The 57424-nt window shown below is 60.7% G+C and carries 49 protein-coding genes (2 of these 49 running past the window's edge); 23 read left to right on the top strand and 26 right to left on the bottom strand.

What is annotated here, in order from left to right; all coding sequences use genetic code 11:
- The 8 genes from hflK (ACXR0M_RS00810) to cfaB all read left to right on the top strand — a co-directional run.
- Window positions 1–857 carry the 3' portion of a protease modulator HflK gene (gene hflK / locus ACXR0M_RS00810; RefSeq protein ID WP_458829041.1) on the top strand. Its footprint begins 1105 nt before the window's first position, so only the last 857 of its 1962 coding nucleotides appear in the window; its start codon lies off the left edge, out of view; the stop codon is at window positions 855–857.
- The gene (hflC, locus tag ACXR0M_RS00815) at window positions 854–1900 is read left to right on the top strand and encodes a protease modulator HflC (RefSeq protein WP_458829043.1); all 1047 of its coding nucleotides are present in this window, start codon (window positions 854–856) and stop codon (window positions 1898–1900) included. Before hflK (ACXR0M_RS00810) ends, hflC begins: the two co-directional genes overlap by 4 nt.
- Window positions 1897–2958, top strand: coding sequence for a protease modulator HflK (gene hflK / locus ACXR0M_RS00820; protein WP_458829045.1), 1062 nt, complete (start codon window positions 1897–1899; stop codon window positions 2956–2958). The genes hflC and hflK (ACXR0M_RS00820) overlap by 4 nt, the downstream gene beginning before the upstream one ends.
- Window positions 2955–4862 (top strand): cation-translocating P-type ATPase, encoded by a 1908-nt coding sequence (locus ACXR0M_RS00825; RefSeq protein ID WP_458829047.1) that lies wholly within the window; start codon window positions 2955–2957, stop codon window positions 4860–4862. The genes hflK (ACXR0M_RS00820) and ACXR0M_RS00825 overlap by 4 nt, the downstream gene beginning before the upstream one ends.
- A gap of 109 nt (window positions 4863–4971) precedes the next feature.
- Window positions 4972–5223, top strand: coding sequence for a BufA2 family periplasmic bufferin-type metallophore (gene bufA2 / locus ACXR0M_RS00830; protein WP_458829049.1), 252 nt, complete (start codon window positions 4972–4974; stop codon window positions 5221–5223).
- 64 nt (window positions 5224–5287) lie between these two features.
- Window positions 5288–6133 (top strand): MNIO family bufferin maturase, encoded by an 846-nt coding sequence (gene bufB, locus ACXR0M_RS00835; protein WP_458829050.1) that lies wholly within the window; start codon window positions 5288–5290, stop codon window positions 6131–6133.
- Window positions 6124–6912 carry an HvfC/BufC family peptide modification chaperone gene (locus tag ACXR0M_RS00840; RefSeq protein ID WP_458829052.1) on the top strand — a complete coding sequence of 263 codons (789 nt, stop codon included), beginning with the start codon at window positions 6124–6126 and terminating at the stop codon, window positions 6910–6912. Before bufB ends, ACXR0M_RS00840 begins: the two co-directional genes overlap by 10 nt.
- An 83-nt stretch (window positions 6913–6995) precedes the next feature.
- Window positions 6996–8183: a C17 cyclopropane fatty acid synthase CfaB gene (cfaB, locus tag ACXR0M_RS00845; RefSeq protein WP_458829054.1), complete on the top strand. Its 1188-nt coding sequence runs from the start codon at window positions 6996–6998 to the stop codon at window positions 8181–8183.
- 19 nt (window positions 8184–8202) lie between these two features.
- Here the strand turns inward: cfaB and cls are convergent, their stop codons facing one another.
- The gene (gene cls / locus ACXR0M_RS00850) at window positions 8203–9642 is read right to left on the bottom strand and encodes a cardiolipin synthase (RefSeq protein ID WP_458829055.1); all 1440 of its coding nucleotides are present in this window, start codon (window positions 9640–9642) and stop codon (window positions 8203–8205) included.
- Between the two features lie 131 nt (window positions 9643–9773).
- On the opposite strand from cls, the gene ACXR0M_RS00855 reads away from it, so the two are divergent.
- The gene (locus ACXR0M_RS00855; RefSeq protein WP_458829057.1) at window positions 9774–10292 is read left to right on the top strand and encodes a DUF3617 domain-containing protein; all 519 of its coding nucleotides are present in this window, start codon (window positions 9774–9776) and stop codon (window positions 10290–10292) included.
- A gap of 78 nt (window positions 10293–10370) precedes the next feature.
- Here ACXR0M_RS00855 and ACXR0M_RS00860 read toward each other — a convergent pair whose 3' ends face one another.
- From ACXR0M_RS00860 to folE2, 6 genes are read right to left on the bottom strand one after another with little or no spacing between them, the layout of a single operon-like run.
- Window positions 10371–11702, bottom strand: a complete 1332-nt coding sequence (locus tag ACXR0M_RS00860) for a dihydroorotase (RefSeq protein WP_458829059.1) — start codon at window positions 11700–11702, stop codon at window positions 10371–10373.
- 3 nt (window positions 11703–11705) lie between these two features.
- Window positions 11706–12266 (bottom strand): gamma carbonic anhydrase family protein, encoded by a 561-nt coding sequence (locus ACXR0M_RS00865; protein WP_458829061.1) that lies wholly within the window; start codon window positions 12264–12266, stop codon window positions 11706–11708.
- Window positions 12263–13138: a metal ABC transporter substrate-binding protein gene (locus ACXR0M_RS00870; protein ID WP_458829062.1), complete on the bottom strand. Its 876-nt coding sequence runs from the start codon at window positions 13136–13138 to the stop codon at window positions 12263–12265. Before ACXR0M_RS00870 ends, ACXR0M_RS00865 begins: the two co-directional genes overlap by 4 nt.
- 11 nt (window positions 13139–13149) lie before the next feature.
- On the bottom strand, window positions 13150–14016 hold the full coding sequence (locus ACXR0M_RS00875; protein ID WP_458829064.1) for a metal ABC transporter permease: 867 nt from the start codon (window positions 14014–14016) through the stop codon (window positions 13150–13152).
- The gene (locus tag ACXR0M_RS00880; protein WP_458829066.1) at window positions 14016–14684 is read right to left on the bottom strand and encodes a metal ABC transporter ATP-binding protein; all 669 of its coding nucleotides are present in this window, start codon (window positions 14682–14684) and stop codon (window positions 14016–14018) included. Before ACXR0M_RS00880 ends, ACXR0M_RS00875 begins: the two co-directional genes overlap by 1 nt.
- Entirely contained in the window at window positions 14681–15577 is an 897-nt protein-coding gene (folE2, locus tag ACXR0M_RS00885) for a GTP cyclohydrolase FolE2 (protein ID WP_458829068.1), read from the bottom strand. The genes ACXR0M_RS00880 and folE2 overlap by 4 nt, the downstream gene beginning before the upstream one ends.
- Window positions 15578–15660: 83 nt before the next feature.
- Between folE2 and ACXR0M_RS00890 the strand changes: the two genes are divergently transcribed.
- Window positions 15661–16863: an N-acetylmuramoyl-L-alanine amidase gene (locus tag ACXR0M_RS00890; protein ID WP_458829070.1), complete on the top strand. Its 1203-nt coding sequence runs from the start codon at window positions 15661–15663 to the stop codon at window positions 16861–16863.
- Here the strand turns inward: ACXR0M_RS00890 and ACXR0M_RS00895 are convergent.
- Window positions 16860–17234 (bottom strand): glutamine synthetase, encoded by a 375-nt coding sequence (locus ACXR0M_RS00895; RefSeq protein ID WP_458829834.1) that lies wholly within the window; start codon window positions 17232–17234, stop codon window positions 16860–16862. The two genes, ACXR0M_RS00890 and ACXR0M_RS00895, sit on opposite strands and share 4 nt — an antisense overlap.
- Window positions 17235–17468: 234 nt before the next feature.
- On the opposite strand from ACXR0M_RS00895, the gene zigA reads away from it, so the two are divergent.
- Both zigA and ACXR0M_RS00905 read left to right on the top strand, forming a co-directional pair.
- Complete coding sequence (gene zigA / locus ACXR0M_RS00900) at window positions 17469–18674, top strand: zinc metallochaperone GTPase ZigA (protein WP_458829072.1); 1206 nt, start codon at window positions 17469–17471, stop codon at window positions 18672–18674.
- Window positions 18674–19324, top strand: coding sequence for a DUF1826 domain-containing protein (locus tag ACXR0M_RS00905; RefSeq protein ID WP_458829074.1), 651 nt, complete (start codon window positions 18674–18676; stop codon window positions 19322–19324). Before zigA ends, ACXR0M_RS00905 begins: the two co-directional genes overlap by 1 nt.
- A 4-nt stretch (window positions 19325–19328) precedes the next feature.
- Here ACXR0M_RS00905 and ACXR0M_RS00910 read toward each other — a convergent pair whose 3' ends face one another.
- The gene (locus ACXR0M_RS00910; RefSeq protein WP_458829076.1) at window positions 19329–19685 is read right to left on the bottom strand and encodes an NADH:ubiquinone oxidoreductase; all 357 of its coding nucleotides are present in this window, start codon (window positions 19683–19685) and stop codon (window positions 19329–19331) included.
- A gap of 28 nt (window positions 19686–19713) precedes the next feature.
- On the opposite strand from ACXR0M_RS00910, the gene ACXR0M_RS00915 reads away from it, so the two are divergent.
- Window positions 19714–20685, top strand: a complete 972-nt coding sequence (locus ACXR0M_RS00915) for a CobW family GTP-binding protein (protein WP_458829078.1) — start codon at window positions 19714–19716, stop codon at window positions 20683–20685.
- A 1-nt stretch (window position 20686) separates the two neighbouring features.
- Here ACXR0M_RS00915 and ACXR0M_RS00920 read toward each other — a convergent pair whose 3' ends face one another.
- On the bottom strand, window positions 20687–21100 hold the full coding sequence (locus ACXR0M_RS00920) for a DUF3301 domain-containing protein (RefSeq protein ID WP_166495178.1): 414 nt from the start codon (window positions 21098–21100) through the stop codon (window positions 20687–20689).
- A 117-nt stretch (window positions 21101–21217) separates the two neighbouring features.
- Here ACXR0M_RS00920 and pdxY point away from each other — a divergent pair, with 117 nt between their 5' ends.
- Window positions 21218–22090: a pyridoxal kinase PdxY gene (pdxY, locus tag ACXR0M_RS00925; RefSeq protein ID WP_458829080.1), complete on the top strand. Its 873-nt coding sequence runs from the start codon at window positions 21218–21220 to the stop codon at window positions 22088–22090.
- Between the two features lie 125 nt (window positions 22091–22215).
- Here the strand turns inward: pdxY and ACXR0M_RS00930 are convergent, their stop codons facing one another.
- Window positions 22216–22698 carry an acyl-CoA thioesterase gene (locus ACXR0M_RS00930; RefSeq protein ID WP_003229693.1) on the bottom strand — a complete coding sequence of 161 codons (483 nt, stop codon included), beginning with the start codon at window positions 22696–22698 and terminating at the stop codon, window positions 22216–22218.
- A 284-nt stretch (window positions 22699–22982) separates the two neighbouring features.
- On the opposite strand from ACXR0M_RS00930, the gene ACXR0M_RS00935 reads away from it, so the two are divergent.
- Entirely contained in the window at window positions 22983–24746 is a 1764-nt protein-coding gene (locus ACXR0M_RS00935) for a cation:proton antiporter (RefSeq protein ID WP_458829082.1), read from the top strand.
- A gap of 22 nt (window positions 24747–24768) precedes the next feature.
- On the opposite strand, the gene ACXR0M_RS00940 is transcribed toward ACXR0M_RS00935, so the two are convergent.
- From ACXR0M_RS00940 to uvrD, 4 genes are all read right to left on the bottom strand, one after another.
- A complete protein-coding gene (locus ACXR0M_RS00940; protein ID WP_217894406.1) occupies window positions 24769–25176 on the bottom strand; it encodes an SMI1/KNR4 family protein in 408 nt (135 codons plus the stop codon).
- 136 nt (window positions 25177–25312) lie between these two features.
- Entirely contained in the window at window positions 25313–26188 is an 876-nt protein-coding gene (locus ACXR0M_RS00945) for a Tim44 domain-containing protein (RefSeq protein WP_458829085.1), read from the bottom strand.
- Window positions 26189–26362: 174 nt separating this feature from the next.
- Window positions 26363–26803, bottom strand: a complete 441-nt coding sequence (locus ACXR0M_RS00950; protein WP_248742436.1) for an EamA family transporter — start codon at window positions 26801–26803, stop codon at window positions 26363–26365.
- Between the two features lie 143 nt (window positions 26804–26946).
- Window positions 26947–29130 (bottom strand): DNA helicase II, encoded by a 2184-nt coding sequence (uvrD, locus tag ACXR0M_RS00955; protein WP_458829087.1) that lies wholly within the window; start codon window positions 29128–29130, stop codon window positions 26947–26949.
- Between the two features lie 254 nt (window positions 29131–29384).
- On the opposite strand from uvrD, the gene ACXR0M_RS00960 reads away from it, so the two are divergent.
- From ACXR0M_RS00960 to ACXR0M_RS00970, 3 genes are all read left to right on the top strand, one after another.
- The gene (locus tag ACXR0M_RS00960; RefSeq protein WP_458829089.1) at window positions 29385–32264 is read left to right on the top strand and encodes a putative bifunctional diguanylate cyclase/phosphodiesterase; all 2880 of its coding nucleotides are present in this window, start codon (window positions 29385–29387) and stop codon (window positions 32262–32264) included.
- 127 nt (window positions 32265–32391) lie between these two features.
- Complete coding sequence (gene hexR, locus ACXR0M_RS00965) at window positions 32392–33258, top strand: transcriptional regulator HexR (protein ID WP_007962240.1); 867 nt, start codon at window positions 32392–32394, stop codon at window positions 33256–33258.
- 176 nt (window positions 33259–33434) lie between these two features.
- On the top strand, window positions 33435–33638 hold the full coding sequence (locus tag ACXR0M_RS00970; protein ID WP_458829092.1) for a PA3496 family putative envelope integrity protein: 204 nt from the start codon (window positions 33435–33437) through the stop codon (window positions 33636–33638).
- On the opposite strand, the gene ACXR0M_RS00975 is transcribed toward ACXR0M_RS00970, so the two are convergent.
- Window positions 33580–34542, bottom strand: a complete 963-nt coding sequence (locus ACXR0M_RS00975; protein ID WP_458829093.1) for a LysR family transcriptional regulator — start codon at window positions 34540–34542, stop codon at window positions 33580–33582. The two genes, ACXR0M_RS00970 and ACXR0M_RS00975, sit on opposite strands and share 59 nt — an antisense overlap.
- Window positions 34543–34732: 190 nt before the next feature.
- Here ACXR0M_RS00975 and ACXR0M_RS00980 point away from each other — a divergent pair, with 190 nt between their 5' ends.
- Complete coding sequence (locus tag ACXR0M_RS00980; RefSeq protein WP_458829095.1) at window positions 34733–36148, top strand: acetyl-CoA carboxylase biotin carboxylase subunit; 1416 nt, start codon at window positions 34733–34735, stop codon at window positions 36146–36148.
- An 11-nt stretch (window positions 36149–36159) separates the two neighbouring features.
- On the top strand, window positions 36160–37968 hold the full coding sequence (gene oadA / locus ACXR0M_RS00985; RefSeq protein ID WP_007962245.1) for a sodium-extruding oxaloacetate decarboxylase subunit alpha: 1809 nt from the start codon (window positions 36160–36162) through the stop codon (window positions 37966–37968).
- 167 nt (window positions 37969–38135) lie between these two features.
- On the opposite strand, the gene ACXR0M_RS00990 is transcribed toward oadA, so the two are convergent.
- A complete protein-coding gene (locus ACXR0M_RS00990) occupies window positions 38136–39698 on the bottom strand; it encodes an autotransporter outer membrane beta-barrel domain-containing protein (protein WP_458829837.1) in 1563 nt (520 codons plus the stop codon).
- Between the two features lie 469 nt (window positions 39699–40167).
- Here ACXR0M_RS00990 and ACXR0M_RS00995 point away from each other — a divergent pair, with 469 nt between their 5' ends.
- Complete coding sequence (locus ACXR0M_RS00995) at window positions 40168–40446, top strand: helix-turn-helix domain-containing protein (RefSeq protein ID WP_458829098.1); 279 nt, start codon at window positions 40168–40170, stop codon at window positions 40444–40446.
- 12 nt (window positions 40447–40458) lie between these two features.
- Here ACXR0M_RS00995 and ACXR0M_RS01000 read toward each other — a convergent pair whose 3' ends face one another.
- On the bottom strand, window positions 40459–41295 hold the full coding sequence (locus ACXR0M_RS01000; protein ID WP_458829100.1) for an amino acid ABC transporter permease: 837 nt from the start codon (window positions 41293–41295) through the stop codon (window positions 40459–40461).
- Window positions 41292–42113: an ABC transporter substrate-binding protein gene (locus ACXR0M_RS01005; RefSeq protein WP_458829102.1), complete on the bottom strand. Its 822-nt coding sequence runs from the start codon at window positions 42111–42113 to the stop codon at window positions 41292–41294. The genes ACXR0M_RS01000 and ACXR0M_RS01005 overlap by 4 nt, the downstream gene beginning before the upstream one ends.
- Before the next feature lie 112 nt (window positions 42114–42225).
- On the opposite strand from ACXR0M_RS01005, the gene ACXR0M_RS01010 reads away from it, so the two are divergent.
- Entirely contained in the window at window positions 42226–43122 is an 897-nt protein-coding gene (locus ACXR0M_RS01010; RefSeq protein ID WP_458829104.1) for a homocysteine S-methyltransferase family protein, read from the top strand.
- Between the two features lie 79 nt (window positions 43123–43201).
- On the opposite strand, the gene ACXR0M_RS01015 is transcribed toward ACXR0M_RS01010, so the two are convergent.
- Genes ACXR0M_RS01015 through ACXR0M_RS01025 form a run of 3 tightly spaced genes read right to left on the bottom strand, consistent with a single transcriptional unit; the run spans window position 43202 to window position 44965 of the window.
- Window positions 43202–43873: a GNAT family N-acetyltransferase gene (locus ACXR0M_RS01015; protein WP_458829106.1), complete on the bottom strand. Its 672-nt coding sequence runs from the start codon at window positions 43871–43873 to the stop codon at window positions 43202–43204.
- Between the two features lie 12 nt (window positions 43874–43885).
- A complete protein-coding gene (locus ACXR0M_RS01020) occupies window positions 43886–44332 on the bottom strand; it encodes an N-acetyltransferase family protein (RefSeq protein WP_458829108.1) in 447 nt (148 codons plus the stop codon).
- 9 nt (window positions 44333–44341) lie between these two features.
- Window positions 44342–44965, bottom strand: a complete 624-nt coding sequence (locus ACXR0M_RS01025) for an FMN-binding negative transcriptional regulator (RefSeq protein WP_458829110.1) — start codon at window positions 44963–44965, stop codon at window positions 44342–44344.
- Between the two features lie 92 nt (window positions 44966–45057).
- Between ACXR0M_RS01025 and pdxR the strand changes: the two genes are divergently transcribed.
- Window positions 45058–46605 carry a MocR-like pyridoxine biosynthesis transcription factor PdxR gene (gene pdxR / locus ACXR0M_RS01030; RefSeq protein ID WP_458829111.1) on the top strand — a complete coding sequence of 516 codons (1548 nt, stop codon included), beginning with the start codon at window positions 45058–45060 and terminating at the stop codon, window positions 46603–46605.
- Between the two features lie 27 nt (window positions 46606–46632).
- Here the strand turns inward: pdxR and ACXR0M_RS01035 are convergent, their stop codons facing one another.
- From ACXR0M_RS01035 to ACXR0M_RS01050, 4 genes are all read right to left on the bottom strand, one after another.
- Window positions 46633–51177, bottom strand: a complete 4545-nt coding sequence (locus tag ACXR0M_RS01035) for a hypothetical protein (RefSeq protein ID WP_458829113.1) — start codon at window positions 51175–51177, stop codon at window positions 46633–46635.
- Window positions 51178–51199: 22 nt separating this feature from the next.
- Window positions 51200–55807 (bottom strand): hypothetical protein, encoded by a 4608-nt coding sequence (locus ACXR0M_RS01040; RefSeq protein ID WP_458829115.1) that lies wholly within the window; start codon window positions 55805–55807, stop codon window positions 51200–51202.
- 185 nt (window positions 55808–55992) lie between these two features.
- Entirely contained in the window at window positions 55993–57018 is a 1026-nt protein-coding gene (locus tag ACXR0M_RS01045) for a histone deacetylase family protein (RefSeq protein ID WP_458829117.1), read from the bottom strand.
- A 207-nt stretch (window positions 57019–57225) separates the two neighbouring features.
- Window positions 57226–57424, bottom strand: partial view of an AraC family transcriptional regulator gene (locus tag ACXR0M_RS01050; RefSeq protein ID WP_458829119.1) — the final stretch only. The gene runs 794 nt beyond the window's last position; the window shows 199 of its 993 coding nt (coding positions 795–993); the start codon falls outside the window, past its right edge; it ends in the stop codon at window positions 57226–57228.

Here is a 57424-nt window from a genome sequence, read left to right on the forward strand (position 1 = left end):
TGCACGAATTGGCGACCAGCGTTGGCGATACTTCGGCAGCGCCTGTTCAGGCTGATCCCGCTGAAGGTCCGGCACCGATGACCGCCAACCGCTTGTGGGATGCCAGCCACGTCAACGATAAATCCCAGGTGATTGCCAGCAGTCGCGGCGATCAGCAGAGCTTCCAGATCGTCAACATGGATGTGCGCTTTGTCTACCGCATCGGTCTGCGCGATCAGGATGCGTTGGCGGCGACCTATAACAACGCTGATGTGCCGACGTTGATTCGCAGCACTGCGAGCCGGATTCTGGTTCACGACTTTGCCTCGCGCACCCTCGATGGTCTGCTGGGCGCGGACAGGGTAGGGCTGGGCGAGGAGATCGGCCGTGCGGTGCAAGGTGATCTGCAGAAACTCGACAGCGGCGTGCAGATTCTCGCCACCGTGGTTGAAGCGATTCATCCACCCGCCGGCGCCGCCAACGCTTATCACGGCGTGCAGGCGGCGCAGATTGGCACCCAGGCGTTGATCTCCCGCGAGCGCGGTGCCGCCGCCGAAGCCAGCAATCAGGCGCAGTTGCAGGCCAGTCTTGCCCGCGATCAGGCCACTGCCAGTGCGCGTGAAGTCAGTGCGACCGCGCAGGCGGCCGACCTGAAATTCAAGGCCGAACGACAAGCGTATGCCAGCGCCGGTCAGGCGTTCGTGCTGGAGCAGTATTTCAGTCAGCTCAGTCAGGGCCTGAGCAAGGCCAAGTTGCTGGTGCTTGACCACCGTTTAGGCGGCAGCAGCAATGCGCCGACCATCGATTTGCGTACGTTCACGCTGCCGGCTGACCCGTCGCCCGCGCGCACCACCGCTCAACCAGGAGTTGCCCATTGAGCCAGTCGCACACTCACGATTCCCATGACCACAGCGGCCACGATCACGGCCACGCCGGACATCACCATCATCATGGGCATCATCACCATCACCACGGTGCGCCGGAAGAAGCGGGACCCTTCCCGTGGCGGCGCATGGGCTGGGCGCTGTTGCTGGTGGCGTTTGCCGTCGCAGCGGCGAGCCTGGTGCAAGTGCGTTCGGGGGAAGCCACGGTCATCACCCGTTTCGGCAATCCCTCGCGAGTGTTGCTTGAGCCCGGTTTGAGCTGGCGCTGGCCGGCGCCGTTCGAAGCGGCGATCCCGGTGGACCTGCGCCTGCGCACCACTTCCAGCGGCTTGCAGGATGTCGGCACCCGCGACGGTTTGCGCATCATCGTGCAAGCCTACGTGGCGTGGCAGGTGCAGGGCGATCCGGACAATGTGCAACGCTTCATGCGTGCAGTGCAGAACCAGCCGGACGAAGCGGCGCGGCAGATTCGCACGTTTGTCGGCTCGGCGCTGGAAACCACCGCCAGCAGTTTCGACCTGGCCAATCTGGTGAACACCGATGCCAGTCAGGTACGCATTGCCGATTTTGAGGCGCAGTTGCGCAAGCAGATCGATCAGCAGTTGCTGGCTACCTACGGAGTGCGTGTGGTGCAAGTCGGTATTGAACGGCTGACTTTGCCTTCAGTGACACTCACCGCCACGGTGGATCGGATGCGCGCCGAGCGTGAAACAATCGCTACCGAACGCACAGCGATTGGCAAACGCGAAGCGGCGCAGATTCGTTCGGCTGCCGAGCGTGATGCGCGAATTGTCCAGGCCGATGCCACGGTGAAAGCCGCGGAAATCGAAGCGCAATCGCGAGTCGAAGCCGCGCAGATTTATGGTCGCGCGTATGCCGGTTCGCCGCAGCTGTACAACCTGCTGCGTTCACTCGATACCCTCGGCACCATCGTTACGCCAGACACCAAACTGATCCTGCGCACCGATGCTGCGCCGTTCCGCGTGCTGGTGGACGGCCCGCCAACTGTCGATAACAAAGCCGGATCGCAACCATGAGTGATGAAGTTCCACGTGGAACACAGGCATTGAGCAGTCCGTGGATTCAGGCCGGACGCTTGGCTTTTTTCGCTCTGTACGCGGTGACAGTATTGGCTGCATTGGCCTGGGCGTTTTCCAATGTGCGGCAGATCGATCCGCAGAATCGCGCTGTGGTTTTGCACTTCGGCGCGCTCGAGCGCATCCAGAATGCCGGCCTGTTATTGGCTTGGCCGCAGCCATTCGAGCAAGTGGTATTGCTGCCCGCGGCGGATCGGGTGATTGAGCGTCGAGTGGAAAATCTGCTGCGCAGCAGTGACGCAATCAAGGCTGATCGGATGGCGACTTTCGCCACACCGCTGAGCGATGCCTTGGCCGGTTCCGGTTATTTGCTGACCGGTGACGCGGGAGTCGTGCAGCTGGATGTGCGGGTGTTTTACAAAGTCACCGACCCTTACGATTTCGTGTTGCAGGGTGATCACGTGTTGCCTGCTCTGGATCGGTTGGTCACCCGCAGCGCGGTGGCTCTGACCGCTGCGCGGGATCTGGACACGATTCTGGTGGCTCGACCGGAGTTGATCGGTGCCGACAATCAGGCCGCCGAACGCCGCGAACGTCTGCGCGGCGATCTGGTGCAAGGTATCAACCAGCGCTTGGCTGAACTGAAGGCGAGCGGGCAGGGCATCGGCATCGAAGTAGCGCGGGTCGACGTGCAGTCGAGTCTGCCGGATCCCGCTGTCAGCGCTTTCAATGCGGTGCTGACCGCCAGTCAGCAAGCCGACAAAGCAGTGGCCAACGCACGCACCGAGGCGGAAAAACTCACCCAGAGCGCCAACGAACAAGCCGACCGCACCTTGCAGGTGGCTCACGCCCAAGCCGGCGAACGGCTGGCGAAAGCTTCCGCCGACACTGCCACCGTGCTGAGCCTGGCGAAAGCGCAGCAGCAGGGCACCGACCCGCAGATGCTTCTGCGTCTGTACCGCGAACGCATGCCGAAAATTCTCGGCCAGGCCGGTTCGATAACCACGGTGGATCCGAAAGACGATTCCCGCCTGATCATTCAGGGAGCCAGTAAATGACTGCGACCACTGCTGCACCGAGCCTGTTGTCCTCGGCCGAACAGCGCCGCGCCGCACGGCAATTGACCCTGGCCATGCTCGCCCTTGGCTTGCTCGGTCTTGGCCTGATCTGGCGTTGGCTGGTACCGGAACAAACCGGCGTCAGTCAGTTGCTGCTCGGGTTTGCTTCTTTATTGGTTGCAGTGCCGGTAATGCGTTCGGCGTGGTACAGCCTGCGCTATCCGAGCCTGCACGGCATTACCGATCAACTGATCGCCCTGGCCATGCTCGGCGCCTGGGCGACCGGCGATCTGCTGACCGCCGCGTTGTTGCCGATCATCATGATCTTCGGCCACGTGCTGGAAGAGCGCAGCGTGATCGGCTCGCAGGAAGCGATTCATGCCCTCGGTCAATTGACCCGCAGCCACGCGCGCAAGATTCAGGCGGACGGCTCGATCATCGAAGTCGATAACGGCACGCTCCGACCCGGCGACACTGTGGAGGTGCGCGCCGGTGATCGGGTGCCGGCGGATGGCCGGGTGCTGTTCGGCCAGGCCAGTCTCGACACGGCGTCGATTACCGGTGAATCGGTCCCGGTTGAAACGGCGGCGGGTATGACGGTGTTCGGCGGGGCGATCAACCTCGACGGGCTGCTGCGCATTGAAGTGACTCGCACAGGTGACCAATCGACGCTGGGCAAGGTCATCGCGCTGATGCAAAACGCCGAGCGCTCGAAACCACCGATCACTCGTCTGCTTGAGCGCTATGCCGGCAGCTATATGGTGCTGGTGTTGTTGTTGGCGGCGGTGACCTGGTTTGTCACCAACGACGCGCAAGCGATGCTCGCGGTGTTGGTCGCGGCGTGCCCTTGTGCCTTGGTGCTGTCGGCACCGGCCACGGCGATCGCCGGGGTGGCGGTGGCGGCACGGCACGGCATTCTGATCCGCAGTTCGGCGTTCCTCGAAGAACTGGCGGACCTGACCTCGCTGGTGGTCGACAAGACCGGCACCCTGACGTACGGCACCTTGCGCTTGCAATCGATCAGCAGCCCGCATTTGGACCAGACCTCTGTAATGGCGCTGGCCGCCAGCCTTGGCGCGGCCAGCAGTCACCCGGTCAGCCGCGCCTTGGCCGGGTTGGTCAGCCAGGAACAGAGCCTGCCATTGACCGACATTCATGAGCGTCAGGGCCTCGGCGTGGTGGCCATGACCGGGCAGGGCGAAGCGGCGCTGGGGCGTCCCGAATTGTTCGCGCAACTGGGCATTGCTACCACGCCGGTGCCCGAGCATGACGGACCCATTGCCGGGTTGGCTTTGAACGGTGAGTTTGTCGCCTGGCTGTTGCTGGCCGACAGCGTCAAGCCGGAAGCGCGGTTCGCCCTCAGTGAATTGCGCGAGCTGGGTCTGGGGCGCCAGTTGTTGCTCACTGGTGACCGCCAGAGTGTTGCGCAGAACTTGGCTCGGGAGGTTGGCCTGCAGGAAGTGCAAGCTCAAGCGCTGCCCGAGGACAAGCTCAACCGCGTGCTCAAAGAGATCGACAACGGTTTCCGGCCGATGGTGGTGGGCGACGGCATCAATGATTCGCTGGCGCTCAAGGCCGGGGTGGTCGGTGTCGCGATGGGCGCGGGCGGCGCTGATATTGCGCTGGCTTCGGCGGATATCGTGCTGATCGGCAGCGACCTGCGGCGCCTCGGCACCTGTGTGCGGCTCAGTCGCCAATGCCGGCGGACGTTGCAGGTCAACGTTATCATCGGTCTGGGCTGGACCCTGGCGATCGTGGTGTTCGCGGCTTTTGGCTGGCTCGGGGCCGCGGGGGCGATGATCGCTGCGTTGTTGCATAACCTCAGCACACTGCTGGTACTGGGCAATGCCGGGCGTTTGTTGCGGTTTCAGGAGCCGTTGCTCAAGCTCCAGGACGATCAATGAAATTATTTTTTGTACCGCTGTAACGCCGTCGGGGCAGCCCTCTCTAGTGCTATGTCGGGACTGAACAACCTTCCAGCCGACACCCCTGACGCTTACCGAGGATATAAAAATGACCATCAAAACCGCTGCTGCTGGTGCTGCTCTCGCTTTGGCTGCTGCCACGATGTTTGCCGGTGTCGCCACCCAGGCCATGGCAGCCGATGCTCAGGTTCACTGCTACGGCGTGAACGCCTGTAAAGGCCAGAACGACTGCAAGACCAAGGACCATGCGTGCAAAGGCATGGGTTCCTGCAAGGGCCAGGGTTTCAAAGCCATGACTCAGTCGGCCTGTGAAAAGGCCGGCGGTAAGGTCGGCGAATAAGCCACCGGTGAGTGTTGCCGCAGCGGGTGACACCGCTGCGGCCACTTTGCAAAGGAGTCCTGGCATGTCAGCTTCCGTTCCTTTCCTGGGTTATGGCCTGGGATTGCGCAGCACCTATTACCAACAGATCCTCGAACAGTTGCCGGCTGTGGACTGGTTCGAAGTGGTCTCGGAAAACTTCATGGTGCAGGGCGGTAAAGCCTTGTACTTCCTCGACGCCATCGCCGAACGCTATCCGCTGGTGATGCATGGCGTGTCTCTGTCCATCGGTGGGCCGCATGCCCTCGATCCAGACTATCTCAAACAGCTCAAACAACTGGCCGATCAGGTCAAACCGGCATGGATCTCCGATCACCTGTGCTGGAGCCGCGGCAACGCCCATCAACTGCATGATCTGCTGCCGCTGCCGTACACCGAAGAGAGTCTTGAATACATCGCCGCTCGCGTGGCGCAGGTACAGGACGTGTTGCAGCGGCCACTCGTGCTGGAGAACGTGTCCAGTTACGTGCGCGCCGCCACCGATGACTTCACCGAGTGGGAGTTTCTGCAGGCGCTGAGTCAGGTCAGCGGTTGCGAGTTGTTGCTGGACGTCAACAACGTCTATGTCAGCTCGCGCAATCACGGTTTCGATCCGTGGACATTCATTCAGAGTCTGCCCAAGGACAAGGTGCGCCAACTGCATCTGGCCGGGCATAGTGACTACGGCGACTACGTGATCGATACCCACGATCATCCGGTCAGTGATCCGGTGTGGGCGCTGTACCGACGCACCTTGGAGCACTTCGGGCCGGTGGCGACGCTGCTGGAGCGCGATGATCATTTTCCGCCGTTCGAAGAACTGCTCGACGAACTGCAAAAGGCCAGAGTATTGGGGGACAAGGTTCTGGCCGGGAGACAGTCATGCGCCTGAACGAATGGCAATTGGCATTTGAGGCGTTTCTGCTGAACGAGGACGCGACGCCGCCTGCGGCTCTGAGTACCAGTCTGATCGGCGGCCCGACGCTGGATGTCGACACCGGGCTGGCGATTTATCACAACGCCTACAACGCGCGGCTGATCGAGGTGCTGCGTAATGACTTCCCCGCCATCCTGCATTGGCTGGGGGACGAAGAGTTCGATGCACTCGCGTCTTCTTACCTCCGTCAGTATCCATCGCAGCATTACAGTCTGCGCTGGCTCGCTCAGGATTTCGCGGAGTTCATCCGCGAGCATCTGGTGCCGGAGCAGAGCGCACCGTTGAGCGAATTGGCGACCCTGGAATGGGCATTCACCCTGGCGTTTGACGCGCCGCATGGTGTGCCATTGACGATTGCGGCGATGGCCGGTTTTTCTCCGCAGGAATGGCCCGCGCTGCAGGTCAAACCGACGCCATCGTTGCAGTGGCTGGAGCAGCGATTCAACAGCCTGGCCCTATGGCGCGCGGTCAAAGAGGAAACCGATTTCCCCAACAGCGAGGCGCTTGAAGCGCCGCAAGTGTGCCTTATCTGGCGCAGTGATCTGCTGTGCAATTACCGCAGTCTGCAGCCGGCGGAAGCGCATGCACTCGATGGCATGCTCACGCTGGATTGGAATTTCGCCGAACTGTGCGCCGAGTTGGCAGTCATCTATGGTGAGGGCGCGCCACTTCAAGCCGTTACCTGGTTAAAGCAGTGGGTGCATGACGGCATGCTGGAGCGTCTGCAACGATAGTTTCGGCCAATCAAATCGATAGCCTGCTATTTTTCAAGGATGGTCTACCCTCAGAGCTGACGTCTGAAACAGGGGGATTTTCCATGCTCGCGCAACTTCCACCGGCCTTACAGAATCTGCACCTTCCGCTTCGCTTGCGACTCTGGGATGGCCATGAGTTCAATTTGGGGCCGACCCCCAGTGTCACTATCGTCGTCAAGGACCCGACGATGGTCAGCCAGCTTACCCATCCAAGTCTCGACGCGCTGGGGGCGGCGTTTGTCGAAGGCAAACTGGAACTGGAAGGCTCGATCAGCGAGGTGATCAGGGTCTGCGACGAATTGAGCAGCGCCTTGCTCGATGAAGATGACGACGCTCAGCCGGTGCGGACGGTGCACGACAAGGAAACCGACGCCAAAGCCATTTCCTATCATTACGACTTGTCCAACGCGTTCTACCAGCTGTGGCTGGACAGCGACATGGCGTATTCCTGCGCATATTTCGAAACCGGCAGCGAAACCCTCGAACAGGCGCAGCAAGCCAAATTTCGCCATCTGTGTCGCAAGCTGCGCTTGCAGCCTGGCGACTATCTGCTGGATGTCGGTTGCGGTTGGGGTGGTCTGGCACGTTATGCCGCCCGTGAATTCGGCGCCAAGGTGTTTGGCATTACCTTGAGCAAGGAGCAACTGGAGCTGGCCCGCGAGCGGGTCAGAGCCGAAGGCCTGGAGGGTCAGGTCGAACTGCAATTACTCGACTATCGCGATCTGCCGCAGGACGGGCGCTTCGACAAGGTGGTGAGTGTCGGTATGTTCGAGCATGTCGGCCACGCCAACCTCGCCGAATACTGCAAAGTCCTGTTCGGTGCGGTGAAGGAGGGCGGTCTGGTGATGAATCACGGCATCACCGCCAAACACACCGATGGTCGTCCGGTTGGGCGCGGTGCCGGCGACTTTATCGAGAAATACGTATTCCCCAACGGTGAGCTGCCGCATCTGGCGATGATCTCCGCCGAGATCAGCGAAGCCGGGTTGGAGATCGTCGACGTCGAAAGCCTGCGCCTGCATTACGCGCGCACGCTGGACCATTGGAGCGAGCGTCTGGAAGACAACCTCGAAGCGGCAGGGAAACTGGTGCCGGATCAGGCATTGCGCATCTGGCGCCTGTATCTGGCCGGGTGTGCCTACGCGTTCGCCCGCGGCTGGATCAATCTGCACCAGATTCTGGCGGTGAAGGCGCATCCCGATGGCAGCCATGAACTGCCGTGGACTCGCGACGACATCTATCACCCTTGAGATCTGATGCGGTTCTCTTTCAGAGAATCGGTGAAATAAGCCGGGCGATCCGCATGCCGAGCTGTTGCAGGCGGTGGATCTCCCGGCTTTCTTCTTTGGCGACTTCGTAGGCCTGCTCGAAGTCATCGTTGAGCATCTGTTCCACATGGGCGGCAAACACGCTGTCGACGGTCAGCAGCATCACTTCGAAATTCAGCCGGAACGAACGGTTATCCAGATTGGCGCTGCCGATGGCGCTGATCTCACTGTCGATCAACACCACTTTCTGATGCAGGAATCCAGGTTCGTAGCGGAACACCCGCACCCCGGCGCGCACCGCTTCGAACGCATACAGGCTGGACGCGGCATAGACGATGCGATGATCGGGACGCGAGGGCAGCAGCAGACGCACATCGACACCGCGCAGCACCGCCAGGCGCAACGCGGCGAACACGGCTTCATCGGGAATGAAGTACGGGCTGGTGATCCACACTCGCTCGGTCGCTGCGTGAATCGCTTCGACGAAGAACAGCGAACAGGTTTCGTAAGCATCAGCCGGGCCGCTCGCCAGCAATTGGCAGAGCACGCCGTCTTCCGGGTAGACATCCGGCAGGATCAGCGGTGGCAAGGTACGCGCAGCCCAGAACCAGTCCTCGGCAAACGATTCCTGCATGCAGGCCACCACGGGACCGCGGACTTGAACGTGGGTATCGCGCCAGGGCGCCAAGGGCGGCTTCTCGCCCAGGTATTCATCACCGACGTTGTGCCCGCCGACGAAACCGAGCACACCATCGACCACGACGATTTTGCGGTGGTTGCGGAAATTCACCTGAAACCGATTGAGCCAGCCGCTGCGGGTGGCGAAGGCTTTGACCTCGACGCCGCCATCGCGCAGGGCCTGTACGTAGCTGTGGGGCAGGGCATGGCTGCCGATGCGGTCGTAGAGCAAATGAATCGCCACGCCTTCGGCAGCCTTTTTCAGCAACAGGTCACGCAAGGTTTGACCGAGGCGGTCGTCGTGGATGATGAAGAACTGAATCAGCACGGCTTCGCGGGCCTGCTCGATCGCCTGAAAGATAGCGGCGAAGGTCGCGTGGCCATTCACCAGCAATTGCACCTGATTGTTCGCCAGGCATGGCATGCGCCCCAGCTTGGGCATGGCGCGAAGCGAGGCGTAGGCATTCGAAGCATGGGCGGCGAGGGCTTCTTCGACCCACGGGCGCCAGTTCAATTCGGAGATTGCCTGGCGCATTTGTTCGTTGGCCTGGCGTCGCGCCTTGATGTAGCCGTCGAAGGTGCTTCGACCGAAAACCAGATAAGGAATGAGGGTCAGGTAGGGGATGAAAATAAGCGACAATGCCCAAGCGATCGAGCCTTGCGCGGTGCGTACGGTCAGCACCGCGTGGATTGCGGCGATCAGGCCGAGGCTATGGATCAAGGCGATCAGATAACCAAAGATGTGCGGTCCGAAATAATCCATGGGGCAGCCATGCTCCTGACGATTCAATGCCTAACAGACCATGTTCCGACACGATTGTCGCTATTTAATTGGCCCATGAACCGAAGCCAATGGCCGGCGTCTAACGGCCACTACTGATCAGGAGTTTTTCGATGAACGTTCGTCTGCTGGGTTTGGCGCTGGGCCTGGGTTTGGCAATGCCGGTGATTGCGCAGGCGCAAATGCTGCAGCCGGGTTTGTGGGAAATGACCTCGAGCAACGTCAAGGTCGATGACCAGCCCATGGATGTGCAATCGATTCTCGGCCAATTGCAAGGTCAGATGACCCCGCAACAGCGCGCACAACTGGAGAAGAACGGGATCAATATCGGCGGCAAAGGCATCCGTGCCTGCCTGACGCCGCAGCAGGTGGCGACCAACGATATCCCGCTATCCGATCCGCAATCGGGCTGCAAACAGCAGATCACCGACCGCACCGGCAATCAGTGGAAATTCCGCTTCAGTTGCCCGAAAGCCCAAGGCACGGGCGTAGCCACATTCAAGAGCGACCGCGAGTTCACCACTGTGGCCAACGGCACGTTCAACGCCATCGGCATCAACCAGAAGGGCAGCCTGGAAACCCGCGCGGTGTGGTTGGGTCAGGATTGCGGCACGGTTAAACCAAGATCATAAGAGCTTCGCAAGCAAGCGCGCTCCCACCATTGGAATGCATTTCCCTGTGGGAGTGAGCTCGCGAAAGCGTTTTGATGATCAGCGCATAAACCGCAGCGGCAGCCCCTGACATCCCTCGTTAACACGCTGTTCATGCCAGGCAATCTGTCCCGACACCAGCGTGGTATTCACCCGATACCGGAAAGTCCTGCCGGCAAACGGGCTCCAGCCGCACTGCGACAGAATCGGTTGCCGAGCCACCTCCAGCGCCGCTGGTTCCACCAACACCAGATCCGCCCAATACCCTTCACGCAAATAACCCCGATCCGGAATCGCAAACAGATCCGCCACCCGGTGGCTGGTCTTCGCCACGAGTGTGGTGATCGGCAGCACGCCATCCGCCACCAGTTCCAGCAGCGCCGGCAATGCCTGCTGTATAAGCGGCAAACCCGAAGGCGCCTCGGCATACGGGCGCTGTTTTTCCGCCCAGGTGTGCGGGGCGTGATCGCTGCCGATCACATCCAGTCGATTGCTCAGCAACGCCGCGCGCAGGGCATCGCGGTCGGTTTGGGTCTTGATCGCCGGATTGCATTTGATCAGATTGCCCAGGGCTGGATAGTCGCGGTCATCTAACAGCAGGTGATGCAGACAAACTTCGGCGCTGATGTGTTTTTGTGCGAGCGGCTTGTCCTCGAACAACGCCAGCTCGCGGGCGGTGGTCAGGTGCAAGACATGCAGGCGGGTGCCGTGCCGTTTCGCCAGTTCCACGGCCAGGGAAGAGGAGCGGTAGCAGGCTTCGGCATCACGAATCAGCGCATGGATATTGGCTGGCAGGTGTTCACCAAAGTGTTCGTGTAAACGGCCAGCGTTGGCCTCGATGCTCGGCGTGTGTTCGCAGTGCGCCAATAGAATCGTCGGCACTTCGGCGAACAGGCGCTCAAGTATCTGCGGATCATCCACCAGCATGTTGCCGGTGGACGCCCCCATGAACACTTTGACCCCGGCCACTTCACTGGGATTGAGCGCGGCGACGGTGTCGAGATTGTCCTGACTCACGCCGAAGTGGAAGCCATAGTTGGCCACCGAATTAATTGCTGCGCGGCGCTTTTTATCGGCCAATGCTTCGAGGGTGAGGGTGGCCGGCTGAGTGTTGGGCATGTCCATGAAACTGGTAATGCCGCCGGCCACCGCTGCTCGTGACTCGGTATAAATACTCCCCTTGGCCGGCGCGCCCGGCTCGCGAAAATGCACCTGGTCGTCGATCATGCCCGGCAACAGCCACTGCCCCCGGGCGTCGATTTCCACGCGGGCATTTTCGCCGTCGATGCTGCGCGCGATCTTGACGATGCGGCCATGGCTGACCAACAGATCACCGTCGAACTCGCGACCTTCGTTGACCAGTCTGGCATTGCGAATCAGCACGCTGCTCATGGTTCAAAACTCGTTCTGCAAGGCTTTGTAGCCGCGCACCAGATCGACGTTGGTGCGCGCCACGTCTTCGGAAAATTCCGAGGCGCTGACACTCACCGGCGGGAATTGCGTGAGGTCGGTATTGGGACCGATGCGGGTGGTGGAGGGTACGTAGAACGCGTCGGGCAAATCGCGGCCATCGACCACCGAGTTGTGGCGCACCACGCAGCCGTCACCGACCATGCAATTGAACAGTACGCTGTTGAAGCCGATGAACACGCGGTCGCCGACCACGCACGGTCCATGCACGATCGAACGGTGAGCGATCGAGGTGAATTCACCGATGGTTACGGCGGCACCGGATTTTGAGTGGATCACTACGCCGTCCTGGATGTTCGAATTGGCGCCGATAATGATTGGCTCCATTGAACCTGCCGCGTCTACCTCGTCCGCGCGAATCACAGCGTAGGGGCCGACGAACACGTTCTCGCCAATGATCACCTTGCCGCAGATGATCGCGGTTTTGTCGACGTAGGCCGACTCGGCAATTTGCGGCAAATCGCCTGAAGGATTTTTGCGGATCATGGTTGGCTCAGTGCGTTGTAAAGGGTGTTGAGGTTGTATTCGAACAGGCCGGCGAAACTGCTGGCCGGGCCACTGGCGGCGAGGGCATCGGAGTACAGCGTGCCACCAATGTGCGCGCCGCTTTCCTCTGCAATCTGCTTGAGCAGGCGCGCGTCCTTGATGTTTTCCATGAACACCGCTTTGACCTTGGCCTGACGGATCTGGGTTATCAGTGCTGCGACTTCGGCGGCCGACGGTTCTCGCTCGGTGGACAATCCTTGCGGGGCCAGGAAGTCGATCCCGTAGGCCTGGCCGAGATAACCGAAGGCATCGTGGCTGGTGACGATCTTGCGATTGCCCGGCGGCAGTGAGCCGAGCTTGGTCTTGGCCTCTGCGAGCAGGGCGTAAATCTGCTTCCGGTATGTCTGGCTGTTGTGCTGGTAGTCGGCCGTGTTCGCCGGATCGGCTGTGATTAAAGCCTTGGTGATGTTGGCGACGTACAGCTCGGCGTTGGCCAGGTTGTGCCAGGCATGGGGGTCGGGAATCGTCTCGCCGTCTTCATCCAGCGAGCGTGGAATCACACCGTGGCTGGCACTGATGAGCGGAGTTTGGGTGCCGGTACTGGTCACCAGGCGATCAAGCCACGGCTCGAAACCGAGGCCGTTCTTGAAGATAAGTTTGGCCTTGAGCAGCGCCTTGGCGTCGTCCGGGGTTGGCTCATAAGTGTGTGCGTCGGCATCCGGACCGACCAGGTTGGTGATCTGCACATGCTCGCCCCCTACCTGATGCACCATGTCGGCGAGAATGCTGAAGCTGGTGACCACCGGCAATTTTTCCGCCGCCGACAACGACATCGACAGCAGCAAGCTGAACAGCACGAGTAAAACGCGCATCGGAAAACACCTCATCGGGACGTGAGCGAAGGAGGGCGGCGCAGCAGACCGTGGACCGGTCCAAACACCACCGACAGCAAATAGCCGGCACCGGCGACCAGCACGATGGCCGGGCCGCTGGGCAGCGAGTAGTCAAAAGACAGCAATAATCCGAGCCACACCGACAGACAGCCGATGATCGCCGCAATGGTGATCAGCAGCGGCAGGCGTCGGCTCCAGAAGCGCGCTGCCGCCGCCGGCAACATCATCAGGCCGACCACCATCAACGCACCGATGGCCTGGAAGCCGATCACCAGATTGAGCACAACGAGGGTCAGGAATACGCCGTGGGCGAGGGGACCGAGGCGGCTGACGGTTTGCAGGAATAAAGGGTCGAGGGTGTCGAGCAGCAGCGGTTTGTAGATCACTGCCATGGCGATCAGACTGATTGCCGAGACCCATAACATGCCGTGAAGCGTAGGGCCGTCGACCGCCAATGCCGAGCCGAACAACAGGTGCAGCAGGTCTAAACGTTTACCGGCGATGCCGAGGATCAACACACCACTTGCGAGCGAGATCGGATAGATCGCGGCGAGGCTGGCGTCTTCACGCAGACCGGTGCGGCGGGTGATCCACGCGGCCAGGCCGGCCATGCTCAGTCCGGCGCCCAGACCACCCAGCGTTAACGCCGGCAGACTCAGGCCGGCGAACCAGAAGCCCAGTGCCGCACCGGGCAGGATGCCGTGGGCGACGGCGTCGCCGATCAGGCTCATGCGCCGCAGGATCAGGAACACCCCGAGTGGGGCGGTACTGCAGGCTAATACCAATCCGCCGAGCAGCGCCCGGCGCATAAACACGAACTCGGTGAACGGTTGCCAAAGGTGGGTGAGGGTGAGCATCAGGCCACCTGCGTGTCAGGTGTTTGCTTGATGAGTTCGGCGCTGGCGCCGAACGTGCATTCACGGTTTTTGATCAACAGTGTCTGCGGGATGTGTTGGCGGACGGCGGCGAGGTCGTGGCAGACCACCAGTATTGTTCGCCCTTCGGCGTGCCAGGCGTGGATATGCTGCCAGAGCAACTGCTGGCCCAATTCATCGAGAGCGGCGTGGGGTTCGTCGAGGAGCAGTAACGGCGCGTCCGCCAGACTCAAACGGGCGAGCAGTGCGCGTTGTAGTTCTCCGCCGGAGAGGGCCATCAGCGGGCGTTTTTCCAGTCCGCTCAAGTGCCAGTTATCGAGTGCGTTGCTCAGGCGTTGCGCGCGCAGTTGTTTCGACAATCGACGCCCCCAAAAACCGGCGGCTACCAGTTCTTCCAGGCTGATGGGGAATTGGCGGTCGAGGTGTTGCTGTTGTGGCAGGAACGACAATCCACCCTGGCGTGGCACACCTAGCTCAACTTTTCCGGATAAGGGTTTCTGCAAGCCAGCGATGACTTTTAGCAGACTGCTTTTACCGCAGCCGTTGGCGCCGATGATGGCGCTCAGGCTGCCGCTTTCCAGCGTGACAGTCAGTGGTGAGGTCAGCGGTTGGCCTTGAGCACCCCAGCTCAGGGTTTGGCAGCGAATCATGCGCGCTCCCGATGCCAGTGACTTTCGGCAACTGCATCGTGGGCGTGCAGGCTTTCGGCATGGATCACCCGCAAGCGGAAGCCGCTGACGCCAGGAGTGCGACGCAGAGCCAGATTGAGCCGCCGCGCGGCATCTTCGCAGAACATCAGGTTCTGCCCATTGGCCAGCGCGAAGGCTTGTTCGTCGGCGCGTTTCACCGCGGTTTGTACGGCGGTGCCGAGCGCGGCTTCGGCGTCGTTGATGATCACGCTCAGGGGCAGTTCGTCGATGAACTCTTCCAGATGGATATGCAGTTGGGCGGCACTGCGTTGGCTGTGCGGGGTTGCGACAATGCCTTGGGTTGATCCAAGCCAGGCCAAAACTTCGGCGTGCTGCAATGGCTGGTTGGCAAAGTCATCAATGAATTGCTGCTGGATCAACTGCCGGGCTAATGCTGCTGAACATGGACAAGTTGAGGAGTAGGGCACATCGATTTTCAGTTCCACGTGGAACACTGCGTTTTCCAGGCTGGCAGAAATACTCACTGGGTAGCTCTTCCAGCCGGACAGTGGGCTGATCAATGCCGGCCTTTTCAGCAGCGCTTCGCTGTGGATGTTCAGATAGGCGTTGCTGGATAAACCTTCGTGGCTATCCAGAAAGGCATCCAATACCTGACGCAAAGCCTGTGGCGACAGGTTCTTTCGTTCAAGCGGTTCCAGAGCCAAATATAAGCGTGACATGTGAATACCGCGCGCCTCGCCATCGTCCAGACTGACGCCCGCATCAGCCTTCGCGTTCAAGCGTTGTCCGTCCAGTAAAACCGGCAAGGCAATGCCGCGCATTCCCACCCACTCAAGCGGAAGTGCTTGGCGAGCGGCTTGGGTGGCGATATCCGGAAGTGTCAGCGAATTCATGTTCGAGATCATCGTGTTGATTGAATTGAATGTTACATTATAACAATTCGAATCACGATGCTTTTTTATGAACGGGTTTTCATATGCACAGACGCCATTTGCTCAGTTTGTTTCTGGCCAGCGCAGCTTTAGCTTTGCCCTTCGGCGCATCCGCTACTCAAGTGCGCAATGCGCGGCTCTGGCGTTCGGATGAAAAGCTGCGATTGGTCTTCGATTTAAGCGGCCCGGTGCGCTACAAAACGTTCACTCTAAGCGCACCGGAGCGATTGATCATTGATCTGTCCGGGACGAACTTGAGTGGTGATTTCAGTCAGTTAACGCTGGCCGATACGGCCATTCGCTCTATCCGCTCCGGGCACTATGGTCAGGGTGATACCCGCATCGTTCTTGATCTGAACAATCCGGTGCGGTTGAACAGCTTTCTTTTGACACCTCAGGATGGTCAGGGACACCGCTTGGTTCTGGATCTGGTAAATGCCAAACAGATATCAAATACGGCAATGGTTCCACGTGAAACACCCACGAATAAGCCTCATGCCAAACGCGACATCATCGTCGTGGTCGACCCCGGACATGGTGGCAAAGACCCCGGCGCGGTCGGTGCCAAGGGTGAGCGGGAAAAAGATGTGGTGCTCTCGATCGCCCAGTTGCTCGCCAAACGCCTGAAAAAGGAAAAAGGCTTCGACGTAAAACTGGTGCGCAATGACGACTTTTTCGTGCCTCTGCGCAAGCGTGTGGATATCGCCCGCCAGCACAAGGCTGACATGTTCATCTCGGTGCACGCCGATGCCGCGCCACGTCTGACCGCGTCAGGCGCATCGGTGTATTGCCTGTCAGAAGGCGGCGCAACATCGGCGACAGCGCGCTTCATGGCGCAGCGCGAGAACGGCGCCGATCTGCTTGGCGCCACCAGTCTGCTCAATCTCAAGGACAAGGATCCGATGCTCGCCGGCGTAATCCTCGACATGTCGATGAATGCCACCATCGCCGCGAGCTTGCAACTCGGCAGCACCGTGCTGGGTAGTCTGCAAGGCATCACCACGCTGCACCAGAAGCGCGTGGAACAGGCGGGATTCGCTGTGTTGAAGTCGCCAGATGTGCCGTCGATTCTGGTGGAAACCGGCTTCATTTCAAACGCGCGTGACAGCCAGCGTTTGGTGACGGCCCGCCATCAGCAAGCGATCGCTGACGGTTTGTTCGAAGGATTGCAGCGCTACTTTCAGAAGAGCCCACCCGTTGACAGCTACATCGCTTGGCAGCAGGAGCAGCAAAAAGCGCAGGTTTAACAGCCAGTGATCCGGCTGCAGGTGAATTTAGCGCTGCTACCTCCCGAGCTGGAGAAGCGATTGATCGTGGTCCAGCCGACTCGGCGAGTGTAGCCAACCCAGGCTTCCCCGTCCGAAGCAATCCCGGTGAAGAACGTCAATTGACCGAAACGGCTGTTGGTTTGCGCCCAGTAGCGTTTGCCGTCCCTTTCGAAGCCGCGCAGGTAGATCGTGCTACCCACGGTGTTCACGCTGTAGGCATTGCCTTGCGCATCGACACAAGCCAGCAGATTGGCGCTTTGTGTGCAGTTGGCGAGCAGTGGTATTTGTCCCAAAGCGTCGGCCGTCAACAAAGCAAGGTTGAACAAAGAGCATTTCAAGGCTGACTTCATCATGGTTCTCGACGGGCAATTGCACGCAGCTTCATGTTCTTTGTCGATTTGGGCAAGAGCAGGTCTGGCGTATCCACATTGTTATACTATAACATAAAATCAAATTGAGCCTGAGCTTGCCGATTTAACGCGTCTGCTTCTGCCGTAGCGCTGGTTTGAAGCCTGAGAACGCGGTGCGTTTAGCCAATGTTCGGCATAAACGCCCATCGGTCCCAACCTGATGAGGATTATCCAATGTCATCGCCACTTCCCGTGACCGTTCTGTCGGGCTTTCTTGGCGCCGGAAAAAGTACACTTTTAAATTACGTACTACGTAATCGCGATGAGTTGCGCGTCGCTGTTATCGTCAATGATATGAGCGAAATCAACATTGATGGCAGCGAAGTTCAGCGTGATGTCAGCCTGAATCGTGCTGAAGAGAAACTAGTGGAAATGAGCAACGGCTGCATCTGCTGTACGTTACGCGAGGACTTGCTGGAAGAAGTCAGCAAGCTCGCTCGCGAGGGACGTTTCGATTATCTGCTTATCGAATCCACCGGCATTTCCGAACCGCTACCGGTCGCCGAAACCTTTACCTTCCGCGATGAGCAAGGCCAAAGCCTCGCCGACGTTGCTCGTCTCGACACCATGGTCACGGTAGTCGACGGCATGAATTTCCTCCTGGACTACCAGGCCGCAGAGAGCCTCGCGTCCCGTGGCGAAACATTGGGGGAAGAAGACGAGCGCTCGATCACCGACCTGCTGATCGAGCAAATCGAGTTCGCCGACGTACTGTTGATCAGCAAAATCGACCTCATCAGCCAGCAGGAGCGTGACGAACTTACGGCAATCCTCAAGCGCCTGAATGCCCAGGCGGAAATTATCCCGATGGTGATGGGCGAGGTGCCATTGAAAAAAATCCTCAACACCGGCCGTTTCGACTTCGACAAAGCCGCCCAGGCTCCAGGTTGGTTGCAGGAATTGCGCGGTGAACATGTGCCGGAAACCGCCGAGTACGGCATCGCTTCCACGGCTTACCGCGCGCGCCGGCCGTTCCACCCACAGCGCTTCTACACCTTCATCGACCGTCCATGGACCAACGGCAAATTGCTGCGCTCCAAAGGTTTCTTCTGGCTCGCCAGCAAGGCCACGGACGCGGGCAGTTGGTCGCAGGCCGGTGGCCTGATGCGTCACGGTTTCGCTGGGCGCTGGTGGCGTTTCGTCCCGAAAAACCAGTGGCCGCAGGATCAGGAAAGCACAGCGGCGATCATGCAAAACTGGACCCAGAGCGTCGGTGATTGCCGTCAGGAACTGGTATTCATTGGGCAGAACATCGACTTCCAGCAGCTCACTGCCGAACTCGACGCCTGTTTGCTGACTGACGAAGAAATGACCAGCGGAGTCGACGCCTGGCGCAGGCTGCCAGATCCGTTCGGCCCCTGGCACGACGAGGCCGCCTGATGCTTGCGCTCAGACTGCAGCAAAACCGCTTGCGCCACCAGCATCAGGGACTGACGCCGAAAACCCTGACGCGAATCCTCGACGACGACGTCAATCTCGCGGTCTGGCAGCGCCAACTGCCGCTGCACATCGCCGATTTTGCAACGTTGCTGCTGTCGCTCAACGAGCCTTTGGCGGAGTCGCTCTGCATCGAATTACCGGATGAAGACGCCGCACCTGAGCTCAGCGGACTCGCCGTAGGGTTCCGTGATTTGGAAGGTTACGTAGGCTTTATCGCTGATCTGCAATGGCTTGTCAGCGCTTTCTCCTGTCTGCTGGGTGCGCGCCGCATCGGTCTGCGTCTGCGCGTGCTGGACAAGGCAATGTGCCCGCGTTTCCATGTCGATCATGTGCCGGTGCGCTTGATCACCACGTACGCGGGAATCGGCAGTCAGTGGCTCAAGGAAGGGGTGATGGATCGCGAGCAATTGGGCCAGGCCAACGCCGAGCCACGGGATGCAGCGAGCATCCAGCAACTGCAAAGCGGTGAAGTCGCGCTATTGAAAGGCGAGAAGTGGCACGGCAACGAAGGCTTCGGCCTGATTCATCGCTCGCCGCAACCGGCAGCGGGCGAACGACGGCTGCTGCTTACCCTTGACTGGCTCGGCTGACGGCTCAGGGTCTGAGCCATTTGCCCTGACTTTGGGCCTCGCAGTACGGCTGCAAATACGCCGCATCGGAGGCGACACCGTAATAGTGGATATCCTGGCGATACGGCATATTGGCAACCTGAGCGTTGCTGCACACGCCGAATGCGCCGCTCGGGCACTGATCGACGTACTGCACCTCGACCTTTTGCCCGGCCAGGGTCGGTTGGCAGAAACCGTCGCTGAACAATTTCTCGGGGATATTGCGGTTCTGTTGGCACACTTTGACGTCGAGCCGCTCGCCCTGGCTGTGCACAACGCAGGCTTGAGCCAAGGCTTCGCTCGACAGCAGCATCAACAGCAACGACCATCCCATCCAACGCATGTCCAATCCCCTCAGAAAACGCCGAGCCATGTTGCAGAACATTCCTACTCATGTCATCGCCGGCCCTTTGGGCGCCGGCAAGACCAGCCTGATTCGCCAATTGATGGCGCAACGTCCGCCAGGCGAGCGCTGGGCGGTGCTGATCAACGAGTTTGGTCAGATCGGTCTGGACGCCGCGCTGCTGACCCGCGACGGCGATGGTATCGCACTGGGCGAAGTCGCCGGGGGCTGTTTATGTTGCGTCAACGGCGCGCCGTTTCAGATCGGCCTTGGCCGATTGTTGCGTAAAGCCAGGCCCGATCGGCTGTTTATCGAGCCGTCCGGGCTGGGCCATCCGGCGCAATTGCTCAAGCAGTTGAGCGCGGCGCCATGGCTGGGCGTACTCGCGCTGCAGCCCTGCGTATTGGTGCTGGACGCACAGGTGCTTGCCGCCGGGAAAACCTTGCCGGTCGCTCAGCAAGAGGCACTGGCCAGCGCTGGTCTGCTGTTGCTGAACAAGGCCGAAAGTCTGGATGACGCGGTACGACAAAACATCGCCGAGTGCTTGCCTGCAGTCAGGCAAGTCTGGACACAACAGGCGCAGTTGTCATTGAGTGAGCTGCCGGGTGTGGCCGCGCAAGCAGTAGCGGGTGTGGATAACTTGAATGTGCCCGAGGGATCGGCACCGGTTCCGGCGCTCTGGAACGATCCGGCCGTACCGATTTGCCTGAGTCAGGTGCAAGAGGGCGGTTGGAGCATTGGCTGGCGCTGGCATCCGGGACAGACGTTTGATCAGCAACGTTTGCGTGAATGGCTGCAAGCCCTGAATTGGCGGCGGGCCAAACTGGTTATCCACAGTGCCAATGGCTGGGTGTCGGGCAATGTCCTGGAGAACGCTGAGTTCGATTGGCAGCCCAGCGAATGGCGCCGGGACTCGCGGATCGAGCTGATCTTCGCCGATCCGCAGGACGTTGCCGAGTTGCAGGCCGGCCTGGCGCAATGCCGGGTTCAGGCGGATTAGCCTACGGCTTCCACTTGGTGTGTTCCTGGCGCCACTGGCTCAGCTCGATCACTTCGGCCCGTGGGCGCGTGACTTCGACCACCGGCGGCGTGTCGTCGAACGGCGCCGGGTAGGGCGCCAGTTCGATCTGCGCACTGTGCGCGCCAAACTGGGTGATGGTGCCGTTGTGCCGGGTTTCGCCGGTCACGGTGAACTCGAAGTTGTAGACCCGGGCCAGGCGTCGACGGCCGCTGGCATCCTTGATCAGACCAATTTTCTTCAACGCGACGTTACCGTCCAGCAGCTCGACGCCGACGTTGAGGCAATGCTGCTTGACCCGCTCCAGCGCCCGCTCGCGCAAGCCGTGGTTGTGCCATAGCCATGCACCGGCAGCGGCGAACAGCATCAGCACGAAGATGTTTTCCAGGGTCAGCATCAACATCGAACTCCAAAAGATAGCGTCAGCTTAACTGCGTCGCCGGTCTGTCGTACAGGCTGTGTTTCGTCGCATACTGCGCGGCTTGAATTTCAATCGTTTTACGGAATAACCCGAATGAAACGTACGCCTCATCTGCTCGCCATTCAGTCCCATGTGGTCTTCGGCCACGCCGGCAACAGCGCCGCGGTTTTTCCGATGCAGCGGGTCGGGGTGAACGTCTGGCCGCTCAACACCGTGCAGTTCTCCAACCACACCCAGTACGGCCAGTGGGCCGGTGAAGTGCTGGCGCCGCAGCAGATTCCCGAACTGGTCGAAGGCATTGCCGCGATTGGCGAACTGGGTAACTGCGACGCGGTGCTCTCTGGTTATCTGGGCAGCGCCGCACAAGGCCGGGCGATTCTCAGTGGCGTTGCGCGCATCAAGGCGGTCAATCCGAAAGCTCTGTATCTGTGCGACCCGGTAATGGGTCATCCGGAGAAAGGCTGCAGTGTACCGGCCGAAGTCAGCGATTTCCTGCTCGAGGAAGCCGCAGCGGTGGCGGACATCATGTGTCCGAACCAGCTCGAGCTGGACAGCTTTTCCGGGCGCAAGCCACAGTCGTTGTTCGACTGCCTGGCGATGGCGCGGGGACTGTTGGCGCGCGGGCCGAAAGCGGTACTGGTCAAGCATCTGGATTACCCGGGCAAGCCGGCGGATGGTTTCGAGATGTTGTTGGTGACCGCCGACGAAAGCTGGCATCTGCGCCGTCCGTTGCTGGCATTTCCGCGGCAGCCGGTGGGCGTGGGCGATCTGACGTCCGGGCTGTTTCTGGCGCGCGTGCTGCTGGGCGACAGTCTGGTAGCGGCGTTCGAGTTCACCGCAGCGGCGGTGCATGAAGTGCTGCTGGAAACTCAGGCGTGTGCCAGTTATGAGCTGCAACTGGTGCGGGCGCAGGACCGGATCGCGCATCCGCGGGTGAAGTTCGAGGCGATGGCGATCAGTCTGTAAGACCGAGTTGCCCCATTCGCGAGCAAGCCCGCTCCCACATTGGATCTGTGACGTACACAAAACCAATGTGGGAGCGGGCTTGCTCGCGAAAGCTATAGACCAGACAATATCAATCCAAAGTCTGATCAAGCGTCGCCCTTGATCTCCTGATAGCGCTTCTCCAGCTCCTGGCGAATCTGCCGGCGTTGCTGCGCCTGCATATAGCGACGCTTGTCTTCGCTGTTCTGCGGTTGCAGCGGCGGCACGGCAGCCGGTTTGCGCTGGTCATCCACCGCGACCATGGTGAAGAAGCAGCTGTTGGTGTGGCGCACCGAGCGTTCGCGGATGTTTTCGGTGACCACTTTGATGCCAACTTCCATCGAGGTGTTACCGGTGTAGTTGACCGACGCGAGGAAGGTCACCAGTTCGCCGACATGGATCGGCTCGCGGAAAATCACCTGATCCACCGACAGCGTCACCACGTAGCGGCCGGCATAGCGGCTCGCGCAGGCGTAGGCCACTTCGTCGAGATATTTGAGCAGGGTACCGCCGTGGACATTGCCAGAGAAGTTGGCCATGTCGGGGGTCATCAGTACCGTCATCGACAGTTGGGCGTTTCCGGGTTCCATATCGTTCTCACGGATCAAGGCTGGATGGCTGAAAGCACCTCTGCGGGTGCCTGGTGGCTTTTTCAAAAGCACCGTTATCGGGACGCCAGGCAACTGAGTGCCGTCACGCCGGAACCGATCTGTTTCCTTATATTGCACCGCCTTCCGGCCGGAAGTCGCGGTGTTAACCTGCAAAAGCCCCGCTTCCAAGGGCAATTCCCACACCAAAAGCAGATTTTTTACCCCGCGCGCTCAGACCTTTCCGATGGCTGACGGCGGGTCACGTCATACAAGGAGGCCACGCCATGCATGCCATCAGCTTTATTCAGGACCTGGCAGTGATCATGTTGGTCGCAGGTGTGGTCACCGTGTTGTTTCATCGCTTCAAGCAGCCTGTGGTGCTCGGCTACATCGTTGCCGGTTTCATCATCGGCCCGCACACGCCGCCGTTCGGCCTGATCCACGACGAACAAACCATCAAGACCCTCGCCGAACTCGGAGTGATTTTCCTGATGTTCTGCCTCGGGCTGGAGTTCAGCCTGCGCAAGTTGTTCAAGGTCGGCGCCACGGCGTTTATCGCGGCGTTCCTCGAGATCGTGCTGATGATCTGGATCGGCTACGAGATCGGCCGCTGGTTCGACTGGAATACCATGGACTCGCTGTTCCTCGGCGCCATCCTGGCCATCTCCTCGACCACCATCATCGTCAAGGCGCTCAACGACCTGAAGATGAAAAACGAGCGCTTCGCCCAGTTGATCTTCGGTGTGCTGATCGTCGAAGACATCCTCGGCATCGGCATCATCGCCTTGCTGTCGAGCATCGCCGTCAGCGGTACGGTGAGTTCCGGCGAAGTGTTTTCCACGGTCGGCAAGCTGTCGCTGTTCATGATCGTCGCGCTGGTGGTCGGCATTCTGCTGGTGCCGCGTTTGCTGGCATACGTCGCCCGATTCGAAAGCAACGAGATGCTGCTGATCACCGTACTGGGCCTGTGCTTCGGTTTCTGCCTGCTGGTGGTCAAGCTCGAATACAGCATGGTGCTCGGCGCCTTCCTGATCGGCGCGATCATGGCCGAGTCGCGGCAATTGCTGAAAATCGAGCGCTTGATCGAGCCGGTTCGCGACCTGTTCAGCGCGATCTTCTTCGTGGCGATCGGCCTGATGCTCGACCCGATGATCCTCTTGCAATACGCGTGGCCGATTGCCGTAATCACCGTGGCCGTGGTGCTCGGCAAGATGTTGTCCTGCGGCCTCGGTGCCTTTATCGCCGGCAACGACGGACGTACTTCACTGCGTGTGGGAATGGGGCTGTCACAGATTGGCGAATTTTCCTTCATCATTGCCGCGCTCGGCATGACGCTGCAGGTCACCAGCAACTTCCTCTATCCAGTCGCGGTGGCGGTTTCGGTCATCACCACGCTGCTGACGCCGTACCTGATCCGTGCCGCCGATCCGCTGTCGATCAAACTCTCTGCCGCCGTGCCCAAGCGTTTGGGGCGGGTGTTAGGGATGTATGGCGAATGGCTGCGCAGCATCCAGCCGCAAGGCGAGGGCGCGATGCTGGCGGCGATGATCCGGCGGATCCTGCTGCAGGTCGGGGTCAACCTGGCGCTGGTGATCGCGATTTTCTTCAGCGGCGCGTTCTTTGCCGGGCGGCTGTCGCTGTGGATGCAGGACTGGATCGGCGATCCGAGCTGGCAGAAGGCACTGATCTGGGGTGGAGCGCTGCTGCTGTCGTTGCCGTTTCTGATCGCGGCGTATCGCAAGCTCAAGGCGCTGTCGATGCTGCTGGCGGAGATGGGCGTGAAGCCGGAGATGGCCGGGCGGCATACCCAGCGCGTGCGGCGGGTGATCTCCGAAGTGATCCCGATCCTCTCGCTGCTGGTGATCTTCCTGCTGCTGGCAGCCTTGTCGGCCAGTATCTTACCGACCAACAAGCTGCTGGTGCTGATCACCGTGGTCGCGGCCGCCGTGGCAGCGCTGCTCTGGCGCTGGTTTATCCGCGTACACACGCGGATGCAGGTGGCCCTGCTGGAAACCCTCGATAATCACAAGGAGTCGTCCGGGCACTGAGTGCCCAGGGGCGGCTGGTTTATCAGCTTTCCAGCCAGACGTCCCGCGCCCAGTGCCACACCGACTCCCAGGACTCTTCGGTGATCAGCTCTTCTTCGCCGGACCACAGCACCACGGTGCCGTCTTCTTCGACGCAGTAATAGTCGTCGCCGTCCTGGCAGATCGGAATCAGGTCGCGCGGCACGCCGGCGTCCCAGGCGTTGGCTGCAACCTCCGGCAGATAAGTGTGCGATTGCGGGTCGGTGACGGTCACCGGCTCGAGGCTGCCATACACCACGTCGCTGACGGTCAGCAGAAACTCTTTGAAGACGAACGGGATATTGATGAAGAGTTCTTCCTCGATCTCCACCAATTGGTCTTCGTCAGGCAATTCCAGGGGAACCGGTACGGGTTCGTTGGCTTCGCGCAGTTGTTCGATGATTTCTTCCACGTCCGGGATCCTCTTGCTTGAATGGCGCGGTTCATATGGGCCGGTTTATACAGTAGCGCGCTATAGATGCAACCGTGAAATAGAAAACCCCGGCCGAGGCCGGGGTTTTCATTACTGCATGCGTAAAGCCGAGGGATCAGCCGTTCTGACGGATACCGGCCACCAGCCAAGGCTGGTTCTCGCCCTGCGGACGTTCCATGTTCCAGCTTTCGCTGAACACTTCGCCCTGGTCGAAACGCGAGGTCTTCGACACGCCGCTGAAGGTCAGGGTGGCGATGGTCTTGTCCGCGCGATCGTCCACGCCGTCCAGTTGCACTTGCAGGTTGTCGATGTAGGTCGACTGGAAGCCGTCGCCCAGGTCCGCACGCTCACGCTTGAGGAAATCGAGCATTTGCGGGGTCACGAACTCGGCGATCTTGTCCATCTCGTTGGCGTCCCAGTGCTGCTGCAGCGCCTGGAAGTGGCTACGAGCAGCGGCCAGGAAGTTCTGCTCGTTGAACCAGGCCGGTGCGTTGATCACCGGACGAGCGGCAACCGGAGCAGCCGAACCACCGAAGATCGAACCCATGGCAGCAGGCTTCTGTTCGAACACTTCACGCTGCATTGGCGCACCGGCTGGAGCCAGATGCTCCTGCTGCTTGCGTCGACGGGCGGCGATGAAGCGGAAGATCACGAACGCGATCACCGCCATGATCAGGATGTCGAAAATCTGCATGCCCTGGAAGCCGCCGCCCATGAACATGGACGCGAGCAGGCCACCGGCAGCGATACCGGCCAGCGGGCCGAGCCATTTCGACGCGCCACCGGCCTTGGCCGCGGCACCGGCAGCGCCGGCAGCACCCGCGGTCGCTGCTGCGCCGCCCATGCCTGGAGAAGAAGGAGCCATCTGGCTGGTCTGGTGCGTCGGCGCGGCGCCGGCGCTTTTGCCACCACCGAAGCGCTTGGCGTTGGCGTCGAGGCTCATCGTCAGGCCGATGCACAACGCCATGGCGATGCTAAGAAAACGTTTCATAAAGGGAATTCCCGTTTGTGGAGACACGCGCGCCATGTTGCACAGCTGAAGTGTTACTGGCTAGCGAGAGAGTGTTTCGGGCTTTTGCCTGACAGGTTACGTTCAGCTCGTCGAGGCAATCAGGCCATGTACTTTTGTCTGTAGGAAATTTGGATAGGTTCAGTGAGAAATTGCTCAGCGACGAAAGGCGAGCATCACCACGCCGGCCGTGATCAGGCCGATGCCGCCCCATTGGCGCAGGTCGAGCTTTTCACCCAGCAGGATCACGCCGAGCACCGCCACCAGCACCACGCTGAGCTTGTCCACCGGGGCGACCAGCGAGGCCGGGCCGACTTTGAGCGCGCGGAAGTAGCACAGCCACGAAGCGCCGGTGCCTAAACCGGACAGCAGCAGGAACAGATAGCTCTTGGCGGAAATCGATCCCAGAGACTGATATTGGCCCGTGGCGTACAAAATCAAGGCCAGACTGATCAGGACCACGATGGTGCGCAGCAGGGTAGCGAAGTCGGAATTGACGTTTTCGATGCCGACTTTGGCGAAGATCGCCGTCAGCGCGGCGAATGTCGCCGAGAGCAGGGCCCAGAATGTCCAGGAAGAAAAGAAGCCTGAGCCCATGAATATGTCCTTTGATCAACCGGTCGACATAAAGCCTGTGGGTGCGAGCTTGCTCGCGAATGCGGTATTGCAGAGACACTTATGTCGCCTGACAGGACGCTTTCGCGAGCAAGCCCGCTCCCACATTGACCTTCTGTAGGGTGTTAAATCGCTTCCAGCTTCGCGTAGCCCAGCATCAACCACTTGCTGCCCTCACTGAAGTTGACCTGCACCCGCGCCTGGGCGCCGGCGCCTTCGAAGTTGAGGATCACGCCGTCGCCGAAGATCGAATGGCGCACGGCCTGACCAAGGCTGAAGCCGGTTTCTGGAATTTCGCTGCCGCTGAACAGATTGCTGCCGCTCATCGACTGGTTGCCGCCGAACGGGCGGCTGACACTGTTGGACAAACGCACTTCCTGAATCAGCCCCTTCGGCACCTCGCGTACGAAACGCGACACCTTGTTGTAGGTTTCGCTGCCGTACAGGCGTCGGGTTTCAGCATAGGTCATCACCAGATTCTGCATGGCCCGGGTGATACCGACGTAGGCCAGGCGCCGCTCTTCTTCCAGACGGCCCGGTTCTTCCAGGCTCATTTTGTGCGGGAACAGGCCTTCTTCCATGCCCACCAGGAACACGTAAGGGAATTCCAGGCCTTTGGCGCTGTGCAGGGTCATCAGTTGAATGCTGTCTTCATGTTCGTCGGCCTGGGTGTCGCCGGCTTCCAGCGACGCATGACCGAGGAATGCCGCCAGTGGCGTCAGCTCTTCGTCTTCTTCGCTGTTCTCGAAGTTGCGCGCGGCGCTGACCAGTTCCTCAAGGTTTTCCACCCGGGCCTGGCCTTTCTCGCCTTTTTCCGCCTCGTGATAGGCGATCAGCCCGGATTGCTCGATGACGGTCTGGGTCATCAAGTGCAGCGGCATCTCCATGCACTTGGCGGCGAGGTTTTCGATCAGCTCCATAAACGCGCCCAGCGCCCCGGCAGCGCGCCCGGTCAGGCCCTTATTGGCGACCAGCTGGCGCATCGCTTCCCACATCGACAGGTCGCTGTGGCGGGCGTGGTCACGGATCGCCTCGACGGTTTTCTCGCCAATGCCACGGGCCGGGACGTTGATCACCCGTTCCAGCGCCGCATCGTTGCCGCGCCCTTCGAGCAGGCGCAGGTAAGCCATGGCGTTCTTGATTTCCGCGCGCTCGAAGAAGCGCTGGCCGCCATAGATGCGGTACGGAATGCGTTCGCGCAGCAACGCTTCTTCCAAAACGCGCGATTGGGCGTTGGAGCGGTAGAGAATCGCGATATCGCTGCGGGCCAAACCGGTTTTCAGCGCGCTTTCGATGGTTTCGACAACGTAGCGTGCTTCATCGTGTTCGTTGAACGCGGCATACAGGTTGATCGCTTCGCCATCGCCGCCGTCGGTCCACAGCTCTTTACCCAGACGACCGGTGTTGTTGGCGATCAGGGCGTTGGCGGCCTTGAGAATGCCGGCGGTGGAGCGGTAGTTCTGCTCCAGACGAATGGTTTCCGAGTCCGGGAAGTCGGACGAGTACTGATGAATGTTCTCGATTTTCGCGCCGCGCCAGCCGTAGATCGACTGGTCGTCGTCGCCGACCACCATCAGGCTGTCGCCGCCCTTGCCCAGCAGGCGCAACCAGGCGTACTGCACGGCGTTGGTGTCCTGGAATTCGTCCACCAGAATATGGCGGAAGCGCTTCTGATAGTGCGCCAGCAGGCCCGGGTGATCGCGCCACAGGTCGAGGGCGCGCAGCAGCAGTTCGGAGAAATCAATGACGCCGGCACGCTGACAAGCCGCCTCGTAGGCTTCGTAAATGCCGCGCATGGTGGCCAGGTACAGATCGCCGCTGGCCTGAATGTGTTGCGGACGCAGACCTTCGTCTTTCTGTCCGTTGATGAACCACTGAGCCTGCCGCGCCGGCCAGCGCTGTTCGTCCAGCCCCAGCTCGCGGATCACCCGCTTGACCAGACGCTGCTGGTCGTCGCTGTCGAGAATCTGGAAGGTCTGGCTCAGCCCCGCTTCCTGCCAGTGCGCCCGCAACAGGCGGTGCGCCAGGCCGTGGAACGTGCCGACCCACATGCCGGCCGGGTTGACACCCAGCAACTGCTCGATGCGGTGACGCATCTCGGCAGCGGCCTTGTTGGTGAAGGTCACCGACAGGATCGAGTGGGGCGAAGCGTTTTCGACCTGGATCAACCAGGCGATACGGTGCACCAGCACTCGGGTTTTACCGGAGCCGGCACCGGCCAGGACCAACTGACGGCCAACGGGGGCGGCTACGGCCTGGCGTTGGGCATCGTTGAGGGAGTTCAGCAGAAGGGAGAGATCATCGCGCATCGGGGCATTCTAGGGTGCGCCGCAGGCCCCGGCAAACCGAGCTTTGCATTAGCCGATGAAAGTGCTGCCGATGACGACCGGTCGGTCATTGGCTACAGGCTTTGGCCCGTCTCGCTTTGCGGGTTTTGGTGGGGTTCGGGCGGGGCGAAGTTTCGTTCAAATTATGATCCGGGACAGTTTGGCAACGGGATCGGCTTGTGTATGCTCCGTCTACGTTTCGGGCCCATGCTCACTCTTAATAAGAACAAAAAACATTGGCAAAGACCCTCAGCTCAGACCTGTCGGGCCCCTCTGTGGAACCCCGGGTCATCCGCAAGCTTTACGCCACCGAGATGGCGGTTGAGCGCACGCGCCTGCTGTATCAGGGCTCGCTGCTGCCGACGATGTTCATGCTGCTCAATGGTCTGGTCTGCGCCGGTTTGCTCTGGAGTCCGCAGCGCTATTTCGTGGTCAGCATCTGGCTGGTCTGGTTGTTGTCGCTGGTGGCGCTGCGGGTGATTCAGGTCGCTGCGTTCGATTCGGCGATCCCCGACCGGCAGGCCCAGCCGATCTGGTTCCGCATGTTTTTGCTCGGTTCGACCATGACCGGTCTGACCCTGGCCGGCGCCGGCATCGCGCTGGTGCCCGCCGACAACTTCATGCAGCAAGCCTGGGTATTCGGCCTGATCGGCGCCGCGACCCTGTCCGCCAGCGTTGCCTATGCGGTCAGCCTGCCGGCGTTTCTGTCCTTTACCCTGCCGTGCCTGCTGCCGGCGGTCGGTTACCTGTTCTGGGGCGGTGATGAACAGGCGCGCGGCTGGGGCTGGCTGGGCCTGATCCTGCTTGGCTCGCTGAGCGTGGTGGCGTGGCAGGTCAATCGGTTGATTGATCGCGGCCTGCTGCGGCGTTTTCAGAATCAGCACCTGATCGAGCATTTGCAGCAGGCGCAGGGCCGCAGCGAACTGCTCAATCAGGCGCTGGGCAAAGAGATCGAGCAGCGGCGCTGCGCCGAAGGCGCATTGCGTGAAGCCCAGGTCGAGCTGGAAGACCGGGTGGTACAGCGCAGTCGTGAACTGGACGTGGCCAATCAGGCCTTAAGCAAAAGCGAAGCTCGCCTCGCCTTGGCAATGAAGGCCAGCGAGCTGGGGCTGTGGGACTGGAACCTGCAAACCGATGAAGTCCACCACACGCAGATCCAGGAACTGTTCGGCCTCGCGCCGGAATACGTCACCGCGATCTTGCGCGACCTCAAGCCACGCCTGCACCCGGATGACGTGCCGCCGCTCAAGCAGGCGTTGATCGAACACCTGAAGGGCCGCACCGAGGACTATCAGATCGAATACCGCGTACGCCATGGAGACGGCCATTGGGTGTGGATCGAGGATCGCGGGCGTGCGGTCGAGCGCAGTGACAGCGGGCGGGTGATCCGCATGGTCGGCACCCGCCGTGACATCAGCGCCAGCAAAAGCCTGGAACAACAGCAGCGCCTGGCGGCCACGGTGTTCGAAGCGGCCAGCGAAGGCATCGTGATTCTCGATCCCAACTACGCGCTGATCGCGATCAATCAGGCCTTCAGCCGGGTCACCGGTTACGACATCGAAGACATGCTCGGGCGCAATGTCGTCGAACTGCCGTGCAGCCGTGACGCCCGTCGGCATTACGTGTCGATCCGCCACGCCTTGGAACAGCATGGCAGTTGGCAGGGTGAACTGATAGAAACGCGCAAGAACGGCGAGCTGTATCCGCAATGGCTGCAACTCAATGCGGTGCGTGACAGTCGGGGCAATGTCAGTCATATCGTCGGCTTCTTCGCCGATCTGTCGGCGCGGCGCGCCTCTGAAGAGCGCATGCGTTACCTGACGCACTACGATGAGCTTACCGGGCTGGCCAACCGCTCACTGTTCCGTGAGCGCCTGCACGAAGCGCATCAGCGCGTGCGCCAGGGTGGGCGGCGCAGTCTGGCGTTGCTGCACATCAATCTGGATCGCTTCAAGTTGCTCAACGACAGCCTCGGCCATGAGGTGGCGGACCAGTTGCTGCAGAAGATGGCCCGGCGCCTGGTCAATGCGTTGCCGGAGGCCGACACCATCGCCCGCTTGTCCGGTGACGAGTTTGCCGTGCTGTTCGATGCTTACGGCAACCTGTCGAGTCTGGCGCGGGTTGCGACGCGGCTGTCCTGCAAGCTGCGTCTGCCGGTGACGGTGGAGGGACATGAACTGGTGGTGAGTGCCTCGATGGGCATCAGTCTGCTGCCGGACAACGCCCGGGAGATATCCGCGCTGGTCAGTCAAGCGAACATGGCCATGCAACATGCCAAGCATCTGGGCGGCAATAACTTCCAGTTTTTCACCGACAGCCTGCAGGCCAGCACCCTTGAACGTCTGCAGCTGGAAAACCAGTTGCGCAAAGCTATCGAAGATAAGCAGCTCAAGGTGTTTTACCAGCCGAAGCTGTGCCTGCAGAGCGGGCGCCTGAACGCCGCGGAAGCGCTGGTGCGTTGGGATCATCCAACGATGGGCCGGGTGCCGCCGGGGGACTTCATTGGTCTGGCCGAGGAAACCGGGCTGATCGGCCCGATCGGCGAATTCGTGTTGCGCCAGGCGTGCTGGCAGGCCTGCGAATGGCAGCGCCAAGGGCTGGCGCCGATCCGCGTGTCGGTGAACCTCTCGGTGCATCAATTGCGGCAGGGCAAACTGGTCAGCCTGGTGCGGCAGGTGCTGGAAGAAACCGGGCTGGCGCCGCACTACCTCGAACTGGAACTCACCGAAAGCCAGTTGCTCGACAGCGTCGAACACATCATCGCCACCTTCCAGCAGTTGCGCGATCTGGGGGTAAAACTGGCGATTGATGATTTCGGTACCGGGTATTCGTCGTTGAGTTATCTCAAACGGATTCCGGTGGATTACGTGAAGATTGATCAGGCGTTCATTCGCGGTCTGGGCGAGGGCAGTGAAGACGCGGCGATCACCCGGGCGATCATTGCCATGGCCCATGGGCTGTCGTTGCAAGTGGTGGCTGAAGGCGTCGAGCGGCAGGAGCAGCTGGAGTTTTTACGCGCTGAGCGTTGTGACGAAGTGCAGGGCTATCTGATCAGTCGTCCGGTGGAGGCCGGGGTGTTCGCCGGGCTTTTGCGTGAACAGGAAAAACCGCGTTAAGGGCTACATGCACGCCATCGCGCCTGATATGGGGACATTGAGTTACGCATTGGGCAGGCAAAAAGCCAATTCATGTAGTATAACTACAAGCATGCTACATCCCTGCCCATAAGAAGAGTCCAGCCCCTTGAATCTGCTGCAACACATCGCCCAGTCACGTCACCTGTTACGCAAGTCGGAGCTCAAGGTCGCCGACCACGTGCTGCTTGACCCTGCGGCCGTGATGCACAGTTCCATGGCCGACCTGGCCCACAGTGTCGGCATCAGTGAGCCGACCATCGTGCGTTTCTGCCGGGCCATCGGCTGCTCGGGATTCCAGGATCTCAAGCTCAAACTGGCGCAAAGTCTGGCCGCCGGCGCGAGCTTCGGCCAGTTCGCGATCCACGAAGACGACTCGGTCGCTGACTACAGCCTGAAGATTTTCGACACCACGCTGCACACCCTGATGGAGGTGCGCGAAAAGCTCGATCCGGTGGAGCTGCAGCGTGCGGTGACGCTGATGTCCCAGGCGCAGCGCGTCGAGTTCTACGGCTTTGGTGCTTCGGGCGCGGTGGCGGCGGATGCGCAGCACAAGTTCTTCCGTCTGCTGCTGACCGCAGCGGCTTACTCCGACCCGCACATGCAGGCGATGTCGGCGGTGACGTTGAAGCCGACCGACGTGGCAATCTGCATTTCCCAGTCCGGGCGCTCCAAGGATCTGCTGATCACCGCCAACCTCGTGCGTGAGAGCGGTGCCTCGCTGATCACGCTGTGCCCAAGCCAGACGCCGTTGGCCGAGCTGTCGACCGTCAATCTGGCGATCGATGTGCACGAAGACACTGAAATCTACACGCCGTTGACCTCGCGCATTGCGCACCTGGTGGTGATCGACGTGCTGGCGATGGGCGTGGCGATGGCGCGCGGGCCGAGCCTGGTCAATCACCTGAAGAGCGTGAAGCGCAGTCTGCGCAGCTTGCGGCTGTCGCCGAAAGCCGTAAAAGCGCTCGATGATTAAGAGCAAAAGATCGCAGCCTTCGGCAGCTCCTACACTGATCCCTGTAGGAGCTGCCGAAGGCTGCGATCTTTTGCTTTTTTGATGAGATTTTTCATCGATCTGTAACCCAGACGCCGCCAAACCGTCATCCCCCACGCCTATCGTGAAACTCCCGTAATCGCCTTGGGAGACTCGAAATGGCTCAGCCTTACGAAGAACGCAACAGCGCCGCGAAAACCCGTCGTCAGCAGGAAGACCAGCGCCGCATGGAATTCCGTCGTGCGATCGAAGATCGCTTCGAACTCCGTCAGCTCCAGAGCGAAATCAGCGATTTTCCCGAGATCAACCATTGGCAGGCTGCGCCCGCAGCTTCCCGTCGAAGCGCTCAACCAGCGCGCTGATCTGTACCCGTTCGCTGCGGATAAACGCCAGGAAGGCGTGCGCCACCGGTGACAGCCGTTTGGCCTTGGCTTGCACCAGGCACCAGCTGCGAAACAGCGGCAACTCTTCGACCGGCAGCTCGACCAAACCGCCGGTCGCCAGCTCCAGGTTCAGGGCGTGGCGCGTCAACAGCGCCAGGCCCAGACCCGCCACCACGCATTCGCGCTGAGCTTCGGCCGAGGCCACTTCCTGGGTCTGGGTGAAGTGCACGCGTTTCTCCTTGAAGTACTCCTCGCAGGCCAGCCGTGTGCCCGAACCGGGTTCGCGGATCAGCAATGTGTAGGGTTCAAGATCCTGCAGGCGCAGCGGCCCCATGTGCGCCAGTGGGTGATCCGGACGTGCCACGGCGACAATCGGATTGTTGAGGAACGGCAAAAATTCCAGGCCCATGTCCTGCGGCACCATCGACATGATCACCAGATCGTCGCGGTTGTCCGAGAGGCGGCGAATCACCTGGCCACGGTTGACCACCGTCAATTGCAGGTTCACCTCCGGGTGCTGGCGCTTGAAGGCGGCGAACAGGTGCGGCACGAAGTATTTGGCGCTGGATTCCACCGCCAGCTTCAACTGGCCTTGCAGCGAGCCCTGCATGTCCGACAGCTGCATGTCGAGGTTTTCCAGGCGGCCGAAGATGTCCCGGCTGGCGCGCTGCAGGGCTTCGGCGGCCTCGGTCATGTAGAGTTTTTTGCCGACGTAATCGAACAATGGCTGGCCGATCAGCTCTTCCAGTTGACGAATCTGTAGGCTCACGGCCGGTTGTGTGAGCGACATTTCTTCAGCCGCACGGCTGTAGGAGCGCAAATCACACACTTCGTTGAAAATCTGCAACTGGCGTAATGTCATACGCATCAGGGACTTACGCATTTTTTACAGGCTCTGGCGGCAGGGTGATGGTTTAACTATAAGTCTTAGCTTATGCCTGACCCAATTTTTATTCATTTTTGTTAATCCCTTGCGAGCGCTAGTGTGGGGCTGCGACTAAATTGAAACATTTAGTCACGCGTCGACCTGGGTCTAGCAGGTCGTGGTGCCACCGGCTCAAGGGAACCTCCAAGTGATAACAAAGATCCTGATCGCCAACCGTGGTGAGATTGCCGTACGAATCGTACGAGCGTGCGCCGAGATGGGCATTCGCTCGGTTGCGATTTTTTCCGATGCCGACCGCCATGCCTTGCATGTGAAGCGTGCGGACGAAGCCCACAGCATCGGTGCCGAGCCACTGGCCGGTTACCTGAACCCGCGCAAGCTGGTGAACCTTGCGGTGGAAACCGGTTGCGATGCGCTGCACCCCGGTTACGGCTTTCTTTCGGAAAACGCCGAGTTGGCGGAAATCTGCGCCGAACGCGGAATCAAATTCATCGGCCCGTCGGCGGAAGTGATTCGCCGCATGGGCGACAAGACCGAAGCCCGGCGCAGCATGATCAAGGCCGGCGTTCCGGTCACTCCAGGCACCGAAGGCAATGTCTCCGGTATCGACGAAGCGCTGGCCGAAGGCGACCGCATTGGTTACCCGGTCATGCTCAAGGCCACCTCCGGTGGTGGCGGTCGCGGCATCCGGCGCTGCAACAGCCGCGAAGAGCTCGAACAGAATTTCCCGCGGGTGATTTCCGAAGCGACCAAGGCCTTTGGTTCGGCGGAAGTGTTCCTGGAAAAATGCATCGTCAATCCCAAGCACATCGAGGCGCAGATTCTCGGCGACAGCTTCGGCAACGTGGTGCACCTGTTCGAGCGTGACTGCTCGATCCAGCGTCGCAACCAGAAGCTGATCGAGATCGCCCCGAGCCCGCAGCTGACCCCGGAACAGCGCGCCTACATCGGCGACCTGTCGGTGCGTGCTGCCAAGGCGGTGGGCTACGAGAACGCCGGCACCGTGGAGTTCCTGCTCGCCGAGGGCGAGGTGTACTTCATGGAGATGAACACCCGGGTTCAGGTGGAACACACCATCACCGAAGAAATCACCGGGATCGACATCGTCCGCGAACAGATCCGCATCGCCTCCGGCCTGCCATTGTCGGTGAAGCAGGAAGACATTCAGCACCGTGGTTTTGCCCTGCAGTTCCGGATCAACGCCGAAGACCCGAAAAACAACTTCCTGCCGAGCTTCGGCAAGATCACCCGCTACTACGCCCCCGGCGGCCCGGGCGTGCGCACCGATACGGCGATCTACACCGGTTACACCATTCCGCCGTTTTATGACTCGATGTGCCTGAAACTGGTGGTCTGGGCGTTGACCTGGGAAGAGGCCATGGACCGTGGCCTGCGCGCGCTTGACGACATGCGTCTGCAAGGCGTGAAGACCACCGCCGCGTATTACCAGGAAATCCTGCGCAACCCGGAATTCCGTAGCGGTCAGTTCAATACCAGCTTCGTTGAAAGCCATCCGGAACTGACCAACTACTCGATCAAGCGCAAACCCGAAGAGCTGGCCCTGGCCATCGCCGCCGCCATCGCCGCCCACGCAGGCCTGTGAGGAATATAAGAATGAGCAAGAAAATCTTCGTTACCGACACCATCCTGCGCGACGCTCACCAATCGCTGCTCGCCACCCGCATGCGCACCGAAGACATGCTGCCGATCTGCGACAAGCTCGACAAAGTCGGCTACTGGTCGCTGGAATGCTGGGGCGGCGCAACGTTCGACGCCTGCGTACGCTTTCTGAAAGAAGACCCGTGGGAGCGTTTGCGCCAACTGCGTGCCGCGCTGCCTAACACTCGCCTGCAAATGCTCCTGCGCGGGCAGAACCTGCTCGGCTACCGCCATTACAGCGACGACGTGGTCAAAGCCTTCGTCGCCAAGGCCGCGGTCAACGGTATCGACGTGTTCCGCATCTTCGACGCGATGAACGACGTGCGTAACCTGCGTGTAGCGATCGAGGCGGTGAAAGCTGCCGGCAAACATGCCCAAGGCACCATCGCCTACACCACCAGCCCGGTGCACACCATCGACGCGTTCGTGGCGCAAGCCAAGCAGATGGAAGCCATGGGTTGCGACTCGGTGGCGATCAAGGACATGGCCGGCCTGTTGACCCCGTACGCCACCGGTGAACTGGTCCGCGCCTTGAAAGCCGAGCAGTCGCTGCCAGTGTTCATCCACTCGCATGACACGGCTGGCCTCGCTGCGATGTGCCAGCTCAAGGCCATCGAAAACGGCGCCGACCATATCGACACCGCGATTTCCAGCTTCGCCTCGGGCACCAGTCACCCGGGTACCGAGTCGATGGTCGCCGCGCTCAAGGGCACCGAGTACGACACCGGTCTGAACCTCGAACTGCTGCAGGAAATCGGCCTGTACTTCTATGCCGTGCGCAAGAAGTACCACCAGTTCGAAAGCGAATTCACCGCCGTCGACACTCGCGTACAGGTCAACCAGGTACCGGGCGGGATGATCTCCAACCTCGCCAACCAGTTGAAAGAGCAGGGTGCTCTCAACCGCATGGCTGAAGTACTGGCGGAAATCCCGCGGGTGCGTGAAGACCTCGGCTTCCCGCCGCTGGTGACCCCGACCTCGCAGATCGTCGGCACCCAAGCGTTTTTCAACGTGCTGGCCGGCGAGCGTTACAAGACCATCACCAATGAAGTGAAGTTGTACCTGCAGGGTGGCTACGGCAAGGCCCCGGGCGTGGTCAACGAGAAGCTGCGTCGTCAGGCCATCGGCAGCGAAGAGGTTATCGATGTGCGCCCTGCCGATCTGCTCAAGCCGGAAATGACCAAGCTGCGTGCCGACATCGGCGCGCTGGCCAAGTCCGAAGAGGACGTGCTGACCTTCGCCATGTTCCCGGACATCGGGCGCAAGTTCCTCGAAGAACGTGCCGCCGGCACCCTCGTACCGGAAGTGCTGTTGCCCATCCCTGAGGCCGGTGGTGTGGCGAAGGCCGGTGGCGAAGGTGTGCCGACCGAGTTCGTCATCGACGTCCACGGCGAAACCTACCGCGTCGACATCACTGGGGTCGGCGTGAAGGCCGAAGGCAAGCGTCACTTCTACCTGTCCATCGACGGCATGCCGGAAGAAGTGGTGTTCGAACCGCTCAACGAATTCGTCGGCGGTGGCAGCAGCAAGCGCAAACAGGCGTCGGCTCCGGGCCACGTCAGCACCACCATGCCAGGCAACATCGTCGATGTGCTGGTCAAGGAGGGCGACACCGTCAAGGCCGGTCAGGCCGTGCTGATCACCGAAGCGATGAAGATGGAGACCGAAGTCCAGGCTGCGATTGCCGGCAAGGTCACGGCCATTCACGTTGCCAAGGGCGACCGGGTCAACCCGGGCGAAATTCTGATCGAGATCGAAGGCTGAGCTAACGGCCGCGATACAACGCTTTAAACCTCGGGGGGGCATGTGCTCCCCTTTTTTTTGCCTGTAATTCGCGGTTTTTTGTAGGAGCTGCCGCAGGCTGCGATCTTTTGACTTTGCTTTTGAAGATCAGAAGATCGCAGCCTGCGGCAGCTCCTACACATGTTGGGTCAGAACGCCATGCGCCACTGACCTGTCACGCCGTAGCTGCGGCTGTCGCTGGCTGCCTCGCCGGTGAGGCTAACGCCCAAGGTGTGGCTCGCGGAAAGCGTCAGATCCAGACCCGCGTCCAGCGTAAAGCTGTTGCGATCCATCTCGGCGCCAATCACCTCAAAGCGTTTTCCACCCTTGACCAATCGTTGGCGCGTTTCGTTATCAAGCTCGCCGTAAGTGTGTTTTACGCTGGCGCTGAGACGCGGCGTCAGTCGCATGCCGTTGGCCAGGTGACTGGTTTTCGCCAGGCGCAGGCCGACCGTGCTGTTCGGATTCGCTCGGGTCTGGCCATCGACGATCAGTGCGGCGTCGCCACCTTTTTCGGTGTAGCTGTCACGTTGGTAGCGCTGATAACCGATGCTGGCGAACGGTTCGATGCTGACATTGCCACGGCCCAGGTTGTAGCCGACCTCCGCGAACAGCTGCTGGGTATTGGCGGTGTAATTGCTCGTGAGCTGGTCGCTGAAACCGGCGAAGGCGACATGTCGTTTGCCACTGCCATCATGCCTGCCATAGGACGCGCCCAATCGCACAGCGAATGGCCCATCCTGACGCAGGGCGTAAGCGCCGAGATGCCAGCTGTCGAGATCGCCATCGAATCGGTGCGCATCGAGCCGGGTTTGCGCTTTCGCGCCCATTACGCCGAGATGCCACTGCTCATCGAATCGCCAGTCGGCAGCGAGGACCACACCGTGGGTGGAGTGTTTGAGAGCACTGTCGAAATCCCGATCGACCCTGCCGCCATGTCCCAGAGCCCGTAGCCAGACTCGCCCGGCACCGTCACCTTTGCGATTGTCCAGTTGCTGCATTGCCGAGAGCATGCTGGCGCTGACCGGAGCGGCGCTGCTCAGGGTAGCCTTGGCAAGGTTGGCGTTACTGCCGGCGGCAAGTTGCTCGAGTGCCAGACTGGCCGTGGTCGTATCGGTTTCGAGCAAGGCGCTGATGGCGGTATTTGCCGGCGCTGCAGGCGTTTCAGGCTGTACCGGCTGGCGCAATGCCTCAGGCTCTTGAGGTTGCTGCGGTTGCTGCGGTTGCTGCGGTTGCTGCGGTTGCTGCGGTTGCTGCGGTTGCTGAGGTTGCTGAGGTTGTTGAGGTGCCAGGGGGACGGAAGGTTTTTCTTCCAGGCTCTTTGCGAGTTCCCGAGCATTCTGGCTGATCACCAGGTCGTCGAGAGACCGGGTATCCAACTGTTCATGCATTGGATTAGTGGTTGGCGATGGTGGGGCCACTGCGTCAGCAAGGTGTGCGTCGCTCTCCAACAGTGTCGCCATTGGTCGCTCGATCGATAGCGGCGGTTCGACCAGATCCTGCGTTTGTCCAATCAGCTCAACGGCGGCGGGAGCGCCTGAATCGATGGGCGTCTTGGGTTTCCTTGTACGCTTCTTTTTAGGCTTCTCTTCCACCGCGCTTTCGACGAAAGGAGTCTCGGGCTGCTGGGCACTGGCAACCTCGACCCATCCGATGGTCAATGTAATCGCCAATGCTAGGTGATGAGGGCGGAACACAGGCTGGACGATCATCAAGTAGAACCTCGTTGAATGAAGAGGCTCAACTCTATGGACGCTGGCAAAAAACCGATGTCGGGTGCTTCCTGCAGACGCGCAGGGCATGTCGGATCGTTTTTCCGGAAATCTCGCGCCAAAGACCGGAGATGGATTTTTTACGGATCAGCTGTGCAGCTTTTTCCTACAAGTGATCCTGTGGCCAAAGCTGTTTGCTGATCAGAAGCTCATCTAGCCATCCCCGCAAAGGCTGGGTAAGTCGCGCCGATTTTCACAATCGTGAAGCTTGAATGCTCCATCTGGTTGAACTGCATTATTCTGCGTTTTCAAGAAGATTAAGCGCCTTACTCTGCAACTTATTGCAGATATGCAATTACCCTGGCTCTGCGGGATGCACTATATTGCGTTTCTGACGTAGTTAACCTTCGAATCACCCTCGGATTGCCTTGAAAAACCTGGAGCAACGTTTGAAAGAGTGGGATCTGAAATGAGCCTGACCGTTGCCGAGCGCACGGCGCTCATCGACAGCATTCAGGATGGTCTGGCCCAGGGGACGCTGGAGATAGGCGAAGCGGTGCGTCGTTTACGGGTTGAAGTCACCGGCCTGCATCAGGTTCAGTTCGCGAAGATGTGCAAAATTTCGGTGCGTACGCTGGTGCATATCGAACATGGCGAAGGCAATCAGACGTTGAAGTCACTGAATGCCGTGTTTCGCCCGTTCGGTTTGAAAATGGGGGTGGTGCGGGTTCGGCGCGAGCACGGCTGAGGGCGGCTGAAGTCAGTCCCGACGCACGTAAGCCTTGCCGTAATGCCGCTCCATCCGTGCCTGGATCAGTTCCAGCCCAATCGACATCAGCCAGTAGATGATCGCCGCGGTGGTCAGCATCTCGATGTAGCGGTAGCTCGAGCGTCCGTAGGATTGCGACAGAAACATCACTTCCCACACGCCCATTACCGAGATCAGCGACGAGTCCTTGAGCATCGAGATGAACTGGTTGGTGGTTGGCGGGATGATGGTGCGCATGGCCTGGGGCAGGGTGATGCGCCAGAAGATCACGCTGTCACGCATGCCCAGCGCCAGCGAGGCCTCGCGCTGGCCATAAGGCACGCCAAGGATGCCGGCGCGGAAGATTTCGCTGAGGTATGCGCCATAGTTCAGCGACAGGGCAATGATCCCGGCGACCACCGCGCCGGGGACAACGCCCAGTTGCGGCAGGCCGAGGTAGATCAGCAGGATCTGGATCAGCAGCGGCGTGCCGCGAAAGAACGAGGTGTAGAAGCTGGCGATGCCGAACGCCACGGCGCTTTTCGACAGCCGCGCCAGGGCGGTGACGAAGCCCAGCACTGACGAGGCGACAATCGCGCAGGCGCAGAGAAACAGGGTCAGCGCCGCGCCCTGCAAGAAGCCGTTGGGCGCCAGATGCACGCCGAGCAGGTTTGGCAACTTGTCGAGGATGATCGACAGCTTCAAGTCGAAGCTCAGGAAGAACCCGGCGAACAGGCTGAACATCGCCGCCCACGTCAGGTACAGGCGCGTGCGGAAACCGAACAGCCGTTGCCGGCGCGATTCAGCCACCGGTTGTGGTGGCTGTGGAGGTGTCGGGAAGGCAGTCATTGGCTGATATCGGCGCCGATCCATTTCTGCGACAGCTTGCTCAGTGTGCCGTCCTGTTTCAGTTGCGCAAACACCTCGCGCACCTTGGCATTCCACTGGGCGTCACCCTTTTCGATGGCGACCGAATTGGGTTCCGAATACAGCGGCTGGCCGGCCAGTTTGAAGCGCTGGTCCTGATTCAGGCGGGGCTGCGCGGTCACCAGATTGGTGAGAATGGCATCCAAGCGCACGCCAGCGCCTAGGCCGAGGTCCTGGAAGGCGACGTTGTCGGTGTCATACGGAGCAATCTGCACATCCTCGAACGGATACTCCAGACGGGTGTCTTCGGCGCCTTCGATGACCAGGTTCTTGTTCAGATAACTTTCGTAGCTGGAGGCGCTGGTCAGGCCGACTTTCTTTCCGCTCAGGTCCTTGGCGCCGTGGATGCGATCGTCCTTGGCGTTGACCACGATCACCGCTGGCGAAGCGTAATACTCGACCGGGAAATCGAACACTTCGGCCCGGGCCTTGCTCGGAGTCATGGAGCAGATGCAGATGTCGTAGCGCCCACTCCAGTGGCCGGCGGCAATCACGTCCCAGGACGGCGTTTCCAGGCGCAGCTTGACGCCCAGTTTATCGGCCACGGCTTTGGCGACATCCACATCGAAGCCGTCGAGCTGGTTCTGATCGTTAAGAAACGAGAACGGTGGATAGCTTTCCATCAACACGCCGACCAGTTCTTTTTTCTGTTCAATGCGATCCAGCGTGGCGCCGGCAAAGGCCTGTGTCGAGGCGGCGAGAAGGGATAAGCCCAGAGCCAGTAGAGGTTTGATTTTCAATGGTCGGTCCCTGGAAAAAAGAAGTTGTTATTAACGAAATGGTGGGTATTAAATAGTTATAAGAACCACTCTGGTAGTGAGTTATTTTCATAAGCATATGAGCGAAAAGCATATGGGCGCAGAAACGGTAATTCTTGATGGCGGCATGGGCCGTGAGCTGCAACGCGCCGGGGCACCTTTCCGGCAACCTGAATGGTCGGCACTGGCGCTGATCGAAGCCCCGCAGGCGGTTGAAGCGGTGCACGCCGCTTACATCGCCAGCGGCGCCAATGTGATCACCAGCAACAGTTATGCAGTGGTGCCATTTCACATTGGTGAGGAGCGCTTCGCCGCTGAAGGCCAGGCATTGGCTGCGCTGGCCGGTGAGCTGGCGCGCCGCGCGGTACAGGCGTCGGGCAAAGCGGTGCGGGTCGCCGGTTCGTTGCCGCCGTTGTTCGGTTCCTATCGTCCGGACCTGTTCGACGCGACGCGGGCCAGCGAATTGCTCGCGCCACTGGTCAACGGCTTGGCGCCGCATGTCGATCTGTGGTTGGCGGAAACCCAGAGTTCGATCATTGAGGCGCGCTCCATCCACGCTGGCTTGCCGCAGGACGGCAAGCCGTTCTGGCTGTCGTTTACCCTGAAGGACGAAGATACCGACGAGGTGCCGCGTCTGCGTTCCGGTGAGCCGGTGGCCGAAGCGGCGGCGGTGGCAGCCGAACTGGGTGTGCAGACGTTGCTGTTCAACTGCAGCCAGCCGGAAGTGATCGGTGCGGCGATTGATGCGGCGCGTGAAACGTTCGAGCGTCTGGGGGTGACGATTCACATTGGCGCGTACGCCAACGCGTTTCCGCCGCAACCCAAAGAGGCGACCGCCAACGATGGTCTCGATCCGTTGCGTGAGGACTTGGACCCACCGGGCTATCTGCACTGGGCACAGGACTGGCAGCAGCGCGGTGCCAGTCATTTGGGCGGTTGCTGTGGCATCGGCCCGGAGCACATCGCGGTGCTGGCGCAGAAGCTCGCGTAAACCAGAGCAAAAGATCGCAGCCTGCGGCAGCTCCTACACAGGGGTTGTCGCAGGCTGCGATCTTTTTGCTTTTAACGACTCAGGAACGGCATTCGACCAGGCCTTTCACTTGCCCGCCCGGTGTCTGGTTGTCATCGCTCAGCCAGCGCTCGAACCCCACCGCAATCGCCGGCCACTCGCCATCCACAATCGAATACCACGCGGTGTCGCGGTTCTGACCCTTGACCACCATGTGCTGGCGGAACACGCCTTCGAAGCTGAAACCCAGCCGTTCGGCGGCGTATTTGGAGCGCGCGTTGCCGTTGTTGCACTTCCATTCCAGGCGTCGGTAACCCAGGGCGAAAGCATATTTGCCCAGCAGATACACGGCCTCGGTGCTCTTCGGCGAGCGCTGCATCGGCGCGCCGAAGGTGACGTGACCGATCTCGATACGGCCCTGCGCCGGGACAATCGACATCAGGCTGAGAATGCCCTGCACCTGACCCGTGGCGCGGTCGATCACGCTGAAGAAATACGGATCGCTGCTGGCCGCATGGTTGTTCAGCCAGTCATTGAAAACCTCGCGCTGCGGAAACGGGCCGTAAGGCAAATAGTCCCAGAGTTTCGGGTCGGCACCGGGGCCTTGGAGGGCGTTGAACAGTTCGTCGCCATGGCGCGCCGGGTCGAGTCTTTCCAGGCGGATAAAGCGGCCTTCGAGCAGTTTGCTGGTGGGCGCCGGAACACCTTTCCAGTCGGCGAGTGAAGTGGTCATGGGCGCGGCTCCTTAAATGGCTTTGCGAAACTGGATGAATCCCGGGCGTTCGGCGATGCGCTCGTAGAGCTGGATCGCGGTGGCGTTGCTCTCGTGGGTCAGCCAATGGACTTTGCCGCAGCCGTCAGCCTTGGCGGTGGCGTAGACGTGCTCGATCAGCAGGCGCCCGACCCCGGTGCCGCGCGTTTCTGGCACGACCAACAGATCCTGCAGGTAGCAGGAGTTCTCGATGCTCCAGTTCGAGCGGTGATAAATGAAATGCACCATGCCCACGGCTTTGCCGTCGGCCCAGGCCAAAGCGGCGTGGGTTGGTTCGCTCGGGTCGAGGAAGCGTTGCCAGGTGCTGTGGGTGACAGCGTCCGGCAACTCGGTGTTGTAGAAGCGTAGGTAGGCTTGCCACAACGGCAGCCAGGCGGCGTGATCAGCGGCGGTCACCGGGCGGATCTGGATCTGACTCATGCTGGTTCCTTAACGCATCAAGTGGGCGAGGGTCTGATCGGCGAGGTCAGGACTGGCGGCTAGCCCTTCACGTACACCGGCAATGTCTTCGGCGCTGCGGTTCTGGCTGAGCTTGCGCTTGCCTTCGAGGCGCTCGATGGGAATGGCGAAACCGATGATCGCCTTGAGCATGCCGTCGATGTAATCGGCCGGCGCGTCGTCGACCTTCCACGGTTGCGCGCGACCGGCTTCATGGCGATCGGTGAGGGTGCTGACGATATCCAGCAGGCGCCCGCCATCGCTGAACGTTTCGGCATGGCCGTAGGCGTGCACCGCGATGTAGTTCCAGGTCGGCACGACTTTGCCGTGCTCGGCCTTGCTCGGGTAGAAAGCGGGGCTGACGTAGGCGTCCGGGCCGGCAAAGATCACCATGGCTTCGGCGCCGTCGCGCAGGTCTTTCCACTGCGGATTGGCCTTGGCCAGATGTCCGTACAGCGTGCCGTTCTCGCCTTGTTCGCGATGCAAGAGCACCGGCACATGGCTGGCCTGCAGGCCGCTTTCACCGTGAGTCACGAGAATGGCGAGGCGGGTGGCGAGGATCAGTTCGTGCAGTTGGGACAAGTCGTCGATGGCAAAGGCGCGTGGCGTGTACATGGAGAAAATTTCCTTGGCGAATGCCTGCATCCTAGGCAGGCTATTGGACTGTTGTAAGAGCCATTCAAGACCAATTTCACAGGTCCATTGCCATGCCAGCATCGTCTACGCTGTCACTGCCATTCAATCCCGCCGGGATCGAACTTGACCGCCGCCAGGGTCTGAGTCGCCAGCTCTATCAAGCCTTGCGCCTGCGGGTGCTGGATGGCCGGCTCGCCAGCGGTACCCGCTTGCCCGCCAGTCGTGATCTGGCAGTGGCGCTGGCGATCTCACGAAACAGCGTGGTGCGCGCATATGATCAGCTATATGCCGAGGGCTTCATCGAGGGGAGGGTGGGGGATGGTACTTATGTCGCGCAGTTGCCACCTTCGCTCGCTCAGCCGAAAAAACTATCCACAAATCCATCCACAGGGTTTTCAACAGGCTTACCCACAGCTTTATCCACAAAATCGACAGATTTCCCTGGGATTACATCCAGTAAAGTTATCCACAGTACGGCTGTGCAACGCCTGCAAAATAATCATTTGGCTGCGCCACCCAGTGGGCCGCCAAAGGCTTTTCGGGTGGGAGTACCGGCTTTTGATCTGTTCCCGTTCGATGTCTGGGCCAAGCTGAATGCGGCTTTCTGGCGAAAACCGGATTTGCAGCAGCTCTGTTACGGCGATCCGGCTGGCGACTCGCGACTGCGCAGTTTGATCGCCGCCTACCTGCGCAGCTCGCGCGGCATGCAATGCACGGCTGAGCAAATTGTGATCACCAGCGGCGCCCAGCAGGGCATCAGCCTTTGTGCACAGTTGCTGGTGACGCCGGGCGACAGCGTGGCCATTGAAAATCCCGGGTATCGCGCCGCCGGTCATGCCTTTGCGGTAGCGGGTGGACACCTGCAGGGCATTGCGGTCGATGCTGAAGGTTTTGATTGCTCGGTATTGAACACCGCCAGTGACTGCCGGGTGGCTTACGTCACGCCGTCTCATCAATACCCGACCGGGGTGGTGATGAGTCTGGCGCGGCGTCTGGAACTGCTGGCCTGGGCCGAACGCACGCAAGGCTGGATCATCGAAGATGACTACGATGGCGAGTACCGTTATAGCGGCGCACCGCTGGCGCCGCTGGCGGCACTCGATCAGCAGGGACGCGTGCTGTATGTCGGGACGTTCGGCAAGGTTGCATTTCCGGCGCTGCGACTGGGTTATCTGGTGTTGCCCAACGCTCTGGTGCAGGCGTTTGCTCAACGCCGGGCGGTGGATGTCCGGCATTCCGAGGTGAGCACCCAGGCGGTGATGGCCGAATTCATGGCTGCCGGGCATTTCCAGCGCCATATCCGACGCATGCGGCGGGCCGCGCTGAGTAGGCGCAATGCCCTGCTGGAGGGCTGGCCACCGAATATTCCCGGGGTCGGCGCGCTGCCTACGGTCGCCGCCGGCCTGCATCTGACCGTGCCGGTGGACAACGTGGTCCGGGAGCGCGAACTGATCGATCTGGCCAAAGCTGTCGATGTCGAGATCAACGGCCTGAGCAGTTACTGGCTGCCGGATTCACCACAGCGGCAAGCCGGTCTGGTACTGGGTTTTGCCGCTGTACCGGAAAATGCCATCAGCGCTGCGCTGGCCCGGTTGCGCAGCGCCTGGCAGGTCAGTTGAACGAGGCCGCAAGGACCGCCGCGAGGGTCACGCGGCGCCGAAGAACAAGCTCGGGTCGCTGATCCGGCGCAAGACATAGTCCAGCGGTGTCAGGGCCAGAAGTGCCTCGCGCCGCTCGGAAGTGAATTGCTGCAAGTGTTCGTCAGCGATTTTCAGATGCGCCGCCGTGAACTGTTCCTGCGGTGTATTCAACGAGTCGTAATGAAAGTGCGCCAGCCACAATGGCTGGTCCTGACGAGTGACATCAAGCACACGGTACTCCAGAAAATAGTCCTGACGTTTTTTGGTTTTGATCCGCCCCTGTGGGTTCTTTTCGATGCGTATCTGGCGGTTGTCCAGCATCCACTGCACATACGCCAGTCGGGGCTGGCGTTCCTTGAGCAGGCCGGCGCGGGTACGCACTCCCTCTTCGCGCAACCGCGTGGCGCCGAGCTGCAACTCCAGCGGCAGCATGCCCACCGGGGGCGGTGGCCGGTTCGCCTGGCGCGCGCGCGCAAATACGCCTTCGAGGCTGACGGCGGCGGCCTCCAGCCGCTGCGCCTGCTGATCAAAAAGATCCTGCATGTCGGCGGGAATGCGATTGGGCTTCAGGGCGTCCTTGCGCGTGTGCTCGATAAAGCCCTGGATGTTTTCGTTCAGATCCAACGCCTGCGCCAGAATATCGCTGTCATCCAGTACCGGTTGTGCCGCGGGTCGTGGCCGGGCCAGCAGAACTGTGTCGAGGGCTGCCGCCTGTTGCGACGTGGAAGGTTTGGGTGCCGGTACACGGGGACGACTCTTGGTGACTTTGGCGCTCGGTCGTGACGGCCCGGCCACTGCGGGTTTGGGCAGCGTCGGGGCGGCAGGAGGCAGCGTTGCCGGGAGCAATTGATCGAGTTGTTCCTGCGCCAGTTGCTTGAACTCACCGATCAGGCCGCTGATACGCCCGAGCTCGCCTGGGTCAACCTTGTCAGGGTATTCGTCAGGCAGGTCGGCCAGTCGTTGAATGGCATCGGAATATACGTCGATCAACCGGCTCAGGGTGGTGATCTGTGCGGCGGGCTGAGCGCCGTCGTCCGCCGTTCGAAGCATCGCCGAGTGCCGTCGCGTGGCCGTCGCCGCCTCAATGATCAACATACCGACGGCGTCCCGAGCCGGCGCCGAGTCGCTGCTGGGGGCACCGCGCATGCTGACTTCATGGGACATGCCGATTTCATTGGATTTCAGATCCCATTGGGAAAACGCCGGCAGCAGGCGCCGCAGTTTTTGCGCGACGGTGATGCCGCTGCCGCCGGCAAGTTCAAGGGGCAGAATGGAGGTGTGACACAGTTGCAGACGGGCAACCATGGCCTGGCCCAGGGTCAACGCCTGGCGCACGCTATGAATATGAGCCTGCAGCGACACTTGCAGGTTTTCGCCCAGGTGCTCGGTGTTTTCGGCGAGTTCCCGGGTGAGTTTTGCATAGGCATTGCGCTTGAATAGAAACCAGAGGCTGAGGTTCTTGTGCAACTGGGTGGTCATGCTGATCAGGTCATACAGATAACCCTCACTGCCACCTGCGAAGCGCCATTGATAGAGATTCTGCAACGCCTGTTCGTAGTCGCCGATCAACGTTTGCGCCTGATCGACGTAACGCTCGGTCGCGAGACTTTTCTCGGCGCCGGTCGCCCGTGTCATTTCGTCATGCAGCCTGAGCAGTGTGGCATTACCGCTGGCTTCGCGGCTCTGGAAGGCTTGCAGTGCGGTCTTGAAAGCGGCCTGTTGCTCGGCCTTGAGTCGGCGTTGTTCGCGCAGCTGACTCTTCAGACTGGTGCCACCGGCTCCCCCGCGCAAACGCAAGCGGGTGTCGACAAACCACTGGCCCTTTTGGTTATGGCTGAGCAAGGGGCCGGTCTTTGCCGGTGCCCGCGGAAAAACGATCTGTACCTGCTGGTCGTCGTTCTCCCGGACATTGAACCAGCGCTCGCCGACGTTTGCGTACATCCTGCCGTTCAGTCGATACAGCGGCGCGGCGCCGCTGCTCAGGGTTTGCACACCAGGTGCCGTCAAGTCAGGGGCGGCGACCGCCAGCGATTGCAGGTAGGTGGAAAAGTCCCCTGGGGATCGGTGGGGCACCGAGCCATTGGCTTCCAGCGCGGAGTAGTGGCTGGAAGGGAGTTCTCCGGTCAGCGTCGCCGGATTGAACATGACCTTCGGCGCAGCGGGCTCGCCCGGCGCCGCAATCGCGGGCTTTGCCAGCGTGCTGTCTACGAGGCGCGAGGCATACCCGGCGCCGGTTTTGCGCCGAATGCCGGCATGATGGGCAAGCAGAATGCCCAGGCTCAGCAGCAAATCCCCGGCCGCGCTCCATTGGGTCCTGGTATCGCCCTGTTGATAGGCATTGATGCTGGCATCGATGTCGCCAATGCTTTGCCAGACCCAGACGGCAGCACCCGCCGGCCCGCTGAGAAAATTGGCTGCCAGGCTGAACAAGGCCCAGCCGCTGTCGCGCAGCAGGGCCCAGCGCCGTTGTGAATTGGACAAGGACTGGCGCTCAGCGAGTGCGCCCATGGCCTGCGCGTGTGTGTTGAACAGCGTAGAGAACACATCGCCACTCAGTTCGGCCGTGGCCAGTTCTATCGGCCCGGCCCAGCTCACCGAGGTCCAGGGTTCGCTCAGCATTTGCAGGCCGAGCCATGGCGAAGGCAGGCCGACCGGAAAAGCGTATTGGGCATATTTGAAACTGATGGCCGAGTCAGGCAGCCACGCCAGCACCGAATCGCGCAGGTCACCCGGCTGGTGCAAGGCATACAACAGATTTTGCTCAGAGACGAACTGCAGCAGCGGCGGATCGAACAGCGGGCGGTACAACAGACATGGTCCGCCGGCCGGCTGACGGGGTGCGATGACGAACATGTCGGTGACGGTATCACCGGTGGTGTTGCCGGCATGCACGAAGGTCAGCGGGCGAATGACCACCGGTTGCGGGTGATCGGGGAGAGGATGAAGCCAGCGCAGTATGTACTGATAGCCGCGCTCATCGAAGCCTGCCAGGCCGCGGATCTTGTACTCCAGCGCCATCAGCGGCAGTAACGCGTGCAGCTGGTTGATGTAGAAATGCTTTTGCAGGGAGGCCTGGCTGGCGTCATCGACCAGCTTGTCCTTGAGCAGACGCGGATAGGCCGAGCCAATGTCGACTTTGTTGGCTATTGTCGTCAGGTAGTCCACGCTCAGCCAGTCCGGCACTGCGTGTGAGGGATTGAACTGCACCCGTGCCTGATACGGCGGGCAATTCTGCAAGGCGTACTCGCCGAGATTTTCGGTGTGGGTGTCGAGCGGATTGGGCAAGGTGAAGCCGCCCGATTCGAAACTGTTGGTGATGGTGATTTCGAGGCTGTCGAGGGGCAACGAGGAGGCCTGGGGTTTGTCGGCAATGATTGCCTCACGCATGCGCGTACGCGCGAAGGTATCCAGCGGCAGGATGCGGAACAGACGGGTGTCGGTATTGCGATACAACTTGCCCAGCGCGCTGACACTGCGACCATAGGCGTCGAGATCGGTCGCCGAGGCCCGCAGCAACCATTGGGGTATCGACTCGTCGAGCGCCATGCTCGTCCCGGGCTTCCCGACGCCGCTGTGTTCGATCAGCGCAGGTTCAAGCTGCAGATCAGCCGGCTCACCGGCAACATCTTCGCGCGTGATCGCGGCGATGGCGTCGAGCTGGGTGCTGACCAGCGCCCAGGCCATGTGGTCGAAAAAATCGCCATCGGGTTCGAACAACTGCCATTGCACATTCCTTCCGGCCAGCCGCTCTTCGATGCGCGTCGGCAACGCCTCCCCGAGTTTTTCCAGGGACGTGAACGATTCATAACCTTCCTCGACGGTATACAACATGACCAGATCGCGCTCCTGGTAGCGCCCGGTCAGCACTGCAGCGCCGCCCAACAGCAGGTGCTGGCTGGCGCCCAGTTCGTCGACGATATCGATGTCGATCAGGCAGACGCGAATGGCGCTAAACGCCGGAGCGCGTGCGGCACGCTCCTGTCTGTCCGGGTGCATGGAGACGGTCCGGGCAACCTGACACTGCACCTCATCCCAGCCATCGGCCTTTTGCACGTCCAGCGCTTTGCGCAGGGCATCGGACAATTCGCGCCAGCGCGGCTCACGTTTGCCGGGACTGTTCCAGTAAGCCAGTTGTTGCTCGCCGAAAGCGACAAACAGCAGCGGCGTGTAATCGTTGAGCAGCCTGCCGATCGCTTCGATATCGACATCCAGGTGCACGATCGGTGTGACGTGCGGATTCAGCGTCAGAAAATGTTCACCCTCCAGCAGGTTGGCTGTCGAGTCACTGAAAAACAGTCTGATCAACGTCCCGGTCAGGGATTCAAAGCGAGTGGGCAGAGCGCTCACACCGTCGTCCGTGGCTTGCCACTGCGGGGTACCGAGCAGCGTATGGTCGGGGTCGAGTTCCAAATGGGGATACAGGCTTTTCAAGGCTGTGCGCAGCATGTGGGCACCCACCTCGTCCACGGTCGGGCCCTGGCTGATTTTGTGGATGAGCAGGCCTTTTTGCAGCAGTACGGGAGGGGCGTGATCCGCGGGAAGTTCGATCATGATCAATATCCTTATTGATGGGTCATGCGCGAGAGAAAAACAGCGTGCGCGCCAGCGTCGGGCTGATCTCGCTGCGATAGATGGTGATGACTTGCGGGTCGGAAGTGGCCGCGCGCCTGTCGAACGCGCCCAGCAATCGTTGATCGCGAAGCTTCAGGTGGGCGGCGGTGAAGGCGCTTGCCGGCGAGTCTGCGGCGGCGTAATGGAAGTGTGCATACCACAGCGTCTGCCCGCTGCTGCGTTCGCGAATCTCGTATTCCTGCAGGTAATCCTTGCGCGGGCCCTTGAGACGACGGCGGCTGCCATTGGCGACGATGTCGATTTCATTCTTGCTGTGCAGCCATTCGACGCGAGTGGCGGTGGGGGGCTGTCGCTTGATCATTTCGACACGCAGGCGCTGACCCTCCGCGTACAAGCGATCACGTGCCGCGTTCAGTCGCGCGATCAACGCGGTATTGCTTCTGGCGGGGCTTTGGGTGGTGTTGGCGGGCGTTGGGAGTTTTTCCAGGGCGCGAGCGGCGTGGTCGAACTGCTCGGCTTTCTGCTGGAACAATTCCTCGATTTCAACGGGCAGGCGTCCGGGCTTCCTGGCGCTGGTGTCCGTCTGAGCGATGAAATTGTCCAGTTCATCGAGCAGCGTTTGCCCTTGTGCGATCAAGGTTTCGGCGCTGGCGGGTTTCGTCACTGATCGATGAGGTTGTGCCGCGACACGCTCCAGCCAGACGCCGGGGGTTTTCTCGTGAAAGGTGGCGATCACCTGTCCAGTCAACGGTGCGCGCACGTCCAGTAGCACCGGCTCTCCGGGGGCCGCGGTGCGGATTTCACCGACCACGGTGCCGCGGAAGCGGGTTTTCACCACCCGTTTGCGCGAGGCTGTGGTGGCTTTGGCAGGGACGGAGCGTGGCGTTTGGGTTGGCTGTTCAAGCAACAACTGCGCGAAGAAACGTTCGGTTTGCTGATGAAATTCACTGATCCGCGTACACATCAGCGCGAAGGGTTGCTCCAGCACGACTTTTTGATGGGCGATCGCAAAATCTTCGAGGATCCGGTCCGTCGCGGCGAATTGTTCAAGCACACCATTGAGTGCCTCGATACGCTCCTCGGCGACCCAGACGCCGTTCTCAAGCATCAGTTCCTGCGAGGTCTGAATGGCCAGAGTGGTTGTGTCGAGGATTCGAGTCAGGTCGTTTCTGGCGCTTGTCAGGGCGGCACTTGTGCCCTCTTTCAGGCAGACCTCACGGGTCAGTGAGACCTGCAGAGCCTTGAGGTCATTGAGACTGTAGGCGGGCAGTCGGGCCTTGTAGGTAGCGGCAATTTCCGAAGCGCCTCGACCCAGTCGACTCAAATCCAGGAAGCATGCGTGGGCAAATTCGATCTTGCCGATCAGGCCTTCGTTCAGGTCGATCATTTTCTGATAGGTCGCTCGGCCCTCGGCATTGGTGCTGGTTTCTTCGGCCTCCAGCAGCGTCAGGGTTTGCATGAGCGCTTGCCCGAACTCATGTTTCTTCTGGTCCAGCCAGCTCTGGTTGAGGAACAGTTGGGCGCCGAGCATCTTGGTCATGGAGGTGCGGTAAGTCGGTACCGTTTCGAGCTGGTTCAGCGTTTTGAGCTGTTCCATCGGCACTGCATATTCGCCAGTGCGCTGTTCGAGCTTTTGCAGAAATTGCTGTTGCAGGGCGGGCAAGGCCTTGTCGCTGGCCTGTTTCATGGTGGTGTATGCCTGAGTCAGCTCACTGTTGGCGTTTTCCAGCGTTCTGTCGAAATCGGCCAGTTGTGTCTTGAGATCCGCGATGCGCTGGCGGTTTTGCTGTTTGAGTGCCTTGCGCCGGCTCGACATGCCGCCGCCGCGCAGCCGCAGGCGGGTATCGATGTACCAGTCGCCGGAGCTGTTACCAATCAATCCTGGGCCTTGGCGCGCGGGCTGTTCGCGCGAATCGATGATCGACACGTCAGCATCTTCATTGACTGCCACCTCGAACCAACGCTCGCCGACCTTTGTGTAAAAACGGTTCTGGCTGCAATGCAGGTGTTGATACGGACCACCGTCGCGCGGGGGTGGCATCAAGTCGTCAGGAGGGGTAATCCGGAAGCGTTCGAGGGTTCGCACCAGGTCGAGGACGACGTCGGTTGCGAGGCTGGCGGAATGGCTCGTAGCGCTGGCAGCACCGGTGACGTCGGGCAAGCGCACAACGGCCACCGTCACTTCCCCTGGCACTTCCTTCGCCGCTGGCGGGTCTTGTGTGGTGATCTTGATCAGCGGTTTTTCCGTGCGTCTGGCGGCCGGTGGACGACGAGTAGCAGCGTGATGCGCGAGTACGACCGCCAGGTTCAACAGCAGATCGGTGATCGCACTTTCCTGCCGGGCAGAGCTGTCCTCTGCATGGCCATCAATGGTCTGTTGCACATCGTCGAGCACTTGCCAGATCCATGCGGCGGTGCCGACGGTTTTACCCATAAAAGGCAATGCGGCGTTGAGAATCAGCCAGGCGGCTTGCTTGAAGGTCTCCCAGCGACTCTGCGCATTGGACAGCGACTGCCGTTGTGCCAGATCGATCAGCGCGTTGGCATTGGCCTGATAAAAGCCGGCCAGATAATCACCCTCGATAACCCGTGAACCCAAGGATAGCGTGCCGCTCATTTGCAGCGTCGTGAGAGGGTCGGCCAGCAGTTGCGAGACGCTCCAGACTGAAGGCAAGTTGCCGGGGAAAACATAGTTGGCGTAGTTGGGCCGAACGTTGTCCGGCAGCCAGGCGAGTACCGACTTGCGCAGTTCGGGAGCATGGCGAATGGCGTAAATCAGATTGGCCGGCGTCGGGTACTGGCTGAGTGGTTGATCGAGCAAGGGCCGATAGAGCAGGCATGGCCCCTTGTCCATCTGCCGTGGTCCGATCACGAACATGTTGGTCACTTCATCCGCTGACGCCCCGGTACGCCAGCCGGGCTTGAAGGCCAGCGGGCGGATCACGATCTCCTCGCCCTCTACCCGGCGGTTGGCTGCAAGGACCTGGACCACCGCTGCGACATAGCGATAACCGAGTTCGTCGACGCCGTTGTGCTGCCGGATTTTTTGCTGCAAGGCCAGTAACGGCAGTTCGATTCGCAGTCGCGCGGTGAACAGATTCTGCCGTCGCAGGCTGTCGAGAGGATCATCGAGGAGCCTGGTTTTGATCAGGGCCGGGTAGGTCTTGCCGATGTCCATCCGTGTCACCAGCGTCTCCAGATAGCTGACGGTCAGCCATTCCGGGAGCGTCGAGGAAGCGCCGCTGCTGACGCTCTTGTTGCCGGTCGGCAAGGCAATCAGGTTCTGCAACGCCAGATCGATCAGGTTCAACCGCGTGTGCTCGGTCGGCACCGGTGGCAGGAAACTGCCCCAGGCCACCACGCTTTCGATATCGACGTGGATGTCGGCCAGGTCGAGATCCGTGGCGTCGGGATGGTCCTCGAGCAGGGCGACGCGCAATTGCTCTTCGGCGTAAGCGCGGATCGGTTTGATCCCGTCGTTGAATGCCAGCCCCTTGTGTTGGCCCTGTACAACAGCGAGGTCCATCAGGTGCCGGCTGTAGGCCGTGAGGTCGGTGGAGCTGGCGTTGGCCATCCAGTCGGGCAGCGCGGCTTGCACCCGGTCAAGTCGCGACGGCGCATCTTTCGCGGTCGGTGAGAAGTCCTGGCTGGTGCGGCGGATATGCGGGGCCAGATCGGCCACCGGCGCGGACGGAGGATCTGCCAGCGAACCGATGCCGTCCGATTGCAGGGCAATCAGATTACACGCCAGATGATCGAAGAAATTCCCCTGCGGTTCGATCAGGCGCCAATTCACGGTGACACCGGGTTTCTGCTCACGGGAATACGTGCGCAGCGACTCTCCCAGCGCCTCGAACGAATCGAACGCCTGAAAACCCTGCACGATGGTGTGGGTGGTGATGACCGTGCGTTTATCGACTGTGCCGATCAGCACCGCCATATCGAGCAGGTTCAGGTGCGTGCTGACGCCTGCAGAAACCGCGTCCAGATCGATCAGGCAGGCGCGACAATCGTAGCGGTCGTGAGCGGCGCGGACAGTTTTGTCCGGATGGCTGAACAGCAGGCGCGCCATGGCGCTGCGGTCATTGTCCCAGTCCGGGTTGGCGGGGACGTTCCAGCGCTCACGCAAGGATGTCGACAAGCCTTTCCAGCGGGGCGTTGCGGCACGTGTGATCTGGTTCCAGTAATCGAGTTGCTGCTCCTGAAAGGCGACGAACAGCAGCGGCGCCAGCTCGTTGAGCAAGTGTCCGATGGCTTCGATGCTGACGGGCAACTGCGCCGGTACCTGGTCCTGCGGCTGCAGTGTCAGGTAGTGCTCGCCTTCAAGGTAGAGCACCGGCGTAGCCCCCACCGCATGCCGGACCAGCGCGCCGGTCAGTGATTCGAAATGCCTGGGACCGGGCGCGACGTGGTCTTTGGTCAATAACCAGGAGGGCGCGACCACCGCCGCCAGGCTTGGGTCGATCTGCAGTTGCGGGTACAGCGCTGTCAGGGCCGGACGCAGGGTTGCGGCGGCAACTTCCCTGATCGAAGGGCCGGCGACCAATTGCGTCAGCAGATCGTACTGCACGTTGATCGGATCGGGCGCTGGGCTGGAAGCGTCGGGCATGGTCACATCCTTTTGAGGCACGGGCACCGCTGAAGATGCGGAGCAATGACCGGGCAAGGTAGTGACGGATCGGGTGAGCGGGGTGGTATATAAATACCGCAGAGAAAAAGACCCGCGTCGGCGGGTCTCGTTGGGACGCGGATATCAGCTGAGGGAGTCGCGCTGGATCCTGATCCCGAGTCGATTCATTGTGCAAAACCTTCGAGCACGTTCACCGCGTTGATACCGATTTCCTCGACCGCGTAGCCGCCTTCCATGACGAACAGCGTCGGCTTGCCGAGGGCAGCGATGCGTTTGCCCATTGCCAGGTAGTCGGGGCTGTCGAGCTTGAACTGCGAGATCGGATCGTCCTTGAACGTGTCGACACCCAGCGACACGACAATGATGTCGGCGCCGTAGCGCTCGATCTCGTTGCAGGCCTGCTCCAATGCTGCGCTCCACGCATCCCAGCCGGAGCCGGCGGGCAGTGGATAGTTGAAATTGAACCCTTCACCGGCGTCTTCGCCGCGTTCATCGTCGTAGCCGAGGAAGAACGGAAACTCGGCTTCCGGGTGGCCGTGGATCGAGGCGAACAGCACATCGCTGCGCGCATAGAAAATCGACTGGGTGCCGTTGCCGTGGTGGTAGTCGACGTCAAGGATCGCAACCTTCTTGTGGCCCTGATCAAGGAACGCCTGGGCGGCGATGGCGGCGTTGTTGAGGTAGCAATAACCGCCCATCAAGTCGCTGGCGGCGTGGTGTCCCGGTGGACGGCACAGGGCGAAGGCACTGCGTGCGCCGCGCTGGATTGCCGCTTGGGCGGTCAGTGCCACTTGCGCCGCGCTGTAGGCCGCTTGCCAGGTACCGGCGGTGATCGGCGCGCCGCCGTCGAAGCTGTAATAGCCGAGCTGGCCGTGCAGGCTGGTCGGTTTGATCGGCCGCAGCGTGCGCGCCGGCCAGGTGTAGGGCAGCAGGTCGCCGTCGGTGTTGAACTCGGTCCAGCGTGCCCAGGCACCTTTGAAGAAGTCGAGGTAGTCGCGGCTGTGGATCCGGGCGATCGGCTCCAGCCCGAAATCCTTCGGCGCCTCGACCGGGCCGAAGTTCTGCTGCTGTACCCGTTGCAGCACATGGTCGGCTCGCGAGGGCATTTCGAAGCACGGCTTGAGCTGGCCGTCGATGAGTTCGCAGCGGCCATGGTGCAGGTGGTGATCGTCTGAGTAGATCGTCAGCATTTGTTGTTCTCCGCAAGGCTGATTCGGTTGCCCCCAGTGTTGCGGCGCGCGGCGCATCGGAGAACGGCAGGAAAGGCCAAAAGGGGATTGATATGGCCAAAACATCTGACCGTTAATCGCCCCTTCGTCAGATCAAAAGATCGCAGCCTGCGGCAGCTCCTACAGAGGTTAATGCAGGAGCTGCCGCAGGCTGCGATCTTTTGATCTTCAGGCTCTGAACTGGCTCGGCGCCACACCACTCCAGCGCACAAACGCATGCCGAAAACTCGCGGTTTCGCTGAAACCCAGGGTTTCGGCGATGCGGTAGATCGGCAACTGATCCTCGCACAGCATCTGCTTGGCGCGTTCGAAGCGCAGTTCGTCGAGCAGCTCCTGATAACTGCTGCCCATGTCCTTGAGGTGGCGG

The organism is Pseudomonas sp. Eth.TT006 (genome assembly GCF_054456575.1).

What these genes read in the sequence shown, in the direction of transcription:
- bufA2 (WP_458829049.1), top strand. Translation starts at nt 4,972, where the DNA reads ATGACCATCAAAACCGCTGCTGCTGGTGCTGCTCTCGCTTTGGCTGCT.
- ACXR0M_RS01035 (WP_458829113.1), bottom strand. Translation starts at nt 51,177, where the DNA reads ATGATCGAACTTCCCGCGGATCACGCCCCTCCCGTACTGCTGCAAAAA.
- ACXR0M_RS00905 (WP_458829074.1), top strand. Translation starts at nt 18,674, where the DNA reads ATGCTTGCGCTCAGACTGCAGCAAAACCGCTTGCGCCACCAGCATCAG.
- ACXR0M_RS01015 (WP_458829106.1), bottom strand. Translation starts at nt 43,873, where the DNA reads ATGACCACTTCACTCGCCGACTGGAAAGGTGTTCCGGCGCCCACCAGC.
- ACXR0M_RS00975 (WP_458829093.1), bottom strand. Translation starts at nt 34,542, where the DNA reads ATGCGTAAGTCCCTGATGCGTATGACATTACGCCAGTTGCAGATTTTC.
- pdxY (WP_458829080.1), top strand. Translation starts at nt 21,218, where the DNA reads ATGAAACGTACGCCTCATCTGCTCGCCATTCAGTCCCATGTGGTCTTC.
- ACXR0M_RS00915 (WP_458829078.1), top strand. Translation starts at nt 19,714, where the DNA reads ATGTTGCAGAACATTCCTACTCATGTCATCGCCGGCCCTTTGGGCGCC.
- ACXR0M_RS01000 (WP_458829100.1), bottom strand. Translation starts at nt 41,295, where the DNA reads ATGACTGCCTTCCCGACACCTCCACAGCCACCACAACCGGTGGCTGAA.
- ACXR0M_RS00990 (WP_458829837.1), bottom strand. Translation starts at nt 39,698, where the DNA reads ATGATCGTCCAGCCTGTGTTCCGCCCTCATCACCTAGCATTGGCGATT.
- ACXR0M_RS01025 (WP_458829110.1), bottom strand. Translation starts at nt 44,965, where the DNA reads ATGTACACGCCACGCGCCTTTGCCATCGACGACTTGTCCCAACTGCAC.
- ACXR0M_RS00895 (WP_458829834.1), bottom strand. Translation starts at nt 17,234, where the DNA reads ATGAAGTCAGCCTTGAAATGCTCTTTGTTCAACCTTGCTTTGTTGACG.
- ACXR0M_RS00945 (WP_458829085.1), bottom strand. Translation starts at nt 26,188, where the DNA reads ATGAAACGTTTTCTTAGCATCGCCATGGCGTTGTGCATCGGCCTGACG.
- ACXR0M_RS00825 (WP_458829047.1), top strand. Translation starts at nt 2,955, where the DNA reads ATGACTGCGACCACTGCTGCACCGAGCCTGTTGTCCTCGGCCGAACAG.
- ACXR0M_RS00875 (WP_458829064.1), bottom strand. Translation starts at nt 14,016, where the DNA reads ATGCTCACCCTCACCCACCTTTGGCAACCGTTCACCGAGTTCGTGTTT.
- ACXR0M_RS00920 (WP_166495178.1), bottom strand. Translation starts at nt 21,100, where the DNA reads ATGCTGACCCTGGAAAACATCTTCGTGCTGATGCTGTTCGCCGCTGCC.
- ACXR0M_RS00910 (WP_458829076.1), bottom strand. Translation starts at nt 19,685, where the DNA reads ATGCGTTGGATGGGATGGTCGTTGCTGTTGATGCTGCTGTCGAGCGAA.
- ACXR0M_RS00880 (WP_458829066.1), bottom strand. Translation starts at nt 14,684, where the DNA reads ATGATTCGCTGCCAAACCCTGAGCTGGGGTGCTCAAGGCCAACCGCTG.
- ACXR0M_RS00855 (WP_458829057.1), top strand. Translation starts at nt 9,774, where the DNA reads ATGAACGTTCGTCTGCTGGGTTTGGCGCTGGGCCTGGGTTTGGCAATG.
- cfaB (WP_458829054.1), top strand. Translation starts at nt 6,996, where the DNA reads ATGCTCGCGCAACTTCCACCGGCCTTACAGAATCTGCACCTTCCGCTT.
- uvrD (WP_458829087.1), bottom strand. Translation starts at nt 29,130, where the DNA reads ATGCGCGATGATCTCTCCCTTCTGCTGAACTCCCTCAACGATGCCCAA.
- ACXR0M_RS01020 (WP_458829108.1), bottom strand. Translation starts at nt 44,332, where the DNA reads ATGAGTCAGATCCAGATCCGCCCGGTGACCGCCGCTGATCACGCCGCC.
- folE2 (WP_458829068.1), bottom strand. Translation starts at nt 15,577, where the DNA reads ATGAATTCGCTGACACTTCCGGATATCGCCACCCAAGCCGCTCGCCAA.
- ACXR0M_RS01010 (WP_458829104.1), top strand. Translation starts at nt 42,226, where the DNA reads ATGGGCGCAGAAACGGTAATTCTTGATGGCGGCATGGGCCGTGAGCTG.
- ACXR0M_RS00930 (WP_003229693.1), bottom strand. Translation starts at nt 22,698, where the DNA reads ATGGAACCCGGAAACGCCCAACTGTCGATGACGGTACTGATGACCCCC.
- pdxR (WP_458829111.1), top strand. Translation starts at nt 45,058, where the DNA reads ATGCCAGCATCGTCTACGCTGTCACTGCCATTCAATCCCGCCGGGATC.
- hflK (WP_458829045.1), top strand. Translation starts at nt 1,897, where the DNA reads ATGAGTGATGAAGTTCCACGTGGAACACAGGCATTGAGCAGTCCGTGG.
- ACXR0M_RS01045 (WP_458829117.1), bottom strand. Translation starts at nt 57,018, where the DNA reads ATGCTGACGATCTACTCAGACGATCACCACCTGCACCATGGCCGCTGC.
- ACXR0M_RS00865 (WP_458829061.1), bottom strand. Translation starts at nt 12,266, where the DNA reads ATGATCCGCAAAAATCCTTCAGGCGATTTGCCGCAAATTGCCGAGTCG.
- ACXR0M_RS00860 (WP_458829059.1), bottom strand. Translation starts at nt 11,702, where the DNA reads ATGAGCAGCGTGCTGATTCGCAATGCCAGACTGGTCAACGAAGGTCGC.
- ACXR0M_RS00950 (WP_248742436.1), bottom strand. Translation starts at nt 26,803, where the DNA reads ATGGGCTCAGGCTTCTTTTCTTCCTGGACATTCTGGGCCCTGCTCTCG.
- zigA (WP_458829072.1), top strand. Translation starts at nt 17,469, where the DNA reads ATGTCATCGCCACTTCCCGTGACCGTTCTGTCGGGCTTTCTTGGCGCC.
- ACXR0M_RS00970 (WP_458829092.1), top strand. Translation starts at nt 33,435, where the DNA reads ATGGCTCAGCCTTACGAAGAACGCAACAGCGCCGCGAAAACCCGTCGT.
- bufB (WP_458829050.1), top strand. Translation starts at nt 5,288, where the DNA reads ATGTCAGCTTCCGTTCCTTTCCTGGGTTATGGCCTGGGATTGCGCAGC.
- ACXR0M_RS00890 (WP_458829070.1), top strand. Translation starts at nt 15,661, where the DNA reads ATGCACAGACGCCATTTGCTCAGTTTGTTTCTGGCCAGCGCAGCTTTA.
- oadA (WP_007962245.1), top strand. Translation starts at nt 36,160, where the DNA reads ATGAGCAAGAAAATCTTCGTTACCGACACCATCCTGCGCGACGCTCAC.
- cls (WP_458829055.1), bottom strand. Translation starts at nt 9,642, where the DNA reads ATGGATTATTTCGGACCGCACATCTTTGGTTATCTGATCGCCTTGATC.
- ACXR0M_RS00995 (WP_458829098.1), top strand. Translation starts at nt 40,168, where the DNA reads ATGAGCCTGACCGTTGCCGAGCGCACGGCGCTCATCGACAGCATTCAG.
- ACXR0M_RS00935 (WP_458829082.1), top strand. Translation starts at nt 22,983, where the DNA reads ATGCATGCCATCAGCTTTATTCAGGACCTGGCAGTGATCATGTTGGTC.
- ACXR0M_RS00870 (WP_458829062.1), bottom strand. Translation starts at nt 13,138, where the DNA reads ATGCGCGTTTTACTCGTGCTGTTCAGCTTGCTGCTGTCGATGTCGTTG.
- ACXR0M_RS01040 (WP_458829115.1), bottom strand. Translation starts at nt 55,807, where the DNA reads ATGCCCGACGCTTCCAGCCCAGCGCCCGATCCGATCAACGTGCAGTAC.
- ACXR0M_RS00840 (WP_458829052.1), top strand. Translation starts at nt 6,124, where the DNA reads ATGCGCCTGAACGAATGGCAATTGGCATTTGAGGCGTTTCTGCTGAAC.